We start from the raw sequence: 56,560 nt of genomic DNA on the forward strand, positions 1-56,560 counted from the left end.
TGTTTTTTTTTGGTTTGTTTCTTGCGGGGCGGGGGGGGGGGGGCCGGCCCCCACCTCCGCCATGGCCTTGGGTTCGACCGAGTCCCACAGCTCGACGATCGCCAGCCGCGTCAGACCGTGGCCGGCCAGACGCTCCAGCTCCGGGACGAGGTCCTCGCGCAGGGCGCAGCACGCGCAGTCGTTGACCAGCGGCGCCTCGCCCGACGACAGCACCCCTGACGCGTCGCGGAGGAGACGCCGTACGGTTCCCTCGCCCGCGGTGGCCAGGTCGTGGTGCAGGGCGACGCTGCCCGGTACCGCCCGCAGGAGGCGGTCGACAACCTGGGTGCGGGCGTCCGCGTGAAGGCCGCCGACGATGACGACCGGCAGGCGGCCTTCCTCGCGCATCAGCGGCCCCCGGATCGACCGTAGCGGCGCTCGAAGCGCTCCACGCGGCCCGCGGTGTCGAGGACTCGGGCGGTACCGGTGTAGAAGGGGTGGCTCGCCGAGGAGATCTCGACGTCCACGACGGGATAGGTGTTGCCGTCCTCCCACTCGACGCGCTTGTCGCTGGTGAGTGTCGAACGGGTCACGAAGGCGAAGTCGGCGGCCTTGTCGCGGAAGACGACGGGACCGTAGGCGGGGTGGATGCCTTGCTGCATGGCGGGTTCCTTCGAGTGGTGGGTGGCGGGGTCAGCGTTCTTCGCGGAAGTCGACGTGCCGGCCGGCGATCGGGTCGTACTTGCGCAGGACCATGCGGTCGGGGTCGTTCCGGCGGTTCTTGCGGGTCACGTAGGTGTAGCCGGTCCCGGCGGTGGAGCGGAGCTTGATGACCGGGCGGAGTTCGTTGCGAGCCATAGCCGCTACTATATGGGAATGATTTCCATTACCGATAGTCGCCCCCTCAAGGAGAGGCAGGTCATCCCGTGTCCGCCCACTGCCAACTGACCGGCGCCCAGCCCGGCTTCGGCAACAACATCTCCCACTCGCACCGGCGTACCTCCCGCCGCTTCAACCCGAACATCCAGCGCAAGCGGTACTGGCTGCCCAGCGAGGGCCGCTACGTCCGGCTGACGCTGAGCGCCCGCGGCATCAAGACCGTCGACACCATCGGCGTGGAAGCGGCTGTCGCGCGCATCCGCGCCCGGGGAGGAAAGGTCTGATGGCCAAACAAAGCAAGATCGCCAAGAACGAGAAGCGCAAGGCGGTCGTCGAGCGGTACGCCGTCCGGCGGGCCGAACTCAAGGAGATCATTCGGCGTCCTTCCTCGACGGAAGCGGAGCGTGATGCTGCGATCGCCGAACTGCGCCGGCAGCCGCGCGACGCCAGCGCCACGCGCCTCCGCAACCGGGACAGCGTCGACGGCCGCCCCCGGGGGCATCTGCGCAAGTTCGGGCTCTCCCGCATCCGCGTCAGGGAGCAGGCACACGCCGGTCTCCTGCCCGGTGTGACCAAGTCGTCCTGGTGACGTGACGGCGGTTCCTCCGCGCTGACGGAGGAACGCCAGGGGTACGGCCCATGTCCGGGCCGTGCCCTCGCCCAAGGCGGTACCAGCATGCCGAAAAGCCCTGGCGTGCTCGTGGTCGCCGTCCGTGCGTATGTATGCGAGAGGTGAGGCCGAAGTGGAAGCCGTCCACCGCGAGATCCGGAAGGAGTGCACACATGAGTGACGCCGCACACGGCCACCGGGGCCGTCCCTTCACCCTTGTCGTCTGCACCTCCTGTGAGGCCACCACCGATCAGGTGACCGACGAGCTGCGCCGAGCAGTCCGCGACAGCCCCCACGGCGTCATGATCTCCACAGGCTGCCTGCGGAAGATCCTCGACTGCGCGGGCCGACGCGGGCTGCACGCTGCGGTACAGCCGTGCACGGCGGATCGCCGCCCCACCGGAGCCGTCGTACGTCTCGGCCCGCTCGTCACCGCAGCCGACGCCGCAGCGGTCGGAGCGTGGCTGCGGGCCGGAATGCCGGACGACGGCACCCTGCCCGACAGGCTGTTGGCGGCGCCCGCCCCGCAGCATGTCGCGCACCTCAACTGAGGGCGGACGGTGTGAGCAAAGGTCTGTTGAGCGTGGTGGCCGGCAATACGCCCGGCGTTCGCGGTGCCGTGGTCGACCAGTTGCTGAGGCTTGCTCCACGTGCCGTGGTCCTGGCGGTGTCGATCCAGGCGCAGGCTCAGGGCAAGGGATACCCCACTGTCCAGCGCTTCCTCTCCGGCACCGGGACAGCGCTTCAGGGCAGGGCGTTGAAGGGCGCGACAGGCGATCCGGTCGTCATCCTGCGACAGGACCTGCTGTCCCTCCGCCGTTCGTCGGGCGCGGCACACGTCGTCCTCGCGCTGCCGGACAACGTCGACGTCCTCACACTCCTGGTGGAGCTGTGGCGCCCTCGGGTGAGCAGCGGATCGCTGGGGGAGTACTACGACCCGGCTCCGGTCGTGGTCGGCATCGACACGGAGTCGTTCATGGCGGACATTGGCTGCGTCCACCGGACGGAACGACTGTGGAGCGGGGGCGACCAGGGCGAGTCTGTGACTCGCGCCGAAGCCGCCGCCCGCCAGGTGGAGGCGGCCGACGTCCTGATCGTGCCGCGGCCGATGGGCCGCGCACACGAGCCCGGCGGAGTGGAACTACTTGGCCAACTCAACAGCCGTGCCCTGCTCGTGACCCCTGCCTGCACGGACGGAGCGGCACGGGAGCTTCCCGTGTCGCTCGTCCACACTCTGCCGAAGGGCGCCGACGACGAGTGGCGGTCACGCCTGGAGCCGGTGGTGCTGCCGGGTCCATGCCGAGACGGCAGCCATGAGGTGAGGTCCCTGTACTGGCACGCCCGCCGCCCTCTGCATCCCGAGCGCCTGACCGACGCGCTTGCCGTCGTCATGTCCGGTGTTGTGCGCGGCAGGGGGCATCTCTGGTTGTGCAGCCGACCCGACGCGGTCGTGACCTGGCGGTCGGCCGGTGCGTATCTGGAACTGCGCGAGGCGGACCGCTGGCTGGAGGAGGGCGACCCGCGCGGCTGGCGGGCCGCCTCCCCGCAGCGCCGCACCCTGGCCTCGTGGTTCTGGCACGACTACTACGGCGAACGCCGCAACGAGATCACCCTGACCGGAGTCGGCCTGGACGCGGAGGCGATGCGCTCGGCGCTGGACAAGGCCCTGCTCACCGACATGGAACTCTCGCTGGGGCGGCAGGGCTGGACGTCCATCCCGGACCCTCTGCTCGGCGATGTCGATCGCCGGTGAGGAGATAGCCCGGTCTGTGCCGGCGTCAGGGCAGTCGGACGAGACTGAGCCGGTACGCCTCGGCCTGGGGCACCCTTTGGGCGGCCAGGCCGGACAGCATCTCCTGATACGCGGTCGGCAGCTCCTCGTACATCCGAGGCGGAAGGCTGCTGAGCGTGTGGGAAGCGAGGACCTGTGTCCCCGGTCGCCATTCGGCGAGTTCGGCAGGGTCCTCGCAGGTCCACTGCATACGGGCCTCGACCCTGCTCATGGCGTCGTGCCGGTCCTGAGCGTCGATGAAGGCGGCGCCGGCGGTGTCGAGGGCGAGCACAGAGCCGGGGAAGCGGTCGGCGAGGAGCCCGACGACGTGACGGACCTCCGTCTCGCGCAGGAAGGGCAGGACGGCTTCCGCGACGAAGAAGTACGGGCCGTCGGACTGGGCGGCCACCAAGTCGGCCCACGTCTCGTCCGTCACCGAAGCGACGATCATCGTCCTGTGTGGGGTGTCGGTGAAGAAGGAGCTGCGGAGGTCGATCACATCGGGCAGGTCGAGGTCGAACCAGCGGGCATGGGCATGGTCGACGCGTTCGTACCTCGTGTTGAGCCCTGTGCCGATCTCCACCACGGTGCCGGTGGGATGAGTGGTGAGGAAGTCCGTCACCCACCGGTCGAAAAGGCTGGTACGCAGCACTGCTCCAGTCAGGCTGGGCAGGTTGTCGAAGCGCGCGAAGTCGTAGTCGATCGACGCGACGATCTCCTCGGCCCGGGCATCGCGCAGCGCGGCCTGCTCCTTGCGGTTCTCCACCGCGCGGCCGTACAGGGGGATCAGCAGGGTCTCCTGGACGGTGCCCAGGCGTATGCCGTTCTTTGCCATGCCAACCTTCCGGATCGAGTTCCGTGCCGGGCCGGGCGGTGCCGTGGCTGCGTCCACCGCCCGGCCCGGGGTCTCAGGTTCCCGCCATGAGTGCGGGTTGTTCGTGTTCGCAGGTGTCGTCGATGCCGTAGGTGTCCCAGGCGGGGAACGGGTCGACGGGCGGCGGGGTCTCGCCGTCCGTCATGAGGCAGTCGGTCAGCGCAGCGTGCACCGCGTCCGCGTGCAAGTCCGTACCGATGAAGACCAGTTCCTGACGGTCGGCGCTCTCGTCGGCACGGGCGGCGGAGGGCTCGAAGCGGGCCACGGAGCCGGCCTGTGACCACAGGCCGGTCACGTGCGGGCGGCTGGCCAGGGTGAAGAAGCCCTTGGACCGCAGGATGCGCCCGTAGGCGCCGCTGTCGAGTTGCTCGGTCACGAACGTCCACAACCGGCCCGGGTGGAAGGGCAGTTCGGAGCGGAAGACGGTGGAGGAGATGCCGTACTCCTCCGTCTCGGGCACGTGGTCGCCGTTGAGCTCCCTGACCCAGCCGGGGGCCTGCTGGGCGCGCTCCAGGTCGAACAGCCGGGTGCCGAGCACATCGCCGACCGCGACGCGGCCGTGGACGGCCGGGACGATACGGGCGGCCGGGTTGAGGCGGCTGAGCGTCGCCCGGAGCCCGTCGGCGCTCTCCGTGTCGACGAGGTCGAGCTTGTTGAGCACGATCACGTCGGCGAACTCGATCTGGTCCATCAGCAGGTCGCTGACGGTGCGTTCGTCGTCCTCGTACTGGTCCAGGCCGCGCTCGACGAGCTCGTCCCCGCTTGCCAGTTCGGTCAGGAAGTTCGCCGCGTCGACGACGGTGACCATGGTGTCGAGGCGGGCGAGGTCGTCCAGCGTCGCGCCGTCGTCGCGGGCGAAGGCGAAGGTGGCGGCCACCGGCATGGGTTCGGAGATGCCGGACGACTCGATGAGGAGGTAGTCGAAGCGGCCCTCGCGGGCGAGGCGGTCCACCTCCTCCAGCAGATCGTCGCGCAGGGTGCAGCAGATACAGCCGTTGGTCATCTCGACCAGCCGCTCCTCGGTGCGCGACAGGGCGGCCTCGCCGCCGCGCACCAGAGCGGCGTCGATGTTGACCTCGCTCATGTCGTTGACGATGACGGCGACGCGCAGCCCCTCACGGTTGCCGAGAACGTGGTTGAGGAGGGTGGTCTTGCCGGCGCCGAGGAAGCCGGACAGGACGGTGACCGGCAGCCGGTCGGGGAGGTCGTACGGCATGACGCTCAGCTTTCGGGGCGCAGCAGCCCGCGCTCGTACGCCTTGGCCAGCCGCTGCGGCACCAGGTAGGGGACGCCGTCGATGGTGACCGGCACCAACTGCGGTGTGGTGGCCTTCCATTGGGCGCGGCGGTGACGGGTGTTGCTGCGTGACATCTTCCGCTTGGGCACGGCCATGGGGCGCTCCTGGGGTGAGTGGGGCGAGCTGGTGGGCGGGCCAAACGCTACATGAAAATGGATCCCATTACTAATGACGGGGAAGGGGTTCGTGAAGTATGGTCATGAAAATCATTTCCATTAACAGCTCCCCGGAGGACACCCCGTCATGTGCCCCGTCATGCGCCCCGCCCCGTCCCGCCGCCCCGCCGTCGCCCTCACGGCCCTCCTCCTCAGCGCAGGTGCGAGTGCCTGCTCCACGGCGGCCTCCTCGGACACCGCCACCTCGTCCGACGGTCCGATCCAGGTGGTGGCCGCGGAGAACTTCTGGGGCTCCATCGCCCGGCAACTCGGCGGCAGCCACGTGAAGGTCACCAGCGTCATCAGCAACCCAAACGCCGACCCGCACGACTACGAGCCCACCGCCGCCGACGGCCGCAAGGTCGCCACCGCCCGCTACGCCATCGTCAACGGCATCGGCTACGACGCCTGGGCCGACAAGCTGCTCGCCGCCAACCCGGACTCCGGCCGCACCGAACTGAAGGTCGGCGACCTGGTCGGCCTCAAGCCCGGCGACAACCCGCACCGCTGGTACTCCCCGGACGACGTCCACCAGGTCATCGAGAAGATCACCGCCGACTACAAGAAGATCGACCCGGACCACGCCGCGTACTTCGACGCCCGCGCGAAGACCTTCGAGAACACCACCCTCGCGCCCTACAACCAGCTGATATCAAGCATCAAGAAGACCTACGCCGACACTCCCATCGGCGCCTCGGAGTCCATCGTCACACCGCTCGCCGACGGCCTCGGCCTGAAGCTGCTCACGCCCGGGAGCTTCCTGGAGGCGATCAACGACGGCACCGACCCGACGGCCAAGGACAAGACCACGATCGACGGGCAGATCGCGGGCAAGAAGATCAAGGTCTACGTCTACGACGGCCAGAACTCCACCCCGGACGTGCAGGGCCAGGTGAAGGCCGCGAAGGCGGCGGGCATTCCCGTGGTCGGCGTGACGGAGACGCCCACCCCGGCGACGGCGTCCTTCCAGGACTGGCAGGTCCGGCAGTTGCGCGCGCTAAAGTCGGCACTGGCCGAGGCGACGGGCAAGCGATGAGCCCCGAGGCCGTGCAGGCACTCGTGCCCACGCAGCGCCCGGGTGCGGACGAGCCGGTGGTCTCCCTGCGGGGCGCGGCGGCGCGGGTGGGCCGGCGCGCCCTCTGGTCGGGCGTGGATCTCAAGGTCGGCGCGGGGGAGTTCGTGGCGGTGCTCGGTCCGAACGGGGCCGGCAAGTCGACCCTGGTGAAGATGCTGCTCGGGATGGTGCCGCCCGCCGCGGGCGAGGTGCGGGTGCTGGGCGGAGTGCCCGGCCGGACCGGGGATCGCGTGGGCTACCTGCCCCAACGCCGCAGCTTCGACACGTCGCTCAGGATCCGGGGCGTCGACATCGTGCGTCTCGGCCTGGACGGCGACCGCTGGGGCGTGCCGCTGCCCCTGCCCGCCCGCTTCAGCGCGCGCCGACGTGAGCAGGACGAACGCGTCGCGGACGCCGTCGAGTTGGTCGGCGCCACCTCGTACGCGCACCGGCCGATCGGCGCCTGCTCGGGCGGCGAGCAGCAACGGCTGCTGATCGCCCAAGCCCTCGTACGGCGGCCGGAGTTGCTGCTGCTGGACGAGCCGCTCGACAGCCTCGACCTCTCGCACCAGGGTGCCGTCGCCGCGCTGGTCGGGAGGATCTGCCGGGAGCGCGGGACCAGCGTGGTGATGGTCGCCCACGACGTGAACCCGATCCTGCCGTGGCTGGACCGTGTCGTGTACATCGCGGGGGGCGGGGTGGCAGCGGGGCGGCCCGAGGAGGTCATCACGACAGAGACGCTCACCCGGCTGTACGGCGCACCCGTGGAGGTCCTGCGCGCGACGGACGGGCGGCTGGTCGTGGTCGGCGCCCCCGAGCCGCCCGCCGTGCACGCCGATCGGCACGCGTCGTGACCGTCATCCGCGAGCTGTGGGCGTATCCGTTCATGGTCAACGCCTTCCGCGCCGACGCAATCCGTGATGTGGCCCGACTCGCCAGTGTCGGCGGTCTGCCCCCGCTGAGGCGACTGGACCGAGACCCGGCCACCGCCGGAGGCCGGGCACGCCTGCTTCTGCACGATCTGCTGACGAGCCCACTCGATAGCCACATCGAATGGGCAGTCCTCACCGCCCGGCTTCTGCGCCTGCTGCCGGACCTGACTCAGAGCCCCTTGAAAGGTGTCGCCCGCCTCGCAGATCCCCTTGCCCACATCCCGTACGTCGCCCAGCCGGCGCCCGTGCTCGATGCGGCGGCTGATGCCGACCAGGGTGTAGTGGCGTCGGTTGCAGGATCGATCCAGAGCGCCAAGGGCGAAACCCACGCGGCCACACTCATCCTCGAATGCCTGGAACGCAGCGGCAAGAAGCACGACGTACACGAGGTCCTCGGACTCCTGAGCCGACAGCAGGACGCCTCTAAGGCCCTAGTCACGATCCAGCGCGCGGCACAACTCGTCTTCGTGGGCGCCACCCGCCCCACTCACCTGCTTGCCTTCGCCGCGCACCGCACACGAGCCGAGCCGTACGTCGAGGCGATGACGGCCCGCGGCTGGTCTGTCCACGACGGCAGCCTGCGCTAGAGCGGATCTTCGTATCAGTGCGCGGGTCTTGAACGACTTGAGCGAGCATTCCGTATGATCGATCAAGAGCGGGAAACGTTTGGATTGCGTGGCAAGACGACCGTTGTGGAGCGCCGAGGGCTCGCACTAGGGTCATCGCTGTCACTCCGGCGACGGGGCAGGTATGACAGCACTAGCCTGACCTGAAGACAGGGGCTTGTACCCGTGACCCGGGCAGCAGTGCCTCAGTTGTGCCTGGTAGGCGGCATGGTCGTCATGGGTAGCGGCAACCGCGGCCTGCAGTGCTGGCGCGTTCAGACCATTCCGTGAAAGGTTTCCTACCGGTAGGTAAGTAGGCGGTCGTCTGTGAAGGGCGAGCCTCCTTGAGGCGAGGGCAGAGGTAGCAACATGGCTGTGGCGGCGCGGGGTCCGGCGGAAGCGATCTCCGGAGCGGCGGCGCCTGGCACTCTGTTCCCTCAGGGCGCAGATATCGGCGTGTTGAACATGTTCGGTATCGATGCCGTAGTTGCATACAGCGAAAACGTGGACGAGATCGAGCGACGTGCTCGCGTCGGCACGCAGGAGCTCACCAGTCCTCGGGCGCTGGACCTGCTGATGAACCTTCCACTGGGCGAGCCTGTCCCGGTCACTTCGCTGAGCGACACGGAGCAGCGCGTGTTGAGGCGGATGCCTGCGGGAACGGTTACCCGGCATGACAACGTCGTCGTCCGCGAAGCAACCCACCCCATCCGAGTCGATTTGGCCGTCGTCCCGGGCAAGGGCTGGTCCTCCGCTAAGGAAAAAGCCGAATGGTTCACACCTTTCTGCGCGCGGGCTGTCTTGATCGACCGGCCTCTGCGGCGTCGAGATGACGCCGTGATGGAGGCAGAGTTCTACGGCATTGGGCTACTCGTCGCGACCAGCAATGACGTTGAGGTCGTTGTCCCGCCTCGCCCTTTCGTTCGGCGTCGGCACACCGTGGCCGGCTGGAAGTTCGTGGAAGAGGCGTATAAGCAGCTCTCGGCTCGGTGAGCCGCCTCAGGGCGTGATCGGCAGCGTTGCCCAGACCTCCAGCGGGTCAGGGACTGCAAAGCCCGCCTTCGAATTTGCCGACAGCCCCAGACGCTGGTTTTCCAGGGCGTAGTGCGCGACGGCTGCGGCGCACTTGTCGCGCCACCACGCTTTGCGCTCCAGCCCGGGCTTCGTGCTGGTGATCTCGATGACCCAGACGCTCCAGGTGCTGATGTTGTGGTCCTCCGACTCGCGCCGCGCTTCGCCGCCCGGATCGTTGAATCGGTCCAGGCCTCGACCGTCACAGACGTCGCAGCTGCACGTTGCTGGCGGGTGATTGGCGTACAGGCGGGCCAGAGACTGGGTGCCCTTGAAGCACATCAAGCTCGGCATCAGCACTGACGGATATTGGGGTCCACCGCCGTTGGGGTTGAACAACGCCCGCTCGCCAGGGGGAATGCTGTGCCGACCGGCGCTGTCGGCGCCGATACCGGCAAACAGCCCGCCGTGGGCGAGTACGTCCAGTGCGGCCAGATCGGTCCGCAGGAGGGCGACATCAGGCAGCTCGGCTACGACGCGGCGCAGGTTGGCGGGAACACTCTTGGCCTGCTCCATCGGGTCGAACTGCCGGAACAGCGTCAGGGCCTTCGGATGCGGGATGCGCTTGCAGACTGCGATCAGCTGGCTGAGGAATTCATCGGTGAGCCAGGCGATGTCGATCGGGAGATTGACGATTGTGTCTGCCCGCTCGATGCGTTCGGACTGGCGCATGACTGCCTTGAGCGCCCTGGAGGCTCCCGGGGGGATGTATCCAGTCGGTGTGAGAGCGGCGCTGGCACCGCGGGCCTTCTGCAGCTCAAGCGAGGTGTCGACCGTGTCGAACAGCTCGTTGCCGTCCAGCAGAAAGGGTTCATCGGCTGTCGCCGTGTGCGTCTTGTAGGCCGCAGTGTCGATCAGCAGGGCGCCTGTGTAGCCGGAGGTCCGGAGCTGGTAGGCGCGTTCACCGGCCTTCTCCCCGCTCATGACGACGCCGCCGAGGTCATCGTCGAGCGGAGTCCGGATTTGCGGTACGAAGCGGGCGTTCTCATGCAGTAGTACACGCCCCTGCAGCAGCGGCGTGGCCGGTACCGACGCATCGAGGACCCGCAGGGCGGGGGTGCGGCCGGGGAACGGCGAGTTTGCCATTGTCACCTACTTGTTGGTGAATCCGGTGGCCGTGTGGTCACCGGGGCGGAGGAGGGACACGAGTAGATCTCGGTGAACTCCTCGAGTTCCAGGCCGGCTAGGTGGGCTGCCTGGGACAGGTCGAGGTTGTGCTGTTGCCTCAGTCGGGTCACGACCTCGGCAAGGTGACGCGGGGTCTCGAGCTCGAAGGGAGCGGGTTCGGTGGTGCGGTAGCCCAGGGCGGACATCTCCACCATGAGCGAGCGGTACTGCCACTCGGTGAGGACGCCGAGTGTTTTGGCTCGGCGGGCGAGTGCTGCCATCGAGACCCTCCACCGACGCTTCAGTTCCATCAACCGTGCCAAGTCCACGCGCGGCCGAAGTTCGGCCACGATGCTCTCGTGCGGCATGAGGAATTCGGCTGCGAATTCATCGGCTTGCTGTTCCTGCAAGCGTCCCTCCCCAGGCTCAGTGTGCATCACGATGTGCCCGAGTTCGTGCGCCAGGCTGAAACGATAACGGTCCGCAGGGGCAGTCGAGTTGAGCAGGACGAGCGGGCGTTCACCGTGCGGCCACTGGCTCACGGCATCCAGCTCACGAGTTTGGAGATCGCGGACCACGAGCAGAGCACCGGCGGCTTCGAGCACCTCTACCACACTGGAGACGGGACCATGCGGGAGCCCCCACTCCAACCGCAGCGTCTCCGCTGCGTCAGCCGGCGTATCAAAGTCGTCGACCGCGATGTGCCTGAACGCATGTTTCTCGTCGTCGTGGCTCGCGGCTGTCAGGGCTGCCACCTGGAGGCGTGTGACTGCCAGAGTCGCGTGAACGCGTCGCAGTGCCAGCGCGCCCATGGAGGCACGCTTGCGGTGGTGAACGAGCCCGACGCCAACCCCGCCGTTGTCAGTGGTGCGGCATAGCATCTCGGGCGTGCACCTGAGAGCTGCGGCGAACAGGGCGAGTCGCTCGCCCCTTACTGCCAGGCGACCGGCTTCGGCTCGGCTGACATACCCCTGCGACACCGTTTCGTTGGCCGCGCGGCCCGTCATCTCCCGTGCCAGGTCAGCCTGCGTCCAGCCACGCGACTCACGGGCCATTGTCAACATGGCGGGCTGCGCCACCAAGTCGACGATGTCATCCACGACGACACCCACCTCCCGCGGTCAGGCTCTCCAGCGTGCAGCACCATACAACTCAGCGCAGTATACGCAGAAACATACCTCAAAATATTCCATGGGTGATGCGCACCCTTGCTTCCGGTGCAAAGATCGCCTGGCGACCGGGCTCGGCCCCTGTGCACTTGAGGCCAGACATGTGGTCATGGCTCAGTGGCGAAGCCGAGCGGCGCCGGGCCTACCATGGCTCCTCACCTGCTCCGCCAGTCCTGTGACTTGGCATCGGCCCCGACGGGCATAGGGGTGATCGCATCTGGGTCTACAAGCCGGAAGGGAATACGAGGGGTGGAGACGGATTGAGCTTCAGGACGCTACGCGCTTGGAACGGCGAGCAGAGTCGGGCATTCGAAGAGCTGTCGTATCAGCTGCTCAAGAACCGCGTGCCAACAGGTACTCAGGCCATCCGAACCGGTAACCCTGACGGCGGTGTGGAGTGGTACGCCACGCTGCAGGACGGCACGGAGTGGGGCTGGCAGGCCAAGCATGTGGAGGGCATCGATCCGCTGCTGACCGCCATGACGGATTCGGTGAAGCGCGTAGCCAAGGAGCGACCAGAACTCCGCAAGCTGACGTTCGCGATCTCCTGCAACCTTGCCACCGGAACGCGCGGCGGGGAGCGCAAGTCTCAGCGACAGAAGTACGAGGCAAAGGTCGCAACCTGGAAGAAAACGATCTCCGGTGCCGACAGGATTCAGTTCGAGTTGGTGCAGGAGAGCGACCTGCTGGACGAGCTGTCCAAGCCTGAGCACCGCGGTCGGCGCTGGTTCTGGTGGAATCACGTCGTGCTCGGGCGCGACTGGCTGGAGCAGCGCTACAAGGAGCAGGCCGACGCTGCCGGCGAGAAGTACCGGCCCGACCTGCAGGTCGACATTCCCATCCAGGAAGACCTCATCGCGCTCGGCTTCGACCAGGCGGTCCTCACTCATTTCAATCGTCTGCGCCGCGACGTCATCACCGCCGTAAACGATCTACACGTCCTGGTCAAGGATGAGGACGCCCCTGGCGCCTTCGCCTATCAAGCCATCCATGACGCGGCAGCAGCCCTGAAGTCGACCGCGAGCACCATCGCAGCACAAGCTGGGGATCCTCCAACTACACTCCTGCACCTCAAAGATCAGCTGTCGGCCACTGCTGAAGCCATTGAAGCTTCCAGGGACTACGAGCGCCGGGCGAAGGCCGAGTGGCGGGAGCTGCCGAGCGATGACTCCAAGCGGAACCAGAACCCTCCGGAACGCGCCGAGGGTTATGGCGTCGGTGTGCTGGACAAAGCGATCAACGAGCTGCACTCGTGGCTTGAGTCTTCGGTCGGCCGCGCCTTCCGGCAGCGCACCTACTTTCTGACAGGGAAAGCAGGGTCCGGCAAGACACACCTGCTCCTCGACGCCACCCACCGTGCTCTGCTCGCTGATCGCCCCGCAGTGTTCCTGGCCGGTGCGCAGTTCGGCAGGGGCGACCTCTGGGTGAGCGTCGCGGACCAACTCGGCCTGGAGCCGGTCGGCAGCGATGTGCTCCTGAGCGCCATGGATGCCGCCGGCGAAGCTGCCACGACGTCTGGTAGCCGTTTCATGATTTTCATCGATGCGCTCAACGAGACGACACCGGCGGACTTCTGGCGAACGCACCTCCCGAGGCTGCGGGCCGCCGTCGCCCGATATCCGCACGTCGCCCTCGTCGTCTCCTGCCGTGACACCTACCGTGATCTCGTACTGGAGGGCACCGAGGACAAACACTACGTCCACCGCACACATCCGGGATTCGCCGAACGGGAAGTCGAGGCGACACAGCGCTACTTCGATCACTATGGTCTCGAAGCCCCCAAAATTCCGCTCCTGACGCCCGAGTTCACGCTGCCGCTCTTCCTCCGCCTGTACTGCGAAAGCCTCTCGGAGGCCGACACTCACTCGCTTCCAACCGGCCACCAGGGACGCGTCGCCATCTTCGAGCGCTACCTGGGCGCAAAGCTTCGCACCGTAGCTCGCCGCCTTCGCCCCGACGCAACCTCAAGTTACGAGCTAGAGGCGGCACAGACTCATGTCCGCCATGCGCTGAACGCTCTCCTTGATGAGTTGTCCCGGCTTGGCCGCGAGAGCATGAGCGCTGCCAGCGCTCATGAAACAGTCAGCTCGTCGCTCGAAGACCCCCGAATTGACGCCGTGCGGCTTCTGGGCCTTCTGCAGGAGGAGGGCGTGCTCACACGTGAGCGTCTCCACCTGGGAAGCGGAAGGTCTGGGGAAGGCGTTCGCATCGTCTTCCAGGCCTTCGCTGACTTCCTGCTCCTGAGGCGTCGCCTCGCGTTGTCAGACGACCCGCTGAAAGACGAAGCGGTCAGGCAGTGGCTGACGGAGGAGAGTAGTTGGGGGATCCATGAGGCCGCGACCATCCTGTTCCCCGAGGTCTACGGTGTGGAGCTGCTGGACTTCCTGAGTATCAGGATGATCGAGGCGCCGGACGGACACGAAGACAGGGACGCCTGGAACCGGTACCGGCGCGCCCGCCGGCTCTATGAGGTACTTGTGGAGACCCTGCCGTACCGTGCCTCGGAAGCCGTTACTCAGCGGACGATCGACCTGCTGAACGAGGCTCAGCGCTATCTGCGTCGACCGGCACTCTACGAGGTGCTCTTCGCCCTTGCACCGCAGCCCGACAACCGACTCAACGGCGAGGGGCTGCACCGGTATCTCCTGCAGCGGAAGATGCCCCAGCGCGACAGCGACTTCGGTATCGCGATGTATCACGCTCTGTCCGACGCCTCGGGCACGACAGCCCGACTCGCCCGCTGGGCGGCAGCGGGGCCCTATCCCGCCTACGATGCCAAGGTAGTCGAGCTTGCCTGCATCCCCCTGTGCTGGCTCCTGTCTTCTCCGAACCGATTCATGCGGGACTGGACCACCAAAGCCCTGGTGCAACTGCTACGTGGGCATCTCGACGTCATGCGCACACTCGTCGAGCGTTTCTGGGCGGTCGACGATCCTTTCGTGGTCCAGCGTGTAGTCGCGATCGCCTACGGTGCGCTCCTGCGTAGCTCCCCTCAACAAGCTGATCAGGCAAAATCTCTCGCAGAACTGGTTCACAGGCTGGTCTTCGCTCCACCCGTCCGGCCGGACGAGCTGCTCCTCGACGCTGCCCGCGGTGTCGTCCGATGGGCCGTAGCGCAGCAGCTGCTACCTGCCTCGGTGCTCGATACGTCCCGGCGCCCATACGGGCTGGCGGTGCCTGGTCCGCCACCGACGGAGGCGACGATCAAGGCCAAGTACGGTGGGCGCGAGGGGCAGTCGGCTGACGAGAGCTATTTGTCGATCTATCTCTCGCTGATGGGCATGGGTGATTTCGCCCGCTACGTCGTCCAGTCTGGCGTTCACCACTTCTCGCGCTACCGCCTCGGGCAGACGTATCCCGAACGGCAGCCCCGGGAGCCGCGGTTCATCAAGAGCCGCTGGGAGAAGTTCGTCGCGTCGCTGAGTGAAGAACAGAAGGTGACGCTGGCCGACAAGTTGCGCAACCCTGAAGAGCAAGCACTGAGCCGGCTCAAGTCGCTTCTGCGCCGTGCAGAGGATCCGCTGAGCGAAGAGCAGCGAAAGCTCTGGGACGCCTCGTTCGTGTATCCCCAGCCGGTGGACCACGACTACCCGGCAGACATCGCGTGCCGCTGGATCTTCCGCCGCACACTCAGTCTCGGCTGGACACCCAAGCTGTTCGGAGACGAAGACCGACGCATCAGCCGTGGGCGCGGTGGAAGAGAAGGACACAAGGCCGAACGCTGGGGCAAGAAGTACCAGTGGATGGCCTACCACGAGCTGCTGGCCCGAGTTGCGGACAACTACCAGGCATCGCGGCACTTCGGAAGTAGCGAGCTCTATGAGGGCTTGCACCAGATCATCGGCGACCGCGAGATCGATCCCAGCCTGCCCCCGATTGACTACCACGCCTTCAACGAAGAAGGCGGCAACGGCGTAACGGCGTGGAGCCCGCCGCTGATCAGCCTCGAAGCCTGGCCACCAGCCCCACTCGACTTCAGCCGATACCGCGGAGACATCAGACGGTTTCTGGCCGATACCGCCTCCGAGCCGACCGTTGCCGACTCCCTGTTCCTGAGTGACCGAGAAGGCCACGACTGGGTGGCACTCGAGAGCTTCGTGAACAAGGTCGATCCGATGGCCGATAAGGGATGGCGTGGCCTGCGGGAGAAAAGCACCATCCACACACTGCTCGTCCAGGCGGATGATGCCGAAGCCCTCCTAAAGGCCCTGCGAGACGAATCACGTCACGACACCCGCGATCTCCTCGACTCACATGGCCACACCGACTGCTGCTATGTCGGCGAAGTGGGTCGTATTGGACCGAACTGCCCACACCGGCACGACACTCTTCGTCGGGTATCGATCGGCGGAAAAGAGATAGGGGTCGTACCCACCATCGAGCAGTACACCTGGGAAGGCAGCATCCTCGACTGCTCCATCGGCGAAACCGCAAGCGTTGTCCTGCCCGCGACCTTCATCCAACAAGCCGCGGGATTGACCTTCGATATGCGGGGCCCCAGCTGGCTCGACTCTGCTGGCGCGCCCATGTTCACCCACTACGAACAACTTGGGAATGACAGCCGGGCGATCCTGGTGGGGAAGTCCTTCCTCCAGAACTTCCTGATGGAGCACAAGCTTGAGCTGATCGTGTGGCACTGGTACGAACGAATGCAGCTACGAGACGACTACCACCAAGGCCAACACCCCTATGTCGAATCGAGCGTCATAGCCCGGCTGGGGGCGGACATGAAGATTCGCCAGGGCACCCCGCAGCGGACAGAACGAGACCTGGAGTGATTGGCAGAGCCACTCTCACCGTGAAGTACGGTGCCCCCAGTGTCATCCGCTGTGAGACGGCTGGTTAAAGGACTTCTGCCCCGGTGGATTGAGGTCCGGTGGGTAGCCCTTTGCACGCAGCCAAGCATCAAGAGCGAGAGCGACAATGTCACCGTGAGGGATGTCGGTGTCGGCGTTGCACCGGCGGATCCGGCGCTGGAACTGAAGAACTTCAGGAACGGCATGGTTGAGCTGCCCTCGCTTGGTGTGCCGGTCTTTGATGACGTTCAGGGTGTCGGGGTGTGGCGTAAGAGCGTCGTCGGTTGGCTGGAACTCCGCGTCGAGCGCGTCTGCGATTTCCCGCAGTCGGCGGGCATAGGGGGAGTGATCAGGCACGAGAGCTGCTCCGGTCGGTCCGGCTAGGCGGATAGCTATCCGCCTACTGGGCTATTGGAATAGTCGGCACGAGGGGCGGCCGCACCTTGGCGTGGGGTGGCCGCCCCTCTGCACTGCAGTCGGGCTCAGAACCCGCGGGCGGTGAGCCACTCGTCCAGCGCGACGGAGACGATGTCGCCGATGGGCAGGTGATCGAGTTCGTTGTCCAGCGCGAAGCGCTTGATCCGCTTCTTCAGCTTCAGCGCGGCGGGGACCGACGAGTCGAGGCTCTCGCGAGCGATGATGCGCTGGTTGAGAATGACGGCGACCTCGGGAATGTCCTTGGGACGGCCGGGCCCCTGAGCCCACGGCGTCCCCTCGCTGGGCGCCTCCTGCGATCGGGTGTCCTGTTCCTGGTGAGCCCCCGGGCTATCGGTCCTTACCGGGAACGCCGTACCGCCCGCCACCGGGGGAACGGCCGGGCGAATGGCCACCTCGGCGGCCGGAGCCGCACCAGCAGCCGCGGACGTGACAGGAGGCGGACCATGCTGCGCACCAGGTTCGGCCGGCTGCGTGGCCTGGACCGCAGGCGTCACCTGCCGCTCCACCGGCATCCCAGCGGACTCCGTCGCCGCCTCGGGCACGTCGACGGCCGGGTGATTCGGCTGACTGGCAGCCGGCTCCGGCACCGGGCCGCTTGGCGCCTCGGCAGTCGGCTGTGCTGAGGTCTGCGCCACTTCGGGCACCGCCTCGGTCCGGCCGTGCGCCGGTGCCTCGGCGGGAACGGCGGAAGGAGCGGGCTGAACCTGCGCCTTGCTCGCAGGGGGACGGCCTTTACCTTGAGCGGCGGCCTGTTCTGCGGCGTACTGCTCGGGGGTGAGCTCGGCGGCCGGGGGAGGGGGCGGCGGGGCCGCCTTCTTGGCCCCGCCGCCGAGGGTGCGACCGGTGCGGCGGGCCGGGGGCTTCATACGCTCGCTCATGCCGTCAGCTCCTTCATCAGCTCGGCGTACTCGCTCAGCTCGGTCGGGATCTCGCCGAAGGACTCCATGTAGTGCACCCAGGAGTGGATGGTGGTCTCGGCGAGCGGGAAGGGCTCGTCGCGGTCCGGGCCGATGCCTTCGCCCTCGGCGGGCTCCAGCAGCTTGTCCTTCGCGTTGCGGGGCAGGCTGGTGCGGTCGTCGGCCTTCACGAGGACCACGTGGGCGGTGACGTCACGGGTGTTGCGGGCGGCGGCGCGCTCCGCCTCGTCGAAGGTGGCCACGAGCTTGCGGCGCTCGATCTTGGTGGGGGCGACCGGCACGAGCAGCAGGTTCGCCTCGGTGACGGCCTCGTGGAACAGCTTCGCGCTGCCGCCGCCGGCGTCGACCACGATCGCGCCGAACTCGGCACGCTTCTCACGGATGTACTCGGCGATGTCATCGAACGGGTACCGCTCGATGACCAGGTTCTCCGGGATCTCGAAGCCCTCGGCCTGGGCGACCTTGTACCAGTCCCAGGCGGACTGGCTGGTCGCGTCGGCGTCCAGCAGCAGCGTCGGCAGGCCGAGGACGACGGCGTAGTAGAGGGCGATGAACCAGGCGGAGGTGGTCTTGCCGGTGCCGCCCTTGAGCATGCCGACGACGATCACGAAAGCGTCCCAGGCGTGGGCTGTGGCCGCCGCCAGGGTCTTGATACGGGTGTTCTCGTTCACGTGTGCTTGATCTCCTGATAATGGCAGTTGCGTTGTCTTGTGCGCGTCAGCGAGAGCGCCGACGTTCGAGAGCGGTCGTTTGCTGGCGATGGGGGCGCCCGTGCCGCAGCGCTGCGCCTGGGATGGCGCCCGGTCGGCTTCTCGATGTGCCAGGAAAACGTGATGACGGAGGCGCTCACGGCCGCTTCCTCATGTCGCGGGCCGAGCCGTGGTTGTGCTGGGGCCGCATGTGGGTGCCTGCTTGGTGCAGGAGCCGGTAGACGGTGGCCACGGAGTAGTTGCAGTCCTCGGCAAGCTCCGGCACGGAGGCGCCGGCCTCGTACCGTGCCCGCAACGACAGCGCGAGTTTCTGCCGCTCGTCGGCGCGCGCTGCGGCGCGCATCCGCAGCGTCTGCTGCGTGGTGCGCACGGTGCCGCCGGCCTCGATCAGCAGGCGCCGGGCAGCACGCCTCGTCCCAGCCCCCGCTGCGGCGAGCGCGGTGAGGGTCGCGCCGTGCTCCTCGTACAGGGTGCGCAGGTGGGCCGCGAGACGCTGGCGCGCTTGTGGATCCTGGCGCATTCTGCGGGTCTGCCACGACGTGCGCATCTCGGTCCCGGCGTCGTGAAGCCGGTTGAGCACCGTGCCGTACGACAGGCCGTTGCTGGCCACGAGTTCGTCGACCGTGGCGCCGGACTCGTACTGCTTGCGCAGGGACTCGGGCGTCACCGTCTCCCTCGCATCGGGTGTGACTGTGGGCTCTGGGCTCATGCGACGGACTCCCATTCGCTGAGGGCTTCAACATGGGCGGCGGCCAGCTCGTCGTAACTGCGCTGGTCGGCAGGGGTGATGAGGATCAGCCGTCCATCGGTGGCGATCCGCCAGTCAGGAGCGGCGCGACCGGTTACTGGATCGAGGACGCACCCACCGGGGGCGTGCCACGCAGAGGGGATCTCGTCGGGACGAGGTGCCGGGACCAGGACCTGACGGCCGTCGCGGACGATCACCACGGCCTTGCTGCGGTGCTCCGCAAACCAGTCCAGCGCCTCCCGGTACGCCGCGCGCTCGGCCGCGTATAGCGCCTTGCGTCGGGCCGCGACGCCCGCGGTGCCGTACTGCCGGGCGACCACGTCCCAGCCCTGTGCCGGGTGCGCGGTCGGACCAGGAACCGCATCCGGAAGGCCGTTACCGAAGCCCTCCAGCGCGCGAGGCGCGAGGCTCCAGGTCTCACCGCTGTGGTGCACCAGGCCGTGGTCGGCCAGGCGGCGCAAGGTTCGGTAGGCGGTGGCCCGGGACACCGATGCCGAGCCGACGAGCTCGCCGATGGTCTGGGTCGGCCGGGCATGCAGCGCGCCGATGATCATGAGTGCGGAGCTACCAAGGCCGTGGTGGGCGAAGGCGTCGTGGCCCATCAGCTGGCCGATTACGGTGGAATCGATGTCGGCCGCCGCGCCTGTCTCAGGGGTGGGCCACTCCTCAAGTGCCAGGGCGGGGGGGTACTGAGTGGTCCGGAAACGAGACAGCGAAGCGGGGGTGTTGCCGTCGGCGAGGTACCAGGTGGAGCCCTCCCGGCCATGGCCGACTCGCAGGCGGCGCAGCCAACCTTGCGGCTTGAGGACCGTCTCGTAGACGGCCCGAAGGGTTGTGCGGGAGACGCCTGCTTCCTCGGCGGTCTGTCGCTCACTGGCGTGGTGCAGGGGGCCGCCGGCGATCTCGGCGAAGGTCAGATGCGCCCGCAGTACCCGCAGCGCAGTCCGTCCCCGCTCCCCGCGCCAGGGCGTCGTCTCGATCCGATCCCGCAGCGCGGCGAGAACCTCGTGCGCCTGATGACGCGACTCCAGGACTCGCGTGCTGCTCACCACCGCCGAGGCGCTGGCCCACACCCGGCGGATGTAGTCCAGGGCACGTGCCTGCCCGGAGCGCAGCGCGATGTGCCGGGCGTGCCGGCCACCCTCGTGGTCGAGGTGGAGCAGCAGCCGGGTCAGTTGGTCGACGGTTCCGCCGGCGCGGGCGACGTGGCAGGCGATGGCCGCGGTGATCCGGTGCCCGTGCTCGGCCGCGCCCTGACGGTCCTCGCGCAGGACCACGGTCCGGCCGTCAGAGCCGAGCCTGCTGTAGCTTCCCGTCGCGTAGCGGCCGGTGAGGTCTCCGAGCAGGATGAGATCAGCCGCGGGTGGAGGCAGCCGGTGAAGTCCCAGTCGCTCGCTCGGGTGAAATGTCCGTCGGGGTGTGTCTGTCTGGTGGGTGTGGTGTGCCACTGTGGAGTCGTCTCGCAAGGACGTGGACGCCACCCAGGCCCGCTAAAACCACGGGTGGTGTCCGGAACCGACCTCCAATCGGTGCCAGCGATGCCTCCAGGATGTGCCGTCCTGGAGGCATTCGTATGCCTGGCTCCGTACCGGAGGCAGACGTCCCCATCGCAGCTCGACCGAGATGGACTCGGAGTGCGATCCTGCAGGTCACAGCCCGATTGACACCGTCCCGACCTGGGCCGACTCCGAGCCAAACCAGAGGGTGGTTGCCTCTGGTCGGCTCCGAGCGGCTCGGGTCGAACCGGGGTCGAATCAGAGCGGTTTCCTCTGACTGCCTCCGATCGCCTCTGCAACCCGACCTAGCAGGTCACAGCCGATGCGACTCGCAAAGGCGCAGGTCAGAAAGGTGCTCCAGGAATACCCGGCGTACAGCCCGACTCGTCTGCCGCCTTCTATTTCTGCAGGTCAGAGGTCATGTTTACGCGTTGAACAAACCGGCCGGGTCGAATCCGGGTCGAATTAGGGTCACGCAGGTAGGTGACGGCGTGGAGATGTACGGCTCGTATCGTCCGCCCTCTCCCGTCGATAAGGGATGAGCGGGTCATATCGGGCCTCTGTCAGGTGCAGGATGCGGACCCAAGTCAGCGGTCAGCGAGTTGGGACGCTGTCGGCGCCTTCGAAAGTATTGTTCGGGCGGAAAAGGACGAGCTGCGCCGGCTGCGACGGGACCGGGGGGAACAGCAGCAGACGACCCGACGGCAGCAAGGTCGTGACCTCGACGACGATCACTCTCCTGCCGCCCCCGTCGCCCGAGCCCGCACTGCCCGCGACGACCATCCGGGAGAACACCGGCAACGGCAGGACCAGCAACCGAATGACACGTGTCCTGGCCATCCTGCAGATGGAACCCGATCGGCTCTGGCGCGCAAAGGAGATCGCCGAGCTCCTCGGCGATCTCCCGCGTCGCCACCTATCGACAACTCGCTCGCTGGACCGGGGGTTAATCAAGAGAGTCCCCACCGGCCGCTGTACGGCAATCACATAGATGACGAGCCCCATGCCTGACCTGCGAAAACGCTAACTACCCGGCCTCGAGGGAACTTCACTGCCACGCCCAATACCTCAGCCAGTCACCGTAGTTACGGGGTACGCGCCTGTGTCTCGTCCGGCAGCGGCGGCACGAGCGGGGACGGCGCCCGCAGTTGCGAAGCCTGCTCATAGGCGTATGCGTACCCGAGCAGCCGGCCATCGCTGTAGGGCTTGCCCATGAGCGAGATCGTCATCGGCAGTCCCTGCGTGCCGATGCCCATCGGCACGACGATGCCGGGGAAGCCGATCGAGCTGTAGCCGGCGAAGATCGCCGGCTGCGGGCGGTTGGACGGCACATACGTGGGGTCGGGGATACTGAACGCCGGATTGCTGATCGGAGACGCGAAACTGCTCCAGTACGGGAAGACCATCGCGTCGAGGTGGTGCTTCTCGAACATCGCGAGCTTCAGCCGGGTCGCCTCCGGGAGGACGTTCTCGACCAGGTTCTTGTACGCGGGCATCTCGGCCGAGGTGGTCAACGAGCCCTTGAGCAGGTCGAGGACGCTCTGCTCTACCGGCAGCGGCGACTTGTTGACCACAGTCTCGTAGATGTGGACGAACTCCGCCACGGTCTTCGGCACCTTCGGGCCGAGCGTCGCCAGGTACTTCTCCCAGTCGGCCTTGAACCGGTAATCAGCGATCTTCCTGATGTTCGTGCCGCCGTTGCTGACGTAGAAGTCCAGGAACGCGGGATCGAGGTGGATGTCGATGATCTCGGCGCCACGCCGCCGCATGGTGTCGAGCGCCCTCTCCGCGAGCGCGTCGATCTCCGGGTCCCCTCCGAAGAAGTCGCGCACGGCGCCGAGCCGGGCACCCTTGAGTGAATCCTTGTCGAGGTACTTGGTGTAGTCGAGCCGGCCCTGCGCCGCCTTTTTCCGCAACGGCTGAGGGTAGTTCTCGTAGACCTCCACACTGAGCGGATCGGCCTTGTCCTCCCCGGCGACCGCGTTGAGCATCAGTGCTGTATCGGTCACCGTGCGCGCCATCGGGCCCGCGGTGTCGAAAAGGAGGTTCTTCGGCGCGACGCCGTCACGACTGATGAGCCCAGTCGTGGGCCGAAGTCCTACGATGCCGTTGTAGGAGGCGGGCCCCCGAACGGAGGTGCTGGTGTCGGTGCCGATCGCCAGCACGGCGAAATTGGCGGCCAGCGCCGCGCCCGGACCGGCACTCGATCCGCCCGTGTTGCGCTTGAGGTGGTACGGGTTGGTGACCTGCCCGTCGATCGTGTTGTAGCTGCCACCCGCGAATTCGCCCATCGACGCCTTGCCGAGGATGAGCGCGCCCCGGCGGCGCAGCGCGGCGGCGATGAACGCGTCGTCGGGCGGGATGGAGTCCTTGAGGATGACCGAGCCGTTGCTCGTAGGCAGGTCGAAGGTGTCGACGTTGTCCTTCAGCAATACGGGGATGCCGTGCAGCGGGCTCCGCGGCCCGCTCCGCTGCCGCTCCTGGTCGAGCTCCGCCGCGATACGGAGCGCGTCCGGGTTGATCGTCGTGATCGAGTTCAGCCGGATGCCCGCGTCTTCGTAGGCGGCGATCCGCGCGAGGTAGAGCTGGGTGAGCTTCACGCACGTCAGCACGCCCGAGTCGAACGCCGCCACTATGTCGGCGACCGTCGCCTCCTCAAGGACGAAGCTGTCCTCCCCGTGCCGCAGCCCGGACGTACCGGCCGCCGTCTGCGGGACGGCCGACTCCCGTGCGAAGGCTGGGGCGTTCGTCCCGCCCACGATGCCCAGCGCGCCGACCGCGCCCACAGCACCTATGAAGCCACGTCTGTTCAATGTGCTCATGTCTATTGATCCTCTTGTCGACATCGCCCTGGGTGGACATCAGGGCCTGCACGAGATGATCTTGCTTTTTCGATACGCTATGGGCGTTGTGTTACGCCCCCATTAATGGCCTGTTGCTTATCTAGCCTTGATCGTTCATGAGTCCCCGTCAGCTGACGGGGACTCATGAACGATCAAGGTCAAGTCGCTTTTGCTGCCAGCGGCGTTCGTCTTGATTTGCACTTTACGTGGCTCTTTGTGCACGCCGGGGGGCGGCCTCCGGCCGCCTGTTTACTCCGCTTGTGGTACCTGGATTCCGTCTGGTTTGTTGATCGAACAGAAACGCCCTATCGGTCAAATGATGCCACCAGCGGTGCTGTTCCTGTAGGAGCACCACCGTGAGCCAGCGCAAGCCGCACCCCAGCGACCTGTCGGACGCCCGATGGGCATTGATCGAGCAGACCTTAACCGCCTGGCGGAAAGCCCGGCTCGACCGCAGACCCACCGGACAGCCGGCCTCCGTCGAACTGCGGGAAGTCTTCGACGCACTTCTGTACGTCAACCGCACCGGAATCCCGTGGAAATACCTCCCACACGACTTCCCGAACCACGGCACCGTCTACGCCTACTACGCCGCCTGGCGCGACGAGGGAATCCTCGCCCAACTCAACTACGCCCTCACCGGACCGGCCCGCGTCAAGGAGGGCCGCAAGCCCGAACCGACCGCATCCGTGATCGACACCCAGAGCGTGAAGACCTCCACCAACGTCCTCCTGACCAGCCAGGGAACCGACGCCGCCAAGAAGATCGTCGGCAGGAAGCGGGGCATCATCACAGACACGCTCGGCCTCCTCCTCGCCGTGACCGTCACCGCCGCAAGCCTGTCGGGGAACGCCGTAGGAATACGACTGCCCGACCACGCCAAGAACACCCACCCGACCATCTCCAAGAGCTGGGTCGACACCGGCTTCAAGAACGCCGCCGTCGAGCACGGCGCTCGCCTCGGAATCGATGTCGAAGTCGTCAACAGAAACCCCAAGGTTCGCGGATTCCAAGTCGTAAAAACGCGTTGGGTCATAGAACGCAGTATTGGCTGGCTTATGTTGCACCGACGCCTGGCTCGCGATTACGAGACCCTCCCCGCCAGCTCCGAATCCGTGATCCACATCGCCTCGATCGACAACCTCGCCAAGCGCATAACGGACGAAGGCGTGCTCGACGCGGGCGCAAACCTTGCGGTGGGAGGCGTTGTGCTCCTGTTTCCAGGTCGGTAGTTCGGCCTGGTTACGTTCACGGCGGTGCGGGATGATCAGAACGGTGCCGCGGTAGCCGCCGTCAGCGATCACGGTTGTCCTGCCGACGGCGGCCTTCACGCCGGACAGCCCCCATGCCTTGCAGTCATTGCGGTTGCCTGGCAGGGGCCGGCCGACGGCGACGACGAGCCGAGTGTCGGCGTCGATGACGACCTGGTGGTTGGTGGAGTACCGGTAGCTCTTCGAACGCTCGGCGATGTTGTGGTCCCGAGTGGGAACCAAGGTGCCCTCCACGATTAGCACGGCATCCTTGCGGAACCGCCGGCGCTGGCGCAGAGCGAGGGTGGGCCCGAGGTGGTCGATGACGCGGTCGGCAGCCGACTTCGAGATCCCGAAGAGCAGGGCGAGCTGTCGCAGTGTCAGGTTGGTTCGCCAGTACGCGATGACGAGCAGCACGCGGTCCTCCAGCGGCAGACCCCATGGTCGTCCCTTGCGTATCGGGGCCGCTTCTTCCTTTCGCAGAGCGGTGATGAGCGTGCCGAACTGCTGCGGGATCAGCCCGGTGAACGGGCTTATCCAGCGGGGCTCCGATGCCGTGATCACGGCCAGATCATCTCCCGACCCCGAGAAGCCGTGTTGAGCTACGGGGTCTCGGGGTACTGGGGGCGCTTCCGCTTGAGCTTGGCCAGGTCACTGAGATCGATGCCGGTCGCCTTGGCGTACTGTCTGGACCAGTCGGCGACGGCCTGCCGGAACAGGTAGTTGGGGCGACGAGCTACCGGTTCCTCGCCGCGGTTTCGCAGCTTGGCGACAGCCGCCCGCTCCAGATCCTGATCACCGCACTGACGAGCCAGAAGGATGGCCTTCGCAAGTCGTCCCGGCTCGTTGTTGGCCGGCGCGAACCACCAGACCCCGTCCCGGTGAACGTGGGTGTGCGCTAGGAGCAGCAGTCCCAGGTCGTGGGAGTCGCGGACGAAGCGCAGGGAGGGCGGACCGTAGTGAGTGACGCCGGCGGTGACCTCGGAGGCGAGCGAGGCGCTGCCTGCCGGCCAGGGATAGCAGGCAGCGGGAGGGATGTCGGTCGGACCTGCGGCGCCGGATGGCGAGGGGTGGTCGATCCGAATGCCCACTCCACCAAAGCCGTCCATCCGGTCACCGAGACCGGGGTAGTCCGTGTGGACCATCCAGCCGAAGAGGGACCGGTCGTAGCGGTCCTTCCAGATCGAAAGCGTGGTGTACAGGCTTCCCCGGACGAACTTCAGATTGCCGTCATCAATGCTGGTAGGAGCCATTGCGAGCAGCTCGACGAACTGCTCGGCCATCCTTCGTACCGTCCACGGTCGCGTCACGAAGGCATGGTAGGTGCTACCCACGCCGCGCTGACCGCCAGGACCAGAGCACCAGCGCTCCTGCCAGATCACCCGCCACCCAAAGATCGATTACGGGACAGCCCTTAAATCAAACGCCCTCTGAAAGAGCGTTTTGTCCCCATGAGGTTGTTTGGTGGCGCTTTGCGGGATGAGGGGGCCTGTGGCTGCTGAGTCGAGAGTGGTCAATGCGGGCTGTGCGACTGGAGACTCCATAGCTCTGCCCGTTTGACGAGAGACGCTCCTGTCTGATCCCAAAGCGCCCCCGGTTGACACTGTTTGCGCCCTGGAGGTGCGTCGTGCCCGGCGGTACTACCGAAACATGACGCGACACCGCCCGTACCCCAGCGACCTCTCCAATGCCCGATGGGAGTTGATCGGTCCTGCGCTCACCGCCTGGCGGGCCGAGCGCAGAGGCAAGGGCCTGGACATCGGCCGCCCACCCGAGCACGACCTGCGCCGCATCATGGACGCCATCCTCTACGTCGACCGCACCGGGATCCCCTGGCGCTACCTGCCGCATGACTTCGCACCGTGGGAGACGGTCTACGGCTACTTTGCCGCCTGGCAGAAGGAAGGCGTCTTCGAGCAGCTCAACGGCCTGCTGCGGCGCCTGGTGCGTGAAGCCGAGGGCCGCAGCGCCGAGCCGAGCGCCTGCGTGCTGGACGCTCAGAGCGTCAAGACCTCCGCCAACGTGCCCGCGACCGGCCAAGGCCTTGACGCAGGCAAGAAAATCGCAGGCCGCAAGCGCCACATCGGCGTCGACACCCTCGGCCTGCTGCTTGCCGTCTGGGTGACCGCGGCGAGCGTCTCCGACAACGCCGGCGGCATCCACCTGCTCTCCCAGATCTCCGCCACCACCCCTCGAGTAACCAAGGCGTGGGCGGACACCGGCTATCGAACGAAAGCCATCGACCACGGCGCCCGCCTCGGGATCGACGTCGAAGTCGTCCAACGCGCCCGCGGCGTCAAGGGATTCAAGGTGATCCCCCGACGTTGGGTTGTCGAGCGGACTTTCGGCTGGCTGATGCACCACCGCCGTCTCGCACGCGACTACGAGACCCACTCCCACCGATCCGAAGCGATAATCCACGTCGCGATGATCGACCTCATAAGCCGCAGGCTCACCCGCGAATCCACCCCGAACTGGCGCGATACTTGACGACACGCTCTACTGTCGGTTGGCCCAGGACAACACGCTCATCACTCCCACATGGGCCGCAACCACGACTCCTCCTGCAGCTCCAACGTGCCCATGAAATCAGGGCTCAGGCGCCCGTCAAGCCATGCCTCGAGCCACTGCGGGAACGTCAGGTCCAACTTGTGGCGATCCCCCTCTTCCCACCACCACATCTGGCCCTCAGGATGACGGCAGTCCAGAAGCGCCCACATAGCGCAGCCGAAATCGCAGAAGAAGAACACTCCCCGAGGCGGCGACGGCGGCTCATCGACATCCAACTCGCCTTCGAGGTACTCGACATACCCCTCGAGCACCTCTTCGTCCGTCGTCCCCACAATGCCCCCGAATGGCCCGAAGCCGCCATCGGCCACCTCCATGTAGAGGCGGCGGAGGAGGGGCGGTAGGGGATAGCCGACAACCCGCTCAACCTTGTCCACAGCGGCCTGGGAAGCGGGCGCAGGAGCCGTCGGCCTCTTGGGAAGACTGGTCGGACGACCTTCCAACACTCTGGCCCGGACTGCTTCGAACACTTCGTCATCGGTCACAACGTGATCCTCGCAGACGCCGCAACACCACCTTCACCGCGATTGGCACCACGGTTACGACGCTTGGGATCAAACGTCAACAACGGAACAAAACACTCTTTGAGAACGGACATCTCGTGGTCATGAAGAACCATCCGCCGCAGTCCCATCGCCTACGAGACAGCATTCGACACAACATCAACTACCCTGGCCCAAGCCGCATAGTCCGTGTCCAAGATTCCGGGTCAAGGCCCGTGTAGAGAATTCCATGATCTTGGAAGCGTGCCTGTCACGTTCCGGGGCACCGCCGAACTGGCAGAACGTCACGCACCGGGCGACACACGACTACGCCGAAGCCCTGCCGGCGCGCCGGCTGCGGCTCAGTCGGCGATACGCAAGGCGTGAACCGTCTGGTTCCTGCCGTTGTCGTCGCCACCGGCCACCAGGAACGCGGTGGTGCTATTGGCGGCGAGCACTGTGGGTTTGGGCATGTCGGCGATGGACCAGACGGTCTTGCCGGTGCGGCTGTCGAGCGCCCAGATGCCTGCGTAGGAGGCACCGGTGACCAGCACCAGGCCGCCGCCAACCGGGCCCCACGTCTCGCCGTACATCTGCTCGTGCGCCCTCCACCGCTGTCTGCCGGTGGCCAGCTCGAGGGCGTACACGGCCTGGTCGGTGTTGCTGCCGCCCGGCTCCGCGCGGTGCGCGCCGCAGAAGTAGACGGTGTCCGCGCCGACGCCGAGGGAGAGCGTGCCGTCCTCGACGAGCGGGGCGCGCCAGCGCTGCTTGCCGGTCGCTGCGTCGAACGCGTAGAAGTACGCGTTGATGTCGGCCCAGCCGATCACGACGGTGTCGCCGGCCACGGCATGGCCGCCGAAGGCGCTGGCGACGTTCAGACGGGTGCGCCACAGTTCCTTGCCGGTGTCTGCCGCGAGCGCGAACACGCTCCCACGGGGTGCGCTCGCCGACGGCGCCTGCCCCGAGGTCTCGTACGCGGTCACGAGGACCACCTTGGCGGAGGCCGCCAGGGTGAGCGTCGAGACGGTGCCCTGCGCCAGCAGGGTGGGAAGCGCGGTGCTCCACCGCTGCTTGCCGTCGGCCGCTCCCCGCGCCGCGACCACCGCATGGCTGGAGGCGTCGGCGGTGTACTGCGCGACGGCGGTGACCACGGCGTCGCCCGCGACGGCGAGGCCCATGCCCTCGGAGCCAATGACGGGGTGCCCGACGGGTACGGACCACAGGGTTTGGCCGCCGTGCGCGTCCAGGGCCTTCAGCCGGTCGTCGCCGATGACGTAGACGGCGGTAGCGGAGCGCGTCAGGTGGGCCACCTGGCCCCGGTGTGTCCATCGGGTCTTTCCGGTGGCCGTCTCCAGGGCCTGGAGGGGGCCGCCCGGCGGGCCGAGGAGGAGTGTGTCGGCGGTCGCGGTGATCTGCTCCACGCGCTCGCCGCGCAGGGCGTGCGTCCATGTGGTCCGCCCAGTCCCGCCGGGCTGCCCGGATGTGCCGCGGTCGCGGAGCAGGTACGTCAGCGAGCCACCGAGCGCGCCCGCGACGGCGAGGGTGGCCCCGCCGATCAGCAGACGGCGGCGCGACGGGCTCGCGGCGGGCGCCGTGGGCGACGACAGGGGTGGAGGGGAGGTGGGCCGCGGAGGCACGGACGCGGGGAGCGCGGGAGGTGTGGGCACCGCTGTGGCCGTGGGGGCAGCTGCCAGGTCCGCCACGGCCCGGCTCGCCGCGTCCAGGAGAGTGGCCTCGGGGGCCGCGGCGGCCACCGGGACCGGGGCGGGGGCGCCGTCCTCGGGCGTGCCGTCCAGGAACCGGGCGAGCAGTTCCCGGGTGCCGGGGCGCCCCGCCGGGTTCTTCGACAGGCAGGCGGCGATCACGGGGCGCAGCGGCCCGTCGACGCCGGCCAGGTCGGGCTCGGCGTGCAGCACGGCGCTGATGACGGCCGCCACGCTGTCCGCGCCGAACGGCGCCCGGCCGGTGGCCGCGTAGGCCATCGTGACGCCCCACGCAAACATGTCCGTGGCCGGGGTGACCGGCTCACCGTTCAGCTGCTCGGGCGCCATGTAGGCGGGCGTGCCGATCACCTGGCTGGTGAGGGTGCTGGTGGCCTCCAGGACGCGGGCGATGCCGAAGTCGACGACCCGGGGGCCCTCCGGCGGCAGCAGGACGTTGGCGGGCTTGAAGTCGCGGTGCACGATCCCGGCGCGGTGCACCGCCACCAGCGCAGCCAAGGTGCCGATCGCCAGCCGGGTCAGCGCCGCGCCGCGCTGCGGTCCGTGCGCTCGGACGTACTCCAGCAGCGAGGGCCCCTCGATGAACTCGCTGACGACATACGGCTGGGTGCCCTCGATGTCTGCGGTCAGCACCTGCGCGGTGCTGTAAGACGCGACGCGCCGGGCGGCCTCGACCTCGCGCCCGAAGCGGGCCCGCGCCCTGGGATCGGCGCCGAACGACGCGTGCAGCAGCTTAACGGCGGCCTTCTCGCCACCGGAGCCGTACCCGAGGTAGACGACACCCTGGCCGCCCTGGCCGAGTCGGCCCGCAAGGCGGTAGCCGGCGATGGCCCGCGGGTCGCCGGAGTGCAGTGGGCAGACGCCGGGCGCCCCGTCGCCCGCCGGAATCATCGGGTGCACCCCGTGCAGTTCTCGAGGCTGTTCACCAGGGAGCGGGCCACGGTCTCGGCCTGTTTCCGCACCGCGGGCTCCGATGTGGGGAGCATCCGCTTACCGGTGTTCGCGCCCGAGCTGTACTTCACCATGATCTCGGCGTTGGCGAGGCGGGCGTCGATCTCGACGACTTCGGGGTCGTAGTGGGCCCCGTCCTTTGCAAGTTCGTGGTGGGAGAGGACGACCGCCTCGTCGCCGATCCCTGTCAGCTCCGCGGTCGCGCCGTAGTACATCACGTAGCCGCCGCCGAGGTCCTGGGTGCGATTGGCCTTCGACGCGAAGTCCTGCCGGGTGGAGGCCACATCGGCCGCGGCCCGCCGCACTCCGTCGGTGGGGGCGCCGTCGACCAGGTCCGCGTCCTTCAGGTCGAGCTGGACGGAGACCCCGATGCTCAGCTGCCGCCAGATCGGGGAGGAGTCGCCGGTGCGCTCCCAGGCGCAGCCCGCCCGGAAGTACGTCGCCTTGTTCTCGGGGCCCGCGCCGTCCCGGTCGACCGATGCCTCCGGCACCAGCTTTTGCACGGTCGCCGCCGGGACCATCCGGCAGCCGCTGTCGGTCAGCGACGTGTACTTCTGCTGCCCGCTGCCGCCGCCCAGCCACCAGACGCCGGCGCCCGCGAGCACGGCCAGCACGGCCACGGCCCCGGCGGGCACCAGCCACCGCCGGCGCCTGCCACCGCTCTCCGCTACGGCGCCGGTCGGCACCGTCGGCACAACGTCCGGCTGGCGCGGGACGGGGGGCACCATGCGGGTGACGGTGGCCGCCGACGGGTCGGCCGCAGCAGCGTTCGCCGGCGGGGCGGCAGGAGCGGTGTCGACGGCGGTGGCCGTCGGTGCGGGCGGCACACTCGCAGTGCTCGTCGGCGCGGCGCCCGCCGGCTCACCCAGCACCCGGTCGAGCACCTCGCGGATCTCGGGCCGCGCCGTGGGGTCCTTCGCCAGGCAGGCCGCGACGACACCGGCCAGCGGCGCGGGCAGGCCCGACAGGTCCGGCTCAGCGGTCAGAACGCGGGTCATCACGGCGGCGACCGTGTCGTTACCGAACGGCGGGGAGCCGGTAGCCGCGTAGACCATCGTGCAGGCCCAGGCGAAGACGTCCGCCGCCGGGCCGACGGGGCCCCTGCCGAGCTGCTCGGGCGCCATGTAGGCGGGGGTGCCGACGGCGCCCGCGGTGAGGGTGGCCGTGCTGTCCAGGGCGCGGGAGACACCGAAGTCGATCACGCGGGGGCCGTCGGGGCCGAGCAGGACGTTGCCCGGCTTGAAGTCACGGTGCACGACCCCGGCGTGGTGGATCGCGGCGAGCGCCATCGCCGTGCCCACCGCGAGGCGCTCCAGGACGCCGCCGCTGCGCGGCCCCTGCTCGACCACCAGCTTCTGCAGCGAGGGCCCGTCGACGTACTCGCTCACCACGTACGGGCGGTCACCGGTCACGTCGGCGTCCAGCACCTGTGCCGTGCCGAAACCGGCGACCCGCTTGGCGGCGGCCAGCTCCTGCAGGAACCTGCGGCGCGCCTCCCGATCGCCGGCCAGCCGGGCGTGCAGCACCTTCACGGCGACCTGATCGCCGGACCGGTCACGGCCGAGGAAGACGACGCCCTGTGCTCCCTCACCGAGCCTGCCCTCCAGCCGGTAGCCGGACAACTCCCTGGGATCCCCCGCCTGCAACGGAGCAGCTTGCAGCATCCCCACCCTCCCGATGGCCCATTCAGCCGGGCAAAGTCTAGGCCGTCCCGGCTGGCCACCACAGCCTGGGTGTCCCACAAGGTGTTAGTCCAGGTGTCCGTCCGGGGCCCTCCAACTACCCTTAGCCTGCGGATAGTTGTAGACAGTGAAGCGACTTGCGCCGAGGGCGAGCCGGGCGGTCTCCACGCCGTGCCGCACTGCTGTGGTCCGGTTGGGGAGTCGGCGTCGGCGGGGCCGAACACGCCGATGCCGTAGCGGGGATCGATGTGGCGGTTTCCGGCCTGGAACTCCAGTTCCGGCTCATGCAGCACTGGTGCTTTCATTGCGGCAGCTCCCACAGTCCCTCGGCCAACCCGTTCACGCTCGGTTTCGGCGCTGGTTCTTGCGGGACTCCAGACGCTTTCGCCGATGGCGGCGTCGCAGTCGAGCTTCAGGAGCTGGCCGAATCGGATGCGCTCATCGCGGCTCCTGAACAGGGTGTTCTCGCCTTGGAGATAGTCGGCCCAGGCGCGCACGAGCTGGTAGACGGCATTGTTGCGTTCCAGCCGCTTGATCTTCTGGACGTACTCGGCGTCGTACAGGGAGTCGCGTTGGCCGTCGATGGTGAAGTGGTAGGTGGGGTTGATCTCCAGGAACCACTGTTCGCTCCAGCGGCGGAAGTACAGGCCGGCAGCGTACGACCTGGGCGTTGGGCCCGTAGCGCGCCGTGAGCCCTGGCAGCGTGCGCAGTAGCCGACCTGGTTCGGGGAGCAGCGAAGGTTGAGCGCGGCCGTGGCGCGATCCGTGGTGGGGGTCGATGCGTGCTGGCCTCCGGATGTAGGTCCGTCGTCACCTGGCGGGGTGAAGGGCATGGGTGTCTGCCTCCCGGCGGTGTCGCGGGCGTCGGATACCGGCCGGAGCACTCAGGTCCCGGAGCCCCGGCTGGACCTGAACCAGGTGCGTACGACGCTCACCCGCACAATCGACGGCTGGAAGGTGAAGGGCGTCGACGCCCTCTGACCAGGCCTTCGTGAGTGCCCTGGCGCAGTCGCGCGGGGAGACTTTTTCGTGGGGAAAGGTGCTGCGGCCCGAACGGGATGGCGGGCTTCACGGCGGTCGAGCTGTGGTGGGCCTGGGGCGACTCCCTCACCCCCGAGCGACCTGCCTCAGCAACTCCTGCTGACCCCCTCAGCACCCGTCCGGCCCGTGTCGAAAAGAGTTCGGTTTCTGGCGACGGACGCCGCCCGCCTCCCCGTAGAGCAAACGAAGGCCTCACCCGTACTGCCACACACCACCACCCTTCGTCCGACTCGCGAACCCATGAGGTACCTGTGGCTATCTTCTCCGCACGTCGTCTTCACCTTCACCTTCACCTGCGGTCGAGGGGGAGTCTCGCCGTCGGGTTGCTGGCGCTCGTCGCCGGAACCCTGCCGAGTGTGGCTGCCGACGCCGCCACCCCGCCCTCCGGGTCGGTCAGCGACACCGCGTCCACGACGACGTGGAGCGCCGGCCCCTTTGCCGTCCCGAATGTGTCCGGCACTGCCGGGACGGTGAGCTGCGGGAATGCGCAACCCTGCGACGACTACGCCCTGAAGGTGTCGGTGCCCGCGGGCTACGACGCCGGTCACAGCCTGCGCATCGACATCAGATGGCCGGACTCCGCCGCCGACTTCGACCTGTACGTCCTCGATGCGGACGGCCGAGAGGTGGCCACCTCGGCCTCTTCCAGCGACCCCGAGACTGTGCTGCTTTCGGCGGTGTCGGCGTCGTACACCGTGCGCGTGGTGCCGTACGCGCCGCTCGGCGACAGCTTCACCGGCACCGCGAGCCTGATCACCGCTCCGGCCGATTCGCCGCCGAGTACGGCCACACCGCCGACGTACGTGAACTCCTGGGCGCCCGACAACATCACGGATGCGCACAACGCCGGTGAACCCTCGATCGGCGTGGACCGTGCGAGTGGCGCCGCGATGTTCCAGGCGTACACGTCGACGCTCAAGGTCACCTACGACAGTGCCGGTGTCACATGGCAGGACAAAAGCGCGATCGCGGCCAACGGCTGCCCCCAGGGCAGCACCACGAGCCTCGACCCGATCCTGTTCACCGACCCGGTCACCCACCGCACCTTCGAGTCGCAACTCGCCGGCAAGACAGCCCTGACCTGCTACACCGACGACGACGGTGAAACGTGGACGCCGACGGGCGGCTCGGGCATCAACTCCGGTGTGGACCACCAGACCATCGGTGGTGGCCCCTTCGTCACGGGCGGTCCAGGCACCGTCACGTCGTACCCGAATGCCGTCTACTACTGCTCGCAGGACATCGCCGACGCCTCCTGCGCGGTCAGCCGGGATGGCGGTCTGACGTACGGGCCCGCCGTTCCGATGTACTCGCTGCTGGATTGCGGCGGCCTGCACGGGCATGTGAAGGTCGCCCCGGACGGCACGGTGTATGTGCCCAACAAGGGCTGCGGTGGCAATCAGGCCGTGGCCGTCTCCGAGGACAACGGGCTGACGTGGACCGTCCGCAAGAACCCGTCCAGCGCCCCCGGTGACTCGGACCCGAGCGTGGGAGTCGGGGCCGGCGGGACCGTCTACATGGGCTATCAGAACAGCGATGGCACGCCGCGTATCGCTGTCAGCCACGACAAGGGCAAGACGTGGTTGTACGACCAGAACGTCGGCGCGGCTCTCGGCATCAAGAACATCGTCTTTCCGGCCGTGACCGCGGGCGACGACAATCGCGCCGCGTTCACTTTCTTGGGCACCACCACCGGCGGCAATTATCAGGATGCGGCCAACTTCACGGGCGTCTGGCACCTGTACGTGGCCACCACCTACGACGGCGGACAGTCTTGGGTCACCGTCGACGCCACCCCCACCGACCCGGTTCAGAAAGGGTCGATCTGTACGGGCGGCACCACGTGCGGCAAGGACCGCAACCTCCTGGACTTCATCGACGTCACCACCGACGTCCAGGGCCGCGTGCTCGTCGCCTACGCCGACGGCTGCACCGGCACCTGCGCGACCGGAGGTACGCAGAACTACGACGCGCTGGCCTCCATCGCCCGCCAGTCCACCGGCAACACGCTGTACGGCGCGTACGACGCCGTGGTTCGCGGCAAGCACAAGAAGCCCTGAGGAAGCCACTTGAAGCCATCACCCCCGGCTGCCGTACCCGTACTGGTAGCAGCCGTCCTCAGCCTGGCCGCGGTCACCGGATGCTCGGCGGCGAACAAGCACGCCGAGCCGCGGGTGGCGACGTCCGCGACGGAGCAGGCAACCGATCCGCCGGCCGGGAATGCAGCAGGTGCCGCGTCCGGCGGCTGTCCCACTGCCGCCTCACTGCCGCTCCCCAACGACTTCCCGGAGAACCTGCCGGTGCCCGACGGCGCGGTCGTGACCTCGGTGGAGCACCGCACCGGCGGCCGGCTCGTCGTCGCCACCGTCGTACGGGGCGGCTTCGACACCACCCTGGCGTTCCTGCACAAGCGGCTCCCCAAGGCCGGCTACATCCCTGAGGAGGGCGAAGTGGAGAAGGACGACGCCGAGTCGAACTTCTCCTCAACGAGCGTCCGTGGCCGCTGGACCCTGCGGGAGATGCCCGACTGCGAGGGAGGGGTGTACCTGACGTACCTGACGTCTGCCGTTTCCTGAACCGGCCCGGCCAAGCCCTCTTCCTGGCCGGTGAAACCGCAAGGGGCGACCCTTCGCGACGAGCGGCACCACGTGCGCCGTTGGCCGAAGGGTGGCCTCTCGACCGAGCCCGCGGAAAGACCCACACCCAGGCCCTCCTCCGGCTCGCCCGGCAACGGATCAACGTGCTGTTCGCGATGCTCCGCGACGGCACCTTCTACGAACCCCGAAGCCCACGCCTCGCTTGACGAAAGACATAGAGGCACCCCCCGGACACGCGAGCGAACCTTCCTCCCGGAATCACCCCGCTTCGCGCGACGGACCTCCCGCCCCGCCCCGTAGAGCAGACGACATCAGCCCACAGGGAGGGGAGCGCGCACATGGCAGGGCACGGAGTCAGAGGCGTCACAGGCGCGGTGCTCGCGACGGCGGCGATGGCCGCGCTGACCGCGTCACAGGCGCCGGGGACGGTCCCGGCACGGGCATCGGCACCCCAGGAGGAGGCGCCCACCGAGCACGGACCGAGCGTGTCGGGCGACGCCCCGTACCGCACCGGCCTTCCGCCACTGCGGACCAGGGAAGGCTCACGCGGGGCATCGGTCGCGGGCGCCGCGCTGCCGGCGACCGTGTTCGCCGCCTACCAGCACGCCGAGGCGGAGCTCGCGCGCACCGCCCCCCGCTGCCGGCTGCGGTGGCAGTTGCTTGCCGCGATCGGCCAGGTGGAGTCCGGGCAGGCGCGGGGCGGTCGGGTGACGGCGGACGGGACAACCGTGGCGCCGATCCTCGGGCCGCGGCTGGACGGCGTCACCTTCGCCCTCGTGCGGGACACCGACGGCGGGACCTACGACGGGGACGCGGCCTACGACCGGGCCGTCGGACCGATGCAGTTCATCCCGTCGACCTGGGCCCGCTGGGGCACGGACGGCAACGGCGACGGGCGGGCCGACCCCGGCAATGTCTTCGACGCGGCGCTCGCTGCCGGGCGCTACCTGTGCGCGGGCGGACGGGACCTCTCCGACCCGGCCGAGCTGGACCGGGCGGTCCTCGGCTACAACCACTCGGAGGCGTATCTGCGCACGGTCAGGGCCTGGTACGCGTACTACCTGGAAGGGCACCGGGTGGTGCCGGACAACCGGGCCAAGTCCGCGACGCACCCGGAGCCGTCGCAGCCGCCGGCCATGCCGAAGCCGTCCACCCGTCCGAGCGCCGCCTCCTCCCGGGCCCCGTCCGCACCCGCCTCGCCGACCCCCACCGTGTCCCGTCCGGCCGGCGGGGCCAAGGAGACGCAGGAGCCCCAACTCCCCCTGCCCGGCACGGACATCGAACTGCCCGGCGACGAACTGCTGCCCAGCGGCGGTCCGCTGCCCAGCAACGGTGTGGACTCGATGGCCTCCTCCCCCTCCACAAGCGCGGCTACTCGGCGGTAATGTCCCACCCGTCGGGCGGTACAGGACCGGCGGGTGAGCGCGAGGGGGCCCTCATGGCGATGGACATGCCGGACATGCCTGCGGAGATACAGGCGGCCCACGACCGTTGGCGGCTCATCTGGAGCCACCGCGAGCAACTGCTCAAGGTGGCCTGGCGCAGGTCGATGAGCCCGGAGGACGCCGAGGACGCGGTGCACGAGGCGATGCTGCGCGCCGCGGAGCGCCCCGACCTCGACGACGAGCGCCTCGGCGCCTGGCTGACGACCGTGACCATGCGGCTGTGCGTCGATCGGTACCGCCAGGTCAGCCGTGAGGCCGACGTACACCGCAGCCCCACGCTCACCGCGCCCGGGCCGGTGCCCGTCGAGGAGGCGGTGTGCGACCGGGCCGAGGCCAGGTGGCTGGCCGTGCGTAGCGGGGAACTGCCCGCGCGGCAGGCCGAGGCGCTCCGGCTGAAGTCCGAGGACCTCGACGTCGGCCAGGTCGCCGTGCGCATGGGGCTGAGCTATCGGACCGTCGAGTCCCTGCTCGCCCGGGCCCGGCGCACGCTGCGCAATTCGCTGGCCGGAACGCTGGGCGTCGCCCTGTTCCTGTGGGGGCGCGGCAAGCTGCGCCCGGGCGGAGACGCGCAGGCCGTGGTGGTGACCTCGACGGCCGCGACCCTGGTGGTGGCGGGGTTCGTGCTGCCGCATGTCCACGGCGGGGGCGGGCAGGACACGGTTCCCCGCCCCTCCGTGTCCCGTATGGCCGAGGCGACCACACAGACCGCCCGGCCCGACGGCGCCGGCCGGGCAGCCGCCCCGAACGCCCGTGATCTGTCAGCCGCCTCGACGTCCCACGGAGCGACGCCGACGGCGCCGCCCGGCGACCACGACCGGTCGCCGCTGCCGCTGTCGGTGCCGCCCCTGCCGGAGGCCTCGCTGTCACCGGTGCCGGCCGTCCCTGAGATCCCGGGGGCGTCCGATCTGCCGAGCGTGCCGCCCGTCCCCGACATCCCGGGGGCGTCCGACCTGCCGAGCGTGCCCCCTGTCCCTGATCTGCCCGCCGCGTCCACGGTCCCGACGACGCTTCCGGCCACACCCGAAGCGCCCGTCGAGGTACCGACCCCGACCCCACTGCCGTAGAACCCTCGAAAAAAAATCCGTGTCCGCCACGACGGACGCCCCGCCCCTCCCCGTAGAGCAGATGTCGGAGCTGCTCCACGGTGCGAAGGGTGGGCCGGATGGGTGTCGAGATCTGTGTGGAAGGGCTGACCAAGTCCTTCGGTCACCAGGTCATCTGGCAGGACGTCTCGCTGACGCTCCCCGCCGGGGAGGTCTCAGTCATGCTCGGCCCCTCGGGCACGGGCAAGTCGGTGTTCCTCAAGACGCTCGTGGGGCTGCTGAAGCCGGACCGGGGTTCCGTGAAGGTCGCGGGCCGGGACGTCACGAAACTGCGCGAGCACGAGTTGTACGAGGTGCGGAAGCTCTTCGGCGTGCTGTTCCAGGACGGCGCGTTGTTCGGCTCGATGAACCTGTACGACAACATCGCGTTCCCGCTGCGCGAGCACACCCGCAAGTCCGAGAGCCAGATCCGGCGCATCGTGCTGGAGAAGATGGACATGGTCGGGCTGATCGGTTCGGAGGGGAAGCTGCCCGGCGAGATCTCCGGCGGCATGCGAAAGCGAGCCGGTCTCGCCCGAGCCCTGGTCCTCGACCCCGGGATCATCCTCTTCGACGAACCCGATTCCGGGCTCGACCCCGTGCGCGTCGCCTATCTCAACCAACTCATCGTCGACCTCAACGCACAGATCGACGCGACCTTCCTGATCGTCACGCACGACATCGCCTCGGCCCGCCAGGTGCCGGACAACATCGGGCTGTTGTTCCGGCGTGAGCTGGTCATGTTCGGGCGCCGCGAGAAGCTGCTGACCAGCGACGAGCCCGTCGTACGGCAGTTCCTCAACGGCCGGATGCAGGGGCCGATCGGCATGGCCGAGGAGAAGGACGCCGCGCAGGTCGAGGAGGAGCTGGCGCGGCTCGGCGACGTCGAGCGGCGCGCCCGCCATGTCGGCAACGACATGACACCGCGTCTGCTGCCTAGCCCCGGCCTCACCCGCCCGCCTCGCTGGGAGGCGATCGCGCGCCGCGAGTCCGAGCTGCACCGCAGTGAGGTGGCGGACGCATGAGGCTGTCACCGACCGGAGCGCTGAGGCACTCGGGGAACCTCTTCGCGATGGCGCTGGACGTCGTCCGGACCGTGCCCCGACGGCCCTTCCAGGCACGGGAGTTCATCCAGCAGGCCTGGTTCATCGCGAGCGTCACCATCCTGCCGACGGCCCTTGTGTCCATCCCCTTCGGGGCGGTCATCGCGCTGCAGATCGGCAGCCTGACCCGGCAGTTGGGCGCCCAGTCCTTCTCCGGGGCCGCCTCGGTCCTCGCGGTGTTGCGGGAGGCCTCGCCGATCGTCACCGCGCTGCTGATCGCGGGCGCCGGCGGCACGGCGATCTGCGCGGACCTCGGGGCGCGGAAGATCCGCGAGGAGATCGACGCCATGCAGGTGCTGGGCATCGACCCCATCCACCGGCTGGTCGTCCCACGCGTCCTGGCGTCGATGGTGGTGGCGGTGCTGCTCAACGGCCTGGTGTCAGTGGTCGGCGTCGCAGGCGGCTACTTCTTCAACGTCGTCCTGCAGAACGGCACACCGGGCGCCTATCTCGCCTCCTTCACCACGCTCGCCCAGCTCTCCGACCTGTGGGCGGCGGAGATCAAGGCACTGGTGTTCGGCGCGATCGCCGCGATCGTCGCCTCCTACAAGGGACTGAGCGCGAAAGGCGGCCCGAAGGGCGTGGGCGATGCCGTGAACCAGTCGGTGGTGATCACCTTCATGTTGCTGTTCGTGACGAACTTCGTGATGACCGCCGTGTACTTCCAAGTCGTTCCGCAGAGGGGCTGAGCCATGGCGCTGCTGAATCGCCTGGAGGAACTGGGCAGCCAACTGTCCTTCTACGGCCGCTCGCTCGCGTGGACGGGCCGCACCGTACGCCGCTACAAGAAGGAGATCCTGCGGCTGCTCGCCGAGGTGAGCTTCGGGCGCGGCGCCCTCGCCGTCGTGGGCGGCACGGTCGGCGTCATCGCCTTCCTGTCGTTCTTCACCGGCACGGAGGTGGGGCTCCAGGGCTACGCCGCGCTCAACCAGCTCGGCACCTCCAACTTCGTGGCGTTCCTCTCGGCGTACTTCAACACCCGGGAGATCGCCCCGCTGGTGGCGGGTCTGGCGCTCTCCGCGACGGTCGGCGCCGGATTCACCGCCCAGCTCGGCGCGATGCGGATCAGCGAGGAGATCGACGCCCTCGAGGTGATGGGCGTGCCCTCGCTGCCGTTCCTGGTGACCACCCGGATGATCGCCGGTTTCGTCGCGGTGATCCCGCTGTACGTGATCGGCCTGCTGTCCTCGTACCTCGCCGCCCGCACCATCACCACCGGCTACTACGGGCAGTCGGCGGGCACCTACGACCACTACTTCCAGCAGTACCTGCCGCCGGTCGACGTGCTGTGGTCCTTCGGGAAGGTGCTGGTCTTCGCCGTCCTGATCATCCTCGTGCACTGCTTCTACGGCTACTACGCGAGCGGCGGCCCGGCGGGCGTCGGCGTCGCCGTGGGCCGCGCCGTGCGCACCTCGATCGTCGCGATCAACGTCGTGGACTTCTTCCTGTCGCTCGCGATCTGGGGCGCCAACACGACCGTACGGATTGCGGGATGAGCCGTATGAGAGTGCTGAGACTGCGGTTGTACGGCGTCGTGTTCCTCGCCGTGCTCGCACTGCTGCTGTCCCTGTCCGTCGCCGTGTACCAGCAGGTGTTCACGCCGGCGATACGGATCAAGCTGGAGGCCGACAGCCTAGGCAACCAGCTCGATCCACGCGCCGACGTCAAGCTGCGCGGGCTGCTGGTAGGCGAGGTGCGCGCGGTGCACGCCGACGGGGCGAAGGCGACGCTCGACATCGCGCTCAAGCCGGAGTACGTCGCGGACATCCCCTCCGACGTCCAGGCGCGTCTGCTGCCCAAGACGTTGTTCGGCGAGAAGTACGTCGACCTGGTCGCGCCCGCGCGCTCCTCGGCGCGGCCCATCCGCGCCGGGGACGTGATCACCCAGGACCGCACCCGCGTCGGCATCGAGCTCCAGCAGCTGATGAACGACCTGCTGCCGCTGCTGCGGACCGTGCAGCCCGGCAGGCTCAACGCCACGCTCTCCGCGTTCGCCACCGCCCTCGAAGGGCGCGGCGACCGGATCGGCGACAACCTCACGCGCGTGGAGGACTACCTGCACCGGCTCAATCCTCACCTGCCGTCCCTCACCGAGGACTTCGCACATCTGGCCGACGTCGCCGAGGCGTACGGCGACGCGGCTCCCGACCTGATGGCGATCCTGCGCAACACCGTCACCACCAGCCGCACCCTGGTCGAGCAGCGGGACCGGCTCGCGTCCGCGCTCACCACGACCGCCACCGCCGCGGGCACCGCGGACGACTTCCTCGACGCGAACGGCGACCGGCTGATCACCCTGGGCCGGGTCTCCCGCCCCACGCTCGACCTCTTCGCCCGCTACTCGCCCGAGTACCCCTGCCTCCTCGCCGGCCTGGTGCGCGAGGAACAGGCCTCCGAGCAGGCGTTTCGGGGCGGCAAGATGCACATCACGCTCGAAGTCGTGCGCCAGCAGGGGGCGTACGCACCCGGTGAGTATCCCCGCTACGGCGAGCGGTCGGGGCCGAACTGCCGCGACTTGCCCCATCCCCCGGTGCCCGCACCCGGGGTGCACCTCAACGACGGCTCGAAGCAGGGGAGTCCGTCCGGCCCGGGCGGCGTCTCCGCCACCCGGGCCGAGCAGCGCGCCGTCGGCTCGCTCGTGGCGCCCGTCATGGGCGTACCCGCCGACGAGGTGCCGCCGGTCGCGACCCTGCTGTTCGGACCGATGGCGCGCGGAACGGCGGTGAGCGTCGCATGAGGACACCGAAGATGCCGAAGATCCCAAAGGCCCTGCGGACCACGAGGACGTCAGGAGCGCGGCAGGCCGCTGCCCCGCTGATCAAGTTCAGCCTGTTCGCGCTGGTGACGGTCCTGGCGACGGCCCTCCTCGCCGCCACCATCGTCAACATTTCCCTCACCCCCAAGCACACCTATCGCGCGGTGTTCAGCGACGTGACGGGCCTGGAGAAGGGCGACGACATCCGGGTGGCCGGGGTGCGGGTCGGCGAAGTCGAGGGCATCCGGATCAAGGACCGGACACTGGCGGAGGTCACCTTCACAGTCGGCGCGGACCGTCCGCTGCTGAACAGCACCGGCGCGGTGGTCCGCTACCGGAACCTGGTCGGACAGCGTTACGTCGCCCTGACCGAGGGCGCGGGAGACGGCACCCGGCTGAAGCCCGGCGCCACGATCCCGCTGTCGCGCACCCAGCCCGCGCTGGACCTCAACGCGCTGCTGAACGGCTTCAAGCCACTGTTCGCCGCGCTCAGCCCGCACGACGTCAACCAGCTCGCCACCGAGATCATCCGGACCCTCCAGGGCGAGGGCGGCACCGTCAACAGCCTGCTCGTGCACACGGCTTCGCTCACCACGACGCTGGCCGGCCGCGACAAACTGATCGGCTCGGTCATCGACAACCTCAACACCGTGCTGGACACGCTGGACAAACGCGGCACGCGCTTCTCCGGGCTGCTCAAGCAGCTGCGGCGGGTGATTTCCGGACTGTCCGCCGACCGCAAGCCCATCGGACAGTCCCTGGTGGGCATCGGCGACCTGACGGACGCCACCTCGGGGCTGCTCAAGGACGCGCGTCCACCACTGAAGGACGACATCGCCGAGCTGACCGATCTCACCGGAACGCTCAACAAGAACGAGAACACCGTGGAGGGCGTGCTGAAACGGCTGCCTGACAAGCTCAACGAGCTGACGGGGACGGCGTCCTACGGCTCGTGGTTCAACTTCTACCTCTGCGACTTCGACGGCCGGATCGTGCTGCCGAAGACGAAGCAGGTACTCACTCCCGAGCTGCACGTGGCAAGGGCGAGGTGCGGCGCATGACGAAGCACTTCCTTCCACGTAGGACCCGTAAGCGCCGCCCGGAACCGCTGGTCAAGGTCCGCGTCGACCTACCCAAGCTGCCGAAAATGCGGCTCCTGCCACGCCGGGCACCCCGCCCCCACCGCCCGGAACCACTGGTCAAAGTGCGCATCGAACCACCCAAGCTGCCCCGCATACGGATACGCCGCCCGCGCCTGACCCCGTTCCGGGAGCGGAACCCCGTACTGATCGGAGCCGTCGGCCTCACCGTCCTCGGGCTGCTGACCGTGGCCGCGTTCAACGCCGACAGCCTGCCGCTGATCGGCGGCGGCGACACGTACAGCGCGGCCTTCTCGGAGGCGGGCGGCCTCAAGCCCGGCGACGAGGTGCGGATCGCCGGCGTCAAGGTCGGCAAGGTCGAGGACGTCGACCTGGACGGCGACCACGTCAAGGTCACCTTCAAGATCAAGGGCGATCCGGGGTTCGGCACCGAGACGGGCGCCTCGATCCGGGTCAAGACGATCCTCGGCGCGAAGTACCTCGGGCTGCACCCCAAGGGACCGGGGCAACTGAAACCCGGCAGCGAGATACCGCTCAGGCGGACGGTTCCGGCGTACGACGTCGTCCAGGCGTTCAGCGATCTCACCACCACGACGGAGAAGGTCGACACCGACCGGCTGGCGAAGGCCCTGGACACCATCTCCACCACCTTCCAGGACTCGCCGGCCGAGGTACGGGCGTCCATCAAGGGCCTGTCGAAGATCTCCCGGACGGTCGCCTCGCGCGACAAGGCACTGGGCGAACTCCTCGACCACGCGAACGGCGTCACGGGCGTGCTGGCCGGGCACTCCGAGGACTTCACGGCGCTGGTCAAGGACGGCGACCAGCTGTTCAAGGAGATCATCAAGCGGCGCGAGGCGATCCACAAGTTGCTGAAGAGCTCCGCCGCGGTCGGCATCGAGCTCTCCGGCCTGGTCGCGGACAACGACAAGGAGATCGGACCCGCGCTCAAGGGCCTGAACACCGTGGTGCGGATGCTCGAACGCAATCAGTCGAGCCTGGACCGGAGCGTCAAGCTGCTCGCGCCGTACGTCCGGGTCTTCAGCAACACCCTCGGCAACGGCCGCTGGTTCGACAGCTACATCCAGAACCTGGTCGCCGCTCCGGTGGTGCCGCGCACGGGAGGCACCCGGTGAAGAACCTGAAGAAGCGCCTGGCCGTGGTCACCGCACTCGCCCTCGTCGCCACGCTCACCTACGTGCTGTGGCCGCGCTCCGAGTCCGTGCATGTCACCGCGTACTTCCCGCGCACCGTCGGCATCTACCCCGGTTCGGACGTCCGCGTCCTCGGCGTCCGGATCGGCGAGGTCGAGAAGATCACGCCGGAGGGCGACCGGGTGCGGGTGGACCTGAAGTACGACGAAGGCCGCAAGGTACCGGCGGACGCCAAGGCCGCGATCATCAACTCCTCGGTGGTCAGCGACCGTTATGTGCAGCTGCTGCCGGTGTACCGGAAGGGCCCGCTGCTACAAGACGGTGCCGTCATCCCCGAGACACGCACGGCCGTGCCGGTCGAACTGGACCGCATCTTCGACAGTCTGCACACGACGGCCGACGCGCTCGGCCCCCAGGGCGCCAACCAGGACGGCTCGCTGTCACGGTTGCTCGGGGTGAGCTCGGACAACCTCGACGGCCAGGGCGAGAACCTCAATCAGACGGTCGAGGACCTCTCGCAGGCCGTCACCACACTGTCCGACGGCCGCAGGGACCTCTTCGGCACGGTACGCAACCTGCAGGTGTTCACGGCGGCGCTCGCCGCCGACGACAAGAGCGTGCGGTCCTTCAACACCAGCCTCGCCAAGGTCGCCGAGCAGCTCGCGGGCGAGCGCAAGGATCTCGCGGACGCGCTCAAGAACCTGGGGACGGCGCTCGGCGATGTCTCCGCCTTCGTGAAGAACAACAAGAAGTCGCTGACCTCGAACGTGAAGGGCCTCAGCAAGGTGACCAAGGTGCTCGTCACCCAACGGGCCGCACTGGCCGAGCTGTTGGAGGTCGCTCCCACGGGTCTGTCGAACCTGAACAACGCCTACAACCCGTCCGCGGGCACCCTCGACACCCGCAACAACGCGCAGCAGGCACAGGATCCGGCCTCGCTGCTGTGCTCCGTACTGAAGACGACGGGCGACGAAGGCGGCAAGAACCCCCACTGCAAGGAGCTGAAACAGCTCTTCGACTCCCTGCCGAAGGTGCCTGAGGGCTCCGCGGTGACGGGAACGGTCGACCGCACGCTCGGCGGAATTCTGGGGGCGAGCGCATGAACGCTCTGCGCAAGGTCGGGGCGGTCGCGTGGGCCGCGGCTGGCGCTCTGCTGCTGTCAGGCTGCGAGTTCAACGGCTGGTACGACGTCCCGCTACCCGGCGGAGCCGCCGCCGACGGCCACGCATACCACGTCACCGTCGAGTTCCGCGACGTCCTCGACCTGGTGCCGCAATCGGCGGTGAAGGTCAACAACGTCACTGTGGGCGCGGTCGAGAAGGTGGAGCTGAACGGCTGGCACGCGCGCGTACGGCTGCGGGTCGCCGACTCGGTGAAGCTGCCCGCCAACGCGGTCGCCGAGCTGCGGCAGACCAGCATGCTCGGAGAGAAGTACGTCGCGCTCTCCGCCCCGCCCGGCACGGCCCCCGTGGGCCGGCTCGGCGACGGCGACCGCATCCCGCTGTCCCGCAGCGGCCGCAACCCGGAGATCGAAGAGGTGTTGTCCGCACTGTCCGCGCTCCTCAACGGCGGCGGAGTGGCCCAGCTCAAGACGATCACCGTGGAGCTGAACAAGGCCCTGGGCGGCCGGGAGAACCGGGTCAGGTCGCTGCTCAAGGAGCTGAACACGTTCATCGGCGGCCTGGACGACCAGCGCAAGGACATCGTCCACGCGCTCAAGGCCGTCGACCGGCTCGCGGGGCGGCTCGGCAAGGAGAAGAAGACGATCGCCCAGGCCGTCGACACGATGCCGCCGGCCCTGAAGGTCCTCGCCGACCAACGGCGCGATCTGACGAGGATGCTCACCGCCCTGTCCGATCTGGGCAAGAGCGGCACCAAGGTGGTCAACGCCTCGCACGACGACACGGTCGCGAACCTCAAGCAGCTGCGGCCGATCCTGCGGCAGCTGAACAAGGCGGGCGACGATCTGCCCAACTCCCTTGAACTGCTGACCACTTACCCGTTCCCGCGCAACACGGCGGACGCCGTCAAGGGGGACTACGTCAACCTCCACATCACGGCCGACCTCGATCTGTCGGACCTCTACGGGAATGTGACGGCCGGCAACTCCGGCCAAGGCAACGGCGATTCCAAGAAGCCCGAGACTCCCGGCGCTCCCGACGTACCGGGTCTCCCCGACTTGCCGAGCGTTCCGGCACCCACCGCGCTGCCGAGCACACCGAGTGTGCCGACCCCCTCCGTCCCACCCGCCCCGTCGGTCCCGTCGGGCGGCGGCGGTCCGCTGTGCCCGCCGGTGTGCACCAGCAGCCACACGACCGACACAACCGACGCGGACCTGCCCGAGGGGATAAACCTCGCGCTCGCAGAACTGATGCTGAAAGGGGTCCAGCCGTGATCACACCAACGGTCAAGGCCCAACTCCTAGCCTTCGCCACCCTCACCGCCATCGGTGTGTCGTACGTCGGCGCCGAGTACACGGGCCTGGTGGACAAGGTCCTGGGCAGCGGCTACACCGTGCAGGCGGACTTCGCCGACTCCGGGGGCATTTTCCCTGGCGCCGAGGTCACCTACCGTGGGGTACCGGTGGGCCGCGTCGGCACGCTGCGGCTGACCGGTTCCGACGGGGTCTCGGTCTCCCTCGACATCAAGGACGACGCGCCGCGCATCCCGGCGGACACCCTCGCCGTGGTGGCGAACCGTTCGGCGGTGGGCGAGCAGTACGTCGACCTGCAGCCGCGCAGGTCGAGCGGACCGTATCTCCTCGACGGCAGCGCCATCCCGCGCACCAGCACCCGCGTGCCACTGCCCACCACGGACCTGGTCCTCAGCCTGGACAGACTGGTGAACTCGGTCGACAAGGCCGACCTGAGGATCACCGTCGACGAGTTGGGCAAGGCCTTCTCCGGCACCGGCCCGAACCTGAGCCGCCTCGTGGACTCGGGAAACGCGCTCGTGGAGTCGGCGTCCGACTCACTCCCCCAGACGATCTCGCTCATCGAGGACTCGCGGAAGGTCCTCAAGACACAGGCCGACCAAGGATCATCCATCAAGTCGTTCGCGCACGATCTGGCGGCGCTCAGCGCACAGCTGAAGTCGAGCGACGGGGACCTGCGCAAGCTGATCGGCAACGCGACTCCGGCCGCACAGCAGGTGAACTCGCTGCTGAAGTCCACCGGGCCACGGCTGTCGGTCCTGCTGGCCAACCTGATCAGCGGCGGCCAGGTCACGCTGGCCCGCCTGCCCGGCGTGGAGCAGTCCCTGGTCACCTTCCCGGCGCTGGTCGCGGGCAGCTACACGGTCGTCCCGGGCGACGGCACCACCCACTTCGGCCTGGTGGTGAACGCCGACGACCCGCCGCCGTGCACCCAGGGGTACGGGACGGCGCGGCGTGACCCGGCGGACACCAGCAGGCGTGAGGCGAACACCGACGCGCGCTGTACGGCCCCGCGCGGAAGCAAGACGTCGGTACGGGGCGCGCAGAACGCCCCCGCGTCGACCGCTTCAGGCGGTGCGAACCAGACGGCGTACATCACGCCGTACGACCCGGAGACCGGCACCGCAACCGGCCCGGACGGAAGGCCCGTCGAGATCGGCTCGACGGGCGGCCAACAGGCGGTGTTCGGAAAGGAGTCGTGGCAATGGCTGCTAGTCGGACCGATGGCGTGAGCAGGGTCACGGGCGGGGTCATGAGCAGGGCCCTGTCGGGCAGGTCGTGGACGAGCAAGGCCTGGTCGGGCAGGGCATGGTCGACGGGGCTCGCCGTGGCGACCGTCCTCACCACCGCACTGACCATCTGGCTGAGCCTCAGCTTCTACGGCCAGCACGAGACGGAGCAGCGCCGCCAGGACATCCTGGCCGCGGCCCGCCAGTCGGCGCTGAACTTCACCTCGCTCGACTACCGGCACTACGACCGGGACAGCGCGAATGTCCTCAAGGGCGCCACCGGCGACTTCAAGAAGCAGTTCGCCGCGCAGACCGACCAGCTGACCAAGCTCGTCGCCGCGAACAAGTCCGTATCCGAGGGCCAGGTCCTCGACGCGGGCATCGTCCGCTCCGACGCGCACTCGGCCCGCGTCCTGGTGGTCGCCGACAGCAAGGTGACCAACACCGCCGCGCCCAAGGGCGAGGCGCGAACCTATCGGCTGCAGCTCGACCTGGTGCACCGCGGCGGCCGCTGGCTGACCTCGGACGTCGAGTTCGTCGGCTGACGGAGCCTGACCGCCGTACCACCCATGAGGACATGAGGAGTAAGACCGTGGCGAAGACGACCACCCGAGGCAGCCGCTCCGGCCCAGGCACCCGGCGCACCATGACCGCGGCCGCCCGCGCGGCGGCCAAACGCGCGGAGCGCGGCCACCACGAGCCGGACCCGTCGACCGACATCGACGAGGACGCCCCGGGGCGCCCCGAGGCGCAGCACGCCGGCCGCACCGTCCTCATCGAGCCCCCGCAGGAGGACGGCTGGGACGATCCGCCCGAGCCCTCGCCGGAATCCTTCGAGAAGGACGGGCCGCAGGAGGAGGGCGAGCCGGGCCACGGTGCGGCCACGCGGCCCGGTAGGCGGGGGCTGCTCACCGCGGTCCTGTGCGTCCTGCTAGTGGCGGCCCTGGTAGCGGCCGCCATGCTCGGGTGGCGGTACCGGGAGGGCCTACTGGCCGATCAGGCACGCGGGCAGGCACTCACGGCCGCGCAGCAGTCAGCACCCGTCGTCCTGTCGTACAACTACCGGCACCTGGACCGCGACTTCGCGACGGCCGGCGCCCGGCTCACCGGACACTTCCGCGACGAGTACCGCAAGACCACCACTACGGTGGTCGGACCGACGGCCAGGAAGTACCACGGCGTGGTGAAGGCAACGGTCGCGCAGCCCACCGGCGGCTCCCCGGCGGCCTCCGTGATCTCGGCGTCACCGGACCGTGCCGTGGTCCTCCTCTTCGTCAACCAGGTGACCACAAGCATTCAGGTCTCGGGCTCCCGCGTCGACCTGAACCGGGTGCGGATGACGCTGACCCGCACGTCCGACGGCTGGAAGGTGAGCGGCGTGGACGCGCTCTGACATCTACTTCTCCCCGGAGCCCCCTGGCTGGGCCATCCCTCGCCCTTCCCCTACGGCGAGCACACCAGCACCTCATCACATGTTGGGAGTGTCGTGTCTTTCAGGACAGTCCCGGGGCTGGTGCAGGTTCACGTAGGACGACGAAGGCGAGCCCCTCCGCGTCGTGGCGTTCGGCTGTCGTCCAGCCTGCGCCCAGCAGGTCGAGCTCGTCTTCGCTGGTGCAGACCGCCCGCAAGTCCCATTTCGAGTCGTTCGAGCCTTGCCGTCTTCAGAGGTGTCGGCCCGGCTGGCGTAGCAATACCAGGCGCCGGCGGCGTGGTCAGTGGCCGGGCAGTAAGCATGCCCACAGGCCACCTTTATATCCGTGCCCCTGTGATGTTGGCTGAACTGCGCTTGATGGGTGGTAAACGCCGTTCGGCGGCAGGCTCTTATCGGACAGCGGGTGGGTGACTGATTGCGGTGCCGCTCAACTGTGCGCTCCACCGGCAAGTGCCTGGTGGCGGCCCTGTGCCGTTTCCGGGCGGCCCCAGTTCGCGCTTGCGTCGCTTCGCCCCCACTGACCCTGGGCCCGAACAAGTGCTCTACCACGTCGCACAGTTGGGGTCACTGCGCAAGACGCAGTGTTTGAGTCAAACATCGCTGACGATCTTGGCCGAGAAGGATTGATAGGGCGACAATCGTACAGACAGTCTGCCTGGAGGCGGAGAACCACTGCCCGAAGGACGTCCCCCCATATCGGAGGGGATGTGGAGCAGCGCGGAGGAGGGGTTGTGCAGCGGTACTTCACCAAGCCCTGGCACGAGGATCTGCGGCAGCGTGTCCGGGAGTTCGCCGAACGCGAGGTACGGCCTCGGATAGCGGAGATGGAGGCCTCCAAGGTCGTAGCGCACGAGGTGTCGTGGCTGATTGCCCGGCAGGGCTGGATCGGGGTCACTATCGACCGGGCCTACGGCGGCATGGGGGCGGGGCATCTCGCCAAGACAATCATCATCGAGGAACTTGCCCGGGTGAGCGGAGCCATGGGCGCCATGGTGCAGGCAAGCCAACTCGGCGTAGCCAAGATCCTTCATTTTGGCAACGATGTCCAAAAGAGAACGTGGCTGCCGCGGATCGCCTCTGGGGACTGCCTGCCGACCATCGCGACAACCGAGGAGCAATCAGGCGGGCACGTTCTTGGCATGGCCACTACCGCCGTACGCGACGGCGACGACTACGTGCTCAACGGCCACAAAGTCTTCGTCGGCAATTCGCACGTGGCCGACCTGCACGGCGTTGTCGTCCGCACCGGTGAGGGATCCAAGGGGTTGTCGGCGTTCCTCGTCGAGCAGGACCGTCCGGGGCTCTCGCTCGCCGAACACCAGCCCGCCATGGGGCTGCACGGCTTCAGCTTCGGCAAGCTGATCTTCGACAACTGCCGCGTACCGGCGGCGAATCTCCTTGGGGCCGAGGGCCAGGGCCTGGCCGTGGCGTATTCCTCAAGTGTGCTCTACGGCAGGCCCAACCTGACCGCGGTCAGTCTCGGCATCCACACTGCAGTCGTCGAGGAGACGACCGCCTTGTGTATCGAGCGTGAGCGATACGGCAAACCGCTCGGCGAGCTGAGCAACATCAAACTCAAGCTGGGCTTGATGCAGCACCGCTTGATGACCGCCCGGCTGGCCGCCTACCATGCCGTTCATCGCCTGGACCATGGCCAGCCGTGCGACGCGGAGCTGATGAGCGCCAAGTTTTTGAACGTCGAGTCCGCCCGAGACTCGGCCCGCGACAGCATGGACATTCACGCTGCGAGCGGCCTGTTCACCGATCGCCCCGTGGAGCGCTATCTGCGGGACGCGGAGCACATCTACGCTCCGGCCGGCACATCCGACATCCAGCTCCTGCGCCTGGCCGAACATGCGCTGGGTACGGCCAAGGGCCAGTGGTCCGAGCGCCTGGCTGACCTGGTCCGGACTGAGCCGACAGACCACCTGGACGCGGAGCGGTTGGAGACCACTGCGGTGTAAAAAGGGGGAGCCACGGACACAGCGCCGTGCCCGCGGCTCCCGCCTCGCATCTTCATGGGCCTTCCGCCGAGGGCGGCAGCCCGGCCTCGCTCAGAGCTGGCCTCGCTCCTCAATTTCGCGCAGGCGGTCGACCATCTGCTGGGCGAAGGACTTGATGGTTTCCAGGCCCTCCCGCCCCCACGGCGTGGGCTCGGGGGCAATGGCGCAGACTGTGCCCAGAGCGACTCCCGTGTTCCAGTCGATCAGCGGTGCACCCACGTACGAGCGGATGCCCAGCTCGTCAATGACGGGGTTTCCGGCGAACTTCCGGTACGCAAAGACGTCCTCCAGCACCAGCGCCTTACGCCGCACCACGACGTGCGGGCACCAGCCGTGATCACGCGCCATCACCCGGTCGTCGTCCTGCTTTGGTCCCAGTTCCACGCCCGGCTGTCCGTCCGCAGGCGTGAAGAGACCGGCGAAGTACTGCCGCTCCGTGTCGATGAAATTCACCATGGCGTACGGGGCGCCGAGGGTGCGAGCCAGATCGCGGGCGAACGCGTCGAATTCCGGGACGGGGGCATTCCCGACGCCGATCGTGCGCAAGCGCTCTACCCGAGCGGGTGCGTCCGTGTCCTCGGGTGTCACCAGCATCTGGGCGGTCGGGTCGTATTGCGTGTACGGGATGGGCGCGGACATGCGAACTCCTTCGGCGGCGGCGTGCGTCAGTGCAGCGGGGAGGGCTCCGCGGGCGACATGCCGGGAGCGGTGACGAGCAGGTGCTCTACGAGCGCGATGAGCACGTTGGTGCTGGAATTGCACTGCCGGGCGTCGCACAGCACGACGAGTACATCGGGCTTGAGGGCGAGCGCGGCGCGGACCTCGTCGGGCTCGTAGTGGTAAGCGCCGTCGAACTGGTTGACGGCCACCACGAAGCTGATGCCGCGCCGCTCGAAGAAGTCGACAGCGGCGAAGCACGAGTCGAGCCTGCGGGTGTCGGCGAGCACCACCGCGCCCAGCGCCCCGTTGGACAGTTCGTCCCACATGAACCAGAACCGTTCCTGGCCCGGCGTGCCGAAGAGGTAGAGGACGTGATCCCGGCTGAGAGTGATGCGGCCGAAGTCCATGGCGACGGTGGTCGTCGTCTTCTCCTCGATGCCCACCAGGCTGTCCGTGCGGGCGCTGACCTGGGTCAGCAACTCCTCGGTACTCAGTGGGGCGATCTCGCTGACTGCCCCGACGAAGGTGGTCTTGCCGACCCCGAATCCTCCGGCGACAAGGATCTTCAGGGCAGTGGGAAAGGGCTCAGAGCCGCTTTCGAAGGCCATGGAGCACCGCCTCCAGGATTTTTCGGTCGGTTGGGGACGCCGGCTCGATGGGGCGGGGCGCCTGTGTGGTCAGCGCTTTGTGCCCTACGAGGTCGGACAGCAGAACTTTGGCGATGGTGGCCGGAACCCGTAGATGTGCGGCGACCTCGGCCACCGAGATGGGGCGGGCTCCACACAGATCGAGGACCTGGTCGTAGTCCGGGCCGAGATAGGTCCTCGGCCGCATACCGGTGGCCATCACGAGGCTGAGAAGGTCGAAATGCGCTGTGGGGCGGGTGCGGCCATTGCTGACGGTGTAGGGCCGGACCAACCGTCCGGCCTCATCGTCGAGCCACGCCCCTCCCTGCGCGTCCGTCATCCTCGGTGCCCCGCAGCATGCACGGCGCCGGGCGCCTGGTGCCTGGCCCTGGCAGGTGTAGCGAGGGCCGGGCGGACCTGCTTGACCAGCATCGCCATCTCGTAGCCGAGCACGGCCGCGTCGGCCTCACGACCGGCCATCACCGCCAAGCAGGCGCCGGAGCCCGCTGCGGACACGAAGAGAAGGGCGGTATCCAGCTCTACTACCACCTGACGCACATCAGCCCCCTCGGCGAAGCGGACACCAGCACTGCGGGCGAGTGAGTACATTCCGGAAGCCAGTGCGGCCATGTGGTCGGCGTCGTCGCGAGTGAGCCCCTCGACAGCCTTCCTTAGACCGTCCCCGGACAGCAGAAGAGCGCTACGGGTATGTGGAACCCTCTCGACGAGGCCTTTCAAGAGCCAGTCGAGGTTCTGGGTCTGCGTGTCGCTCACCATGGTGCGTCTTTCTCCTCAGGGGACGTGTGAGATCGGCGGTTAGCGAGGGTCTTCAGCGGGGCCATCTGCGGGTGCCTCATCAGCGAGGCTGAAACCTCGCTGGAAGGCCGCCATCAGACCCGGATCGTGCTCCTCCTCCGGCATGCCCCCCGTCATGCGTGCGGTGGGCGCATCCCTGAGCTGCGGCGCCAGGTGCTCCTGTGCCTGACGCTGCGGCAGCGGCGGCCGCCCGATGCGGGAATCTCTCTCGTACGGCCCGGGATCGTGGGCTGCCGGCCGCTGGACTGGCCCTGCCTGCCGCTGGGTCTGCTGCTCCGATCGTGGCGCTGATGCAGCCACCGGCTGACCCTGAGGCATCGCACGCCGCTGGGTCTGCTGCTCCGATCGTGGCGCTGATGCAGCCACCGGCTGACCCTGAGGCATCGGACGCTGCTGGGTCTGCTGCTCCGATCGTGGCGCTGATGCAGCCACCGGCTGACCCTGAGGCATCGGACGCCGCTGAGGCATCGGCTCCGCTGTATCCAGCGACGGGGGTACGTACCCCGCGTCGGGTCCCGCCTGCAGAGCGGGAGGCTGAGGAGCAGCAGACGGCAGGGGCCGGGCTGCCTCGACAGCCGCCTGGAGCGGCACCTCGGTGGACTCGTCACCGACAAGCCCATGCGGCAGGACCAGGACCGCCTGGATGCCACCGAAGATGTTGCTCTGGAGCCGGACCGCGATGCCGTGGCGGCGGGCCAGCTCGGAGACCACATACAGGCCGATACGGCCGTCCACGAGGAGTTTGCTGAGGTCGATGCGGTCAGGCTGGGTGAGCAGGGAATTGAGCCGCGCCTGCTCCTCTGGGGAAATACCCAGGCCGCGGTCCTCCACCTCGACGGCCAGCCCTGCCGTTACTCTCTGGGCTCGCAGCAGCACCTGGGTGCTCGGATCGCTGAACGAGGTCGCATTTTCCAACAGCTCCGCCAGCAGATGGATGACGTCTGCGACCGCGTGGCCGCGCAACGAACCCTCGATCGGCGGCACCAGCTTCACACGGGAGTAGTGCTCGACCTCGGAGATCGAAGACCGCAGCACCTCCATCAGGGTTACTGGGCGGGTCCATTGGCGGCGGGACACGGAGCCGCCGAGGACCGCGACGTTCTCCGCGTGCCGGCGGATGCGAGTCGCCATGTGGTCGACGTGGAAGAGGCCATTCAGCAGCTCGGGATCCTCAACCTCGTTCTCCAGCGCCTCAAGCCTGCTGAGCTGGCGGTGGGCGAGCGACTGAAGGCGCCGGGCGAGGTTGACGAAGACCTCGACCCTTTCCTCGGTACCCGGATCGCTGCCCTGGATGAGCTGCACGGCATGCGCGAAGGCAGCCCTGACCTCGAACTGGGCGAGACTGATTTCAGAGGCGAGACGGCTGTAGCTGCTGATCTCGTTGGGGGCGTGCTGCGCGAACAGGGGCTGCTCCACGCGTTCTCCCCGCTCGAGCGCGACCGCCATCGCCTGAACTTCACTACGGCCCCTGGCAACGGTGTGCAGCAAGGAGGTATAGCGCCCGGCCAATTGCCGCCCCTCGGCTGTGGCGGCGCGTGCGGCGCCGATCAGCACGCTGGCGCCAAGAACGGCGGCGGCGGCGAGGACGCCCCAGGTGGCTGCATCGGCCGAGCCGGCCTGAGCCCGCAGAACGTAGATGACGAGAGCGGCCCCGAGCACTGCCATGAAGGCTGCTGGAAGGACCGCGAGGCGCACCATCCCGGAGCGGGCGGCGGAAGCTGTCGTCTCATCCTGTGCTGGCGGCCTGCCGTGCCTGCCTCGTGCCGGGCCCGCAGCGGCCGTTGAACCTGTTTCCGGACGCGCTGCATATGCCGGAGATTCAGACATGAGAGTCCTCTCGATCAGCCCGGGGGTACACAGCGGTACACCGCCGACCTAACCGTCAACTCGGGTACTTGGACGGACAGTTAATAGCACCGTCACCCTACGCCAAGCTCATCGGTGTGCAGTAATCACATCACAGCACTGATCATCACAAAACGGTCGGCCTGACCTGCTGAAACGATTTCTCCGTCCCCCAAGGCGGGGAAGCGATCGCTCATATCCTTCGTCCTCTGCGAGCCCGCCGCTCTGCGTGTCACCAAACCTCTACTCAACGGCCATGCTGCATCCACCCTTGACTCCGGGCTGACGGGTGCCCGAACTCGCCGAGGCCGCAGTGGTCAGTCTGGCTCCATGAGGGTCTGCACAAGGGTCTGCCGCACAACGCTCCGTTTGTGCGAAGTGTCCTGTTCGAAAACTCGGTCGAAATGCCAGTCGGGCCCCGGTGCCGCGCGGCATGTGGAGAAGCTGTCCTCAAGTCGTGTGCGCGCCCGCATGGATGCGCAGTCTGCTCGTTCAACCTCTCGGGTGTGTACGCCGGTTGGTTGGATGCCCGGCGTGCTCCGTGCTTTCATCCTCTTCGCCGCTGGGGCCGCGCGAACGTCTCCAGAAAATGGGTGGCGCGCGCCTGCGGCCGAGACCCGCCATTTGTCTCCAGCGGGGCTCTGCCAGGGGCTTCACATGCTTGTTCACCCGCCGTCGAGCGATCTCCAGCCGTCCCGTGGTGCCCGAGGGTTACTTCGCATCGGGCTGCACGAGAAAGGGACACGGAGATGGCGCCGGCCGGCCGTCACACCCTCAGTGGCCTGGGTTGGATCGGATGAGAGGCTGCGCGAGCGAGGCACCATCCGCGACCGCTGGGCCAGAGGCCTGGCTGCGATCGGGCAGCGGTATTGCGGCCACGGACCGTGACGCCCGGCGGAGACCGTGTAATGCCGCACAGAATGCCCGGTGAACTTCGACGGAAGCATCAATCGGACTATTACCCTCCGGTACATGGGGTTGCTATAAGTCCCCCGTGGACATCTCCCGCAGAAGACTGATCGCCGGGGCCGCGGCCGCGGCCGCAATCGCCCCCTTCGCCACCGAAGGTCTGGCCGACGCCGGTCAGACCCCCCGCTCCGCACAGAAGGCGCCTTCCCTTCCGGCGCCTGAGG

Annotated in this window: 53 protein-coding genes and 3 pseudogenes (1 of these 56 cut by a window edge); 32 read left to right on the forward strand and 24 right to left on the reverse strand. The window is 68.1% G+C overall.

From position 1 onward, the window contains the following. The 3 genes and pseudogenes from ABZ396_RS24970 to rpmG all read right to left on the reverse strand — a co-directional run. Window positions 1–387: pseudogene (locus tag ABZ396_RS24970) on the reverse strand (cobalamin biosynthesis protein CobW); the annotation flags it as partial. Continuing rightward, window positions 387–641 (reverse strand): type B 50S ribosomal protein L31, encoded by a 255-nt coding sequence (locus tag ABZ396_RS24975; RefSeq protein WP_358916353.1) that lies wholly within the window; start codon window positions 639–641, stop codon window positions 387–389. The gene ABZ396_RS24975 and the pseudogene ABZ396_RS24970, both read right to left, overlap by 1 nt. Window positions 642–672: 31 nt before the next feature. Further along, window positions 673–837 carry a 50S ribosomal protein L33 gene (gene rpmG, locus ABZ396_RS24980; protein WP_358916352.1) on the reverse strand — a complete coding sequence of 55 codons (165 nt, stop codon included), beginning with the start codon at window positions 835–837 and terminating at the stop codon, window positions 673–675. Between the two features lie 68 nt (window positions 838–905). Between rpmG and rpmB the strand changes: the two genes are divergently transcribed. From rpmB to ABZ396_RS25000, 4 genes are all read left to right on the forward strand, one after another. After that, entirely contained in the window at window positions 906–1,142 is a 237-nt protein-coding gene (gene rpmB, locus ABZ396_RS24985; RefSeq protein ID WP_358916350.1) for a 50S ribosomal protein L28, read from the forward strand. Next, window positions 1,142–1,447 (forward strand): 30S ribosomal protein S14, encoded by a 306-nt coding sequence (gene rpsN / locus ABZ396_RS24990; protein ID WP_358916349.1) that lies wholly within the window; start codon window positions 1,142–1,144, stop codon window positions 1,445–1,447. Before rpmB ends, rpsN begins: the two co-directional genes overlap by 1 nt. Before the next feature lie 194 nt (window positions 1,448–1,641). After that, entirely contained in the window at window positions 1,642–2,019 is a 378-nt protein-coding gene (locus tag ABZ396_RS24995; protein WP_358916347.1) for a hypothetical protein, read from the forward strand. Window positions 2,020–2,030: 11 nt separating this feature from the next. Continuing rightward, window positions 2,031–3,221 (forward strand): GTP-binding protein, encoded by a 1,191-nt coding sequence (locus tag ABZ396_RS25000; protein ID WP_358916345.1) that lies wholly within the window; start codon window positions 2,031–2,033, stop codon window positions 3,219–3,221. Window positions 3,222–3,246: 25 nt separating this feature from the next. Here the strand turns inward: ABZ396_RS25000 and ABZ396_RS25005 are convergent, their stop codons facing one another. From ABZ396_RS25005 to rpmF, 3 genes are all read right to left on the reverse strand, one after another. Then, a complete protein-coding gene (locus tag ABZ396_RS25005) occupies window positions 3,247–4,074 on the reverse strand; it encodes a class I SAM-dependent methyltransferase (RefSeq protein ID WP_358916343.1) in 828 nt (275 codons plus the stop codon). 73 nt (window positions 4,075–4,147) lie between these two features. After that, on the reverse strand, window positions 4,148–5,329 hold the full coding sequence (locus tag ABZ396_RS25010; RefSeq protein WP_358916341.1) for a GTP-binding protein: 1,182 nt from the start codon (window positions 5,327–5,329) through the stop codon (window positions 4,148–4,150). Window positions 5,330–5,334: 5 nt separating this feature from the next. Further along, window positions 5,335–5,505 (reverse strand): 50S ribosomal protein L32, encoded by a 171-nt coding sequence (gene rpmF, locus ABZ396_RS25015; protein WP_358916340.1) that lies wholly within the window; start codon window positions 5,503–5,505, stop codon window positions 5,335–5,337. Between the two features lie 148 nt (window positions 5,506–5,653). Between rpmF and ABZ396_RS25020 the strand changes: the two genes are divergently transcribed. The 4 genes from ABZ396_RS25020 (at window position 5,654) to ABZ396_RS25035 (ending at window position 9,149) form a co-directional block, all read left to right on the forward strand. Beyond that, window positions 5,654–6,601: a zinc ABC transporter substrate-binding protein gene (locus ABZ396_RS25020; RefSeq protein WP_358916338.1), complete on the forward strand. Its 948-nt coding sequence runs from the start codon at window positions 5,654–5,656 to the stop codon at window positions 6,599–6,601. Further along, window positions 6,598–7,473 carry a metal ABC transporter ATP-binding protein gene (locus ABZ396_RS25025; protein WP_358916336.1) on the forward strand — a complete coding sequence of 292 codons (876 nt, stop codon included), beginning with the start codon at window positions 6,598–6,600 and terminating at the stop codon, window positions 7,471–7,473. Before ABZ396_RS25020 ends, ABZ396_RS25025 begins: the two co-directional genes overlap by 4 nt. Continuing rightward, window positions 7,470–8,138, forward strand: coding sequence for a hypothetical protein (locus ABZ396_RS25030; protein WP_358916334.1), 669 nt, complete (start codon window positions 7,470–7,472; stop codon window positions 8,136–8,138). The genes ABZ396_RS25025 and ABZ396_RS25030 overlap by 4 nt, the downstream gene beginning before the upstream one ends. A gap of 387 nt (window positions 8,139–8,525) precedes the next feature. Then, window positions 8,526–9,149: a hypothetical protein gene (locus ABZ396_RS25035; RefSeq protein ID WP_358916332.1), complete on the forward strand. Its 624-nt coding sequence runs from the start codon at window positions 8,526–8,528 to the stop codon at window positions 9,147–9,149. A 6-nt stretch (window positions 9,150–9,155) separates the two neighbouring features. Here ABZ396_RS25035 and ABZ396_RS25040 read toward each other — a convergent pair whose 3' ends face one another. Beyond that, window positions 9,156–10,313, reverse strand: a complete 1,158-nt coding sequence (locus ABZ396_RS25040; RefSeq protein WP_358916330.1) for a hypothetical protein — start codon at window positions 10,311–10,313, stop codon at window positions 9,156–9,158. Window positions 10,314–10,315: 2 nt separating this feature from the next. Beyond that, window positions 10,316–11,434, reverse strand: coding sequence for an ImmA/IrrE family metallo-endopeptidase (locus ABZ396_RS25045; protein ID WP_358916328.1), 1,119 nt, complete (start codon window positions 11,432–11,434; stop codon window positions 10,316–10,318). Between the two features lie 329 nt (window positions 11,435–11,763). On the opposite strand from ABZ396_RS25045, the gene ABZ396_RS25050 reads away from it, so the two are divergent. After that, window positions 11,764–16,281, forward strand: a complete 4,518-nt coding sequence (locus ABZ396_RS25050; RefSeq protein WP_358916326.1) for a hypothetical protein — start codon at window positions 11,764–11,766, stop codon at window positions 16,279–16,281. Window positions 16,282–16,434: 153 nt separating this feature from the next. Further along, window positions 16,435–16,683 carry a hypothetical protein gene (locus ABZ396_RS25055; RefSeq protein ID WP_358916324.1) on the forward strand — a complete coding sequence of 83 codons (249 nt, stop codon included), beginning with the start codon at window positions 16,435–16,437 and terminating at the stop codon, window positions 16,681–16,683. 98 nt (window positions 16,684–16,781) lie between these two features. Here ABZ396_RS25055 and ABZ396_RS25060 read toward each other — a convergent pair whose 3' ends face one another. The 6 genes from ABZ396_RS25060 to ABZ396_RS25085 form a co-directional block, all read right to left on the reverse strand. Beyond that, window positions 16,782–17,603 (reverse strand): hypothetical protein, encoded by an 822-nt coding sequence (locus ABZ396_RS25060; RefSeq protein WP_358916323.1) that lies wholly within the window; start codon window positions 17,601–17,603, stop codon window positions 16,782–16,784. A gap of 8 nt (window positions 17,604–17,611) precedes the next feature. After that, window positions 17,612–18,325, reverse strand: coding sequence for a ParA family protein (locus ABZ396_RS25065; RefSeq protein ID WP_358916321.1), 714 nt, complete (start codon window positions 18,323–18,325; stop codon window positions 17,612–17,614). 175 nt (window positions 18,326–18,500) lie between these two features. Further along, window positions 18,501–19,073, reverse strand: coding sequence for a helix-turn-helix domain-containing protein (locus ABZ396_RS25070; protein ID WP_358916319.1), 573 nt, complete (start codon window positions 19,071–19,073; stop codon window positions 18,501–18,503). Next, window positions 19,070–20,389, reverse strand: coding sequence for a helix-turn-helix domain-containing protein (locus ABZ396_RS25075; RefSeq protein ID WP_358916317.1), 1,320 nt, complete (start codon window positions 20,387–20,389; stop codon window positions 19,070–19,072). The genes ABZ396_RS25070 and ABZ396_RS25075 overlap by 4 nt, the downstream gene beginning before the upstream one ends. 813 nt (window positions 20,390–21,202) lie before the next feature. Next, window positions 21,203–21,448: a hypothetical protein gene (locus ABZ396_RS25080; RefSeq protein ID WP_358916315.1), complete on the reverse strand. Its 246-nt coding sequence runs from the start codon at window positions 21,446–21,448 to the stop codon at window positions 21,203–21,205. Window positions 21,449–21,693: 245 nt separating this feature from the next. Then, on the reverse strand, window positions 21,694–23,430 hold the full coding sequence (locus ABZ396_RS25085) for an amidase family protein (protein ID WP_358916313.1): 1,737 nt from the start codon (window positions 23,428–23,430) through the stop codon (window positions 21,694–21,696). A 377-nt stretch (window positions 23,431–23,807) separates the two neighbouring features. Between ABZ396_RS25085 and ABZ396_RS25090 the strand changes: the two genes are divergently transcribed. Next, the gene (locus tag ABZ396_RS25090) at window positions 23,808–24,683 is read left to right on the forward strand and encodes an IS5 family transposase (RefSeq protein ID WP_358916311.1); all 876 of its coding nucleotides are present in this window, start codon (window positions 23,808–23,810) and stop codon (window positions 24,681–24,683) included. On the opposite strand, the pseudogene ABZ396_RS25095 reads toward ABZ396_RS25090, so the two are convergent. Together ABZ396_RS25095 and ABZ396_RS25100 are read right to left on the reverse strand one after the other, a co-directional pair. Next, window positions 24,609–25,271 (reverse strand): annotated as a pseudogene (locus ABZ396_RS25095) (transposase family protein); the annotation flags it as partial. The gene ABZ396_RS25090 and the pseudogene ABZ396_RS25095 sit on opposite strands and share 75 nt — an antisense overlap. A gap of 32 nt (window positions 25,272–25,303) precedes the next feature. Next, window positions 25,304–25,984, reverse strand: coding sequence for a hypothetical protein (locus ABZ396_RS25100; protein WP_358916309.1), 681 nt, complete (start codon window positions 25,982–25,984; stop codon window positions 25,304–25,306). A 367-nt stretch (window positions 25,985–26,351) separates the two neighbouring features. On the opposite strand from ABZ396_RS25100, the gene ABZ396_RS25105 reads away from it, so the two are divergent. After that, the gene (locus ABZ396_RS25105; protein WP_358916307.1) at window positions 26,352–27,191 is read left to right on the forward strand and encodes an IS5 family transposase; all 840 of its coding nucleotides are present in this window, start codon (window positions 26,352–26,354) and stop codon (window positions 27,189–27,191) included. A 41-nt stretch (window positions 27,192–27,232) separates the two neighbouring features. Here the strand turns inward: ABZ396_RS25105 and ABZ396_RS25110 are convergent, their stop codons facing one another. The 3 genes from ABZ396_RS25110 to ABZ396_RS25120 all read right to left on the reverse strand — a co-directional run bounded on the left by ABZ396_RS25110 (window position 27,233) and on the right by ABZ396_RS25120 (window position 32,087). Beyond that, a complete protein-coding gene (locus tag ABZ396_RS25110; protein ID WP_358916305.1) occupies window positions 27,233–27,754 on the reverse strand; it encodes an SMI1/KNR4 family protein in 522 nt (173 codons plus the stop codon). Window positions 27,755–28,113: 359 nt separating this feature from the next. Then, entirely contained in the window at window positions 28,114–30,363 is a 2,250-nt protein-coding gene (locus ABZ396_RS25115) for a serine/threonine-protein kinase (protein WP_358916303.1), read from the reverse strand. Continuing rightward, window positions 30,360–32,087 (reverse strand): serine/threonine-protein kinase, encoded by a 1,728-nt coding sequence (locus ABZ396_RS25120; protein ID WP_358916301.1) that lies wholly within the window; start codon window positions 32,085–32,087, stop codon window positions 30,360–30,362. The genes ABZ396_RS25115 and ABZ396_RS25120 overlap by 4 nt, the downstream gene beginning before the upstream one ends. Window positions 32,088–32,353: 266 nt before the next feature. Between ABZ396_RS25120 and ABZ396_RS25125 the strand changes: the two genes are divergently transcribed. The 19 genes and pseudogenes from ABZ396_RS25125 to ABZ396_RS25215 all read left to right on the forward strand — a co-directional run bounded on the left by ABZ396_RS25125 (window position 32,354) and on the right by ABZ396_RS25215 (window position 51,441). Then, the gene (locus ABZ396_RS25125; RefSeq protein ID WP_358916299.1) at window positions 32,354–32,797 is read left to right on the forward strand and encodes a hypothetical protein; all 444 of its coding nucleotides are present in this window, start codon (window positions 32,354–32,356) and stop codon (window positions 32,795–32,797) included. A gap of 139 nt (window positions 32,798–32,936) precedes the next feature. Beyond that, complete coding sequence (locus tag ABZ396_RS25130) at window positions 32,937–33,086, forward strand: hypothetical protein (protein ID WP_358916297.1); 150 nt, start codon at window positions 32,937–32,939, stop codon at window positions 33,084–33,086. A gap of 416 nt (window positions 33,087–33,502) precedes the next feature. Continuing rightward, on the forward strand, window positions 33,503–35,206 hold the full coding sequence (locus tag ABZ396_RS25135) for a sialidase family protein (RefSeq protein WP_358916296.1): 1,704 nt from the start codon (window positions 33,503–33,505) through the stop codon (window positions 35,204–35,206). Window positions 35,207–35,215: 9 nt separating this feature from the next. Continuing rightward, window positions 35,216–35,722 carry a hypothetical protein gene (locus ABZ396_RS25140; protein WP_358916294.1) on the forward strand — a complete coding sequence of 169 codons (507 nt, stop codon included), beginning with the start codon at window positions 35,216–35,218 and terminating at the stop codon, window positions 35,720–35,722. A gap of 104 nt (window positions 35,723–35,826) precedes the next feature. Next, window positions 35,827–35,949, forward strand: a pseudogene (locus ABZ396_RS25145) (IS110 family transposase); the annotation flags it as partial. 132 nt (window positions 35,950–36,081) lie between these two features. Beyond that, entirely contained in the window at window positions 36,082–37,128 is a 1,047-nt protein-coding gene (locus ABZ396_RS25150) for a lytic transglycosylase domain-containing protein (RefSeq protein ID WP_358916292.1), read from the forward strand. 53 nt (window positions 37,129–37,181) lie between these two features. Further along, window positions 37,182–38,252, forward strand: coding sequence for a sigma-70 family RNA polymerase sigma factor (locus tag ABZ396_RS25155; RefSeq protein WP_358916290.1), 1,071 nt, complete (start codon window positions 37,182–37,184; stop codon window positions 38,250–38,252). Window positions 38,253–38,350: 98 nt separating this feature from the next. Further along, window positions 38,351–39,295, forward strand: a complete 945-nt coding sequence (locus ABZ396_RS25160; protein WP_358916288.1) for an ABC transporter ATP-binding protein — start codon at window positions 38,351–38,353, stop codon at window positions 39,293–39,295. After that, the gene (locus ABZ396_RS25165) at window positions 39,292–40,062 is read left to right on the forward strand and encodes an ABC transporter permease (RefSeq protein WP_358916286.1); all 771 of its coding nucleotides are present in this window, start codon (window positions 39,292–39,294) and stop codon (window positions 40,060–40,062) included. Before ABZ396_RS25160 ends, ABZ396_RS25165 begins: the two co-directional genes overlap by 4 nt. Before the next feature lie 3 nt (window positions 40,063–40,065). Continuing rightward, window positions 40,066–40,869: an ABC transporter permease gene (locus ABZ396_RS25170; protein WP_358916284.1), complete on the forward strand. Its 804-nt coding sequence runs from the start codon at window positions 40,066–40,068 to the stop codon at window positions 40,867–40,869. Beyond that, window positions 40,866–42,110 carry an MCE family protein gene (locus ABZ396_RS25175; protein ID WP_358916282.1) on the forward strand — a complete coding sequence of 415 codons (1,245 nt, stop codon included), beginning with the start codon at window positions 40,866–40,868 and terminating at the stop codon, window positions 42,108–42,110. The genes ABZ396_RS25170 and ABZ396_RS25175 overlap by 4 nt, the downstream gene beginning before the upstream one ends. Window positions 42,111–42,121: 11 nt before the next feature. Further along, window positions 42,122–43,189, forward strand: coding sequence for an MlaD family protein (locus tag ABZ396_RS25180; RefSeq protein WP_358916280.1), 1,068 nt, complete (start codon window positions 42,122–42,124; stop codon window positions 43,187–43,189). 194 nt (window positions 43,190–43,383) lie between these two features. After that, on the forward strand, window positions 43,384–44,364 hold the full coding sequence (locus tag ABZ396_RS25185) for an MCE family protein (protein WP_358916478.1): 981 nt from the start codon (window positions 43,384–43,386) through the stop codon (window positions 44,362–44,364). Next, entirely contained in the window at window positions 44,361–45,485 is a 1,125-nt protein-coding gene (locus tag ABZ396_RS25190) for an MCE family protein (RefSeq protein ID WP_358916279.1), read from the forward strand. Before ABZ396_RS25185 ends, ABZ396_RS25190 begins: the two co-directional genes overlap by 4 nt. Continuing rightward, window positions 45,482–46,777: an MCE family protein gene (locus ABZ396_RS25195; RefSeq protein WP_358916277.1), complete on the forward strand. Its 1,296-nt coding sequence runs from the start codon at window positions 45,482–45,484 to the stop codon at window positions 46,775–46,777. Before ABZ396_RS25190 ends, ABZ396_RS25195 begins: the two co-directional genes overlap by 4 nt. Next, entirely contained in the window at window positions 46,774–48,048 is a 1,275-nt protein-coding gene (locus ABZ396_RS25200; protein ID WP_358916275.1) for an MlaD family protein, read from the forward strand. The genes ABZ396_RS25195 and ABZ396_RS25200 overlap by 4 nt, the downstream gene beginning before the upstream one ends. Window positions 48,049–48,068: 20 nt before the next feature. Next, window positions 48,069–48,590: a hypothetical protein gene (locus ABZ396_RS25205; protein WP_358916273.1), complete on the forward strand. Its 522-nt coding sequence runs from the start codon at window positions 48,069–48,071 to the stop codon at window positions 48,588–48,590. Between the two features lie 47 nt (window positions 48,591–48,637). Continuing rightward, window positions 48,638–49,438 (forward strand): hypothetical protein, encoded by an 801-nt coding sequence (locus ABZ396_RS25210; RefSeq protein ID WP_358916271.1) that lies wholly within the window; start codon window positions 48,638–48,640, stop codon window positions 49,436–49,438. 770 nt (window positions 49,439–50,208) lie between these two features. Beyond that, window positions 50,209–51,441 carry an acyl-CoA dehydrogenase family protein gene (locus tag ABZ396_RS25215; RefSeq protein WP_358916270.1) on the forward strand — a complete coding sequence of 411 codons (1,233 nt, stop codon included), beginning with the start codon at window positions 50,209–50,211 and terminating at the stop codon, window positions 51,439–51,441. A 90-nt stretch (window positions 51,442–51,531) separates the two neighbouring features. On the opposite strand, the gene ABZ396_RS25220 is transcribed toward ABZ396_RS25215, so the two are convergent. Genes ABZ396_RS25220 through ABZ396_RS25240 form a run of 5 tightly spaced genes read right to left on the reverse strand, consistent with a single transcriptional unit; the run spans window position 51,532 to window position 55,247 of the window. After that, a complete protein-coding gene (locus ABZ396_RS25220) occupies window positions 51,532–52,119 on the reverse strand; it encodes a GAF domain-containing protein (RefSeq protein WP_358916269.1) in 588 nt (195 codons plus the stop codon). Between the two features lie 26 nt (window positions 52,120–52,145). Then, window positions 52,146–52,748: an ATP/GTP-binding protein gene (locus ABZ396_RS25225; protein WP_358916268.1), complete on the reverse strand. Its 603-nt coding sequence runs from the start codon at window positions 52,746–52,748 to the stop codon at window positions 52,146–52,148. Then, window positions 52,726–53,106: a DUF742 domain-containing protein gene (locus ABZ396_RS25230; protein WP_358916266.1), complete on the reverse strand. Its 381-nt coding sequence runs from the start codon at window positions 53,104–53,106 to the stop codon at window positions 52,726–52,728. The genes ABZ396_RS25225 and ABZ396_RS25230 overlap by 23 nt, the downstream gene beginning before the upstream one ends. After that, window positions 53,103–53,543, reverse strand: a complete 441-nt coding sequence (locus tag ABZ396_RS25235; RefSeq protein WP_358916265.1) for a roadblock/LC7 domain-containing protein — start codon at window positions 53,541–53,543, stop codon at window positions 53,103–53,105. Before ABZ396_RS25235 ends, ABZ396_RS25230 begins: the two co-directional genes overlap by 4 nt. Window positions 53,544–53,582: 39 nt before the next feature. Then, window positions 53,583–55,247: an ATP-binding protein gene (locus tag ABZ396_RS25240; protein ID WP_358916263.1), complete on the reverse strand. Its 1,665-nt coding sequence runs from the start codon at window positions 55,245–55,247 to the stop codon at window positions 53,583–53,585. Window positions 55,248–56,421: 1,174 nt separating this feature from the next. Between ABZ396_RS25240 and ABZ396_RS25245 the strand changes: the two genes are divergently transcribed. Continuing rightward, window positions 56,422–56,560 carry the 5' portion of an alkaline phosphatase family protein gene (locus ABZ396_RS25245; protein WP_358916262.1) on the forward strand. It continues 1,151 nt past the right edge of the window, so 139 of the gene's 1,290 nt are visible here — the first part of the coding sequence; it begins with the start codon at window positions 56,422–56,424; the stop codon falls past the right edge of the window.

It is taken from the genome of Streptomyces sp. NPDC005866 (genome assembly GCF_040629895.1).
Lineage (GTDB): Bacteria > Actinomycetota > Actinomycetes > Streptomycetales > Streptomycetaceae > Streptomyces.

What these genes read in the sequence shown, in the direction of transcription:
- ABZ396_RS24975 (WP_358916353.1), bottom strand. Translation starts at nt 641, where the DNA reads ATGCAGCAAGGCATCCACCCCGCCTACGGTCCCGTCGTCTTCCGCGAC.
- rpmG (WP_358916352.1), bottom strand. Translation starts at nt 837, where the DNA reads ATGGCTCGCAACGAACTCCGCCCGGTCATCAAGCTCCGCTCCACCGCC.
- rpsN (WP_358916349.1), top strand. Translation starts at nt 1,142, where the DNA reads ATGGCCAAACAAAGCAAGATCGCCAAGAACGAGAAGCGCAAGGCGGTC.
- ABZ396_RS24995 (WP_358916347.1), top strand. Translation starts at nt 1,642, where the DNA reads ATGAGTGACGCCGCACACGGCCACCGGGGCCGTCCCTTCACCCTTGTC.
- ABZ396_RS25005 (WP_358916343.1), bottom strand. Translation starts at nt 4,074, where the DNA reads ATGGCAAAGAACGGCATACGCCTGGGCACCGTCCAGGAGACCCTGCTG.
- ABZ396_RS25010 (WP_358916341.1), bottom strand. Translation starts at nt 5,329, where the DNA reads ATGCCGTACGACCTCCCCGACCGGCTGCCGGTCACCGTCCTGTCCGGC.
- rpmF (WP_358916340.1), bottom strand. Translation starts at nt 5,505, where the DNA reads ATGGCCGTGCCCAAGCGGAAGATGTCACGCAGCAACACCCGTCACCGC.
- ABZ396_RS25020 (WP_358916338.1), top strand. Translation starts at nt 5,654, where the DNA reads ATGTGCCCCGTCATGCGCCCCGCCCCGTCCCGCCGCCCCGCCGTCGCC.
- ABZ396_RS25025 (WP_358916336.1), top strand. Translation starts at nt 6,598, where the DNA reads ATGAGCCCCGAGGCCGTGCAGGCACTCGTGCCCACGCAGCGCCCGGGT.
- ABZ396_RS25035 (WP_358916332.1), top strand. Translation starts at nt 8,526, where the DNA reads ATGGCTGTGGCGGCGCGGGGTCCGGCGGAAGCGATCTCCGGAGCGGCG.
- ABZ396_RS25040 (WP_358916330.1), bottom strand. Translation starts at nt 10,313, where the DNA reads ATGGCAAACTCGCCGTTCCCCGGCCGCACCCCCGCCCTGCGGGTCCTC.
- ABZ396_RS25060 (WP_358916323.1), bottom strand. Translation starts at nt 17,603, where the DNA reads ATGAAGCCCCCGGCCCGCCGCACCGGTCGCACCCTCGGCGGCGGGGCC.
- ABZ396_RS25070 (WP_358916319.1), bottom strand. Translation starts at nt 19,073, where the DNA reads ATGAGCCCAGAGCCCACAGTCACACCCGATGCGAGGGAGACGGTGACG.
- ABZ396_RS25080 (WP_358916315.1), bottom strand. Translation starts at nt 21,448, where the DNA reads ATGGCCAGGACACGTGTCATTCGGTTGCTGGTCCTGCCGTTGCCGGTG.
- ABZ396_RS25085 (WP_358916313.1), bottom strand. Translation starts at nt 23,430, where the DNA reads ATGAGCACATTGAACAGACGTGGCTTCATAGGTGCTGTGGGCGCGGTC.
- ABZ396_RS25100 (WP_358916309.1), bottom strand. Translation starts at nt 25,984, where the DNA reads ATGGCCGAGCAGTTCGTCGAGCTGCTCGCAATGGCTCCTACCAGCATT.
- ABZ396_RS25105 (WP_358916307.1), top strand. Translation starts at nt 26,352, where the DNA reads ATGACGCGACACCGCCCGTACCCCAGCGACCTCTCCAATGCCCGATGG.
- ABZ396_RS25115 (WP_358916303.1), bottom strand. Translation starts at nt 30,363, where the DNA reads ATGATTCCGGCGGGCGACGGGGCGCCCGGCGTCTGCCCACTGCACTCC.
- ABZ396_RS25120 (WP_358916301.1), bottom strand. Translation starts at nt 32,087, where the DNA reads ATGCTGCAAGCTGCTCCGTTGCAGGCGGGGGATCCCAGGGAGTTGTCC.
- ABZ396_RS25130 (WP_358916297.1), top strand. Translation starts at nt 32,937, where the DNA reads ATGGGTGTCTGCCTCCCGGCGGTGTCGCGGGCGTCGGATACCGGCCGG.
- ABZ396_RS25150 (WP_358916292.1), top strand. Translation starts at nt 36,082, where the DNA reads ATGGCAGGGCACGGAGTCAGAGGCGTCACAGGCGCGGTGCTCGCGACG.
- ABZ396_RS25155 (WP_358916290.1), top strand. Translation starts at nt 37,182, where the DNA reads ATGGCGATGGACATGCCGGACATGCCTGCGGAGATACAGGCGGCCCAC.
- ABZ396_RS25160 (WP_358916288.1), top strand. Translation starts at nt 38,351, where the DNA reads ATGGGTGTCGAGATCTGTGTGGAAGGGCTGACCAAGTCCTTCGGTCAC.
- ABZ396_RS25165 (WP_358916286.1), top strand. Translation starts at nt 39,292, where the DNA reads ATGAGGCTGTCACCGACCGGAGCGCTGAGGCACTCGGGGAACCTCTTC.
- ABZ396_RS25170 (WP_358916284.1), top strand. Translation starts at nt 40,066, where the DNA reads ATGGCGCTGCTGAATCGCCTGGAGGAACTGGGCAGCCAACTGTCCTTC.
- ABZ396_RS25175 (WP_358916282.1), top strand. Translation starts at nt 40,866, where the DNA reads ATGAGCCGTATGAGAGTGCTGAGACTGCGGTTGTACGGCGTCGTGTTC.
- ABZ396_RS25180 (WP_358916280.1), top strand. Translation starts at nt 42,122, where the DNA reads ATGCCGAAGATCCCAAAGGCCCTGCGGACCACGAGGACGTCAGGAGCG.
- ABZ396_RS25195 (WP_358916277.1), top strand. Translation starts at nt 45,482, where the DNA reads ATGAACGCTCTGCGCAAGGTCGGGGCGGTCGCGTGGGCCGCGGCTGGC.
- ABZ396_RS25205 (WP_358916273.1), top strand. Translation starts at nt 48,069, where the DNA reads ATGAGCAGGGCCCTGTCGGGCAGGTCGTGGACGAGCAAGGCCTGGTCG.
- ABZ396_RS25220 (WP_358916269.1), bottom strand. Translation starts at nt 52,119, where the DNA reads ATGTCCGCGCCCATCCCGTACACGCAATACGACCCGACCGCCCAGATG.
- ABZ396_RS25225 (WP_358916268.1), bottom strand. Translation starts at nt 52,748, where the DNA reads ATGGCCTTCGAAAGCGGCTCTGAGCCCTTTCCCACTGCCCTGAAGATC.
- ABZ396_RS25230 (WP_358916266.1), bottom strand. Translation starts at nt 53,106, where the DNA reads ATGACGGACGCGCAGGGAGGGGCGTGGCTCGACGATGAGGCCGGACGG.
- ABZ396_RS25235 (WP_358916265.1), bottom strand. Translation starts at nt 53,543, where the DNA reads ATGGTGAGCGACACGCAGACCCAGAACCTCGACTGGCTCTTGAAAGGC.
- ABZ396_RS25240 (WP_358916263.1), bottom strand. Translation starts at nt 55,247, where the DNA reads ATGGCAGTGCTCGGGGCCGCTCTCGTCATCTACGTTCTGCGGGCTCAG.